The sequence below is a fragment of the Pseudomonas sp. C9-3 genome, assembly GCF_032392015.1.
Taxonomy (GTDB): Bacteria; Pseudomonadota; Gammaproteobacteria; order Pseudomonadales; family Pseudomonadaceae; genus Pseudomonas; species Pseudomonas nitroreducens.
The window spans coordinates 2,276,679-2,332,564 of record NZ_CP135919.1 but is presented as its reverse complement, the minus strand read 5'-3'; the positions used below and the strand labels follow the sequence as shown (position 1 = coordinate 2,332,564).

52 protein-coding genes (1 of these 52 only partly in view) are annotated in these 55,886 nt (G+C 66.2%); 26 read left to right on the top strand and 26 right to left on the bottom strand.

All coding sequences use genetic code 11. From position 1 onward, the window contains the following. Window positions 1-12 carry the end of a hypothetical protein gene (locus RS899_RS10525; protein ID WP_175405560.1) on the top strand. It extends 156 nt beyond the left edge of the window, so 12 of the gene's 168 nt are visible here — the last part of the coding sequence; the start codon falls outside the window, past its left edge; its stop codon occupies window positions 10-12. Window positions 13-65: 53 nt separating this feature from the next. Here the strand turns inward: RS899_RS10525 and otsA are convergent, their stop codons facing one another. The 3 genes from otsA to otsB are packed head-to-tail and all read right to left on the bottom strand — an operon-like array spanning window position 66 to window position 4,065. Beyond that, a complete protein-coding gene (gene otsA / locus RS899_RS10520; protein WP_054909220.1) occupies window positions 66-1,475 on the bottom strand; it encodes an alpha,alpha-trehalose-phosphate synthase (UDP-forming) in 1,410 nt (469 codons plus the stop codon). Then, window positions 1,457-3,256, bottom strand: a complete 1,800-nt coding sequence (locus RS899_RS10515; RefSeq protein WP_315809854.1) for a glycoside hydrolase family 15 protein — start codon at window positions 3,254-3,256, stop codon at window positions 1,457-1,459. The genes otsA and RS899_RS10515 overlap by 19 nt, the downstream gene beginning before the upstream one ends. Beyond that, window positions 3,253-4,065 (bottom strand): trehalose-phosphatase, encoded by an 813-nt coding sequence (gene otsB / locus RS899_RS10510; protein WP_315809853.1) that lies wholly within the window; start codon window positions 4,063-4,065, stop codon window positions 3,253-3,255. The genes RS899_RS10515 and otsB overlap by 4 nt, the downstream gene beginning before the upstream one ends. Before the next feature lie 433 nt (window positions 4,066-4,498). On the opposite strand from otsB, the gene RS899_RS10505 reads away from it, so the two are divergent. Next, the gene (locus tag RS899_RS10505) at window positions 4,499-5,725 is read left to right on the top strand and encodes an EAL domain-containing response regulator (RefSeq protein ID WP_315809852.1); all 1,227 of its coding nucleotides are present in this window, start codon (window positions 4,499-4,501) and stop codon (window positions 5,723-5,725) included. Between the two features lie 395 nt (window positions 5,726-6,120). After that, on the top strand, window positions 6,121-6,993 hold the full coding sequence (locus RS899_RS10500) for a hypothetical protein (RefSeq protein WP_315809851.1): 873 nt from the start codon (window positions 6,121-6,123) through the stop codon (window positions 6,991-6,993). A 27-nt stretch (window positions 6,994-7,020) separates the two neighbouring features. On the opposite strand, the gene RS899_RS10495 is transcribed toward RS899_RS10500, so the two are convergent. Continuing rightward, window positions 7,021-7,935 carry a LysR family transcriptional regulator gene (locus tag RS899_RS10495; protein WP_315809850.1) on the bottom strand — a complete coding sequence of 305 codons (915 nt, stop codon included), beginning with the start codon at window positions 7,933-7,935 and terminating at the stop codon, window positions 7,021-7,023. Window positions 7,936-8,040: 105 nt separating this feature from the next. Here RS899_RS10495 and RS899_RS10490 point away from each other — a divergent pair, with 105 nt between their 5' ends. Continuing rightward, complete coding sequence (locus tag RS899_RS10490; RefSeq protein WP_315809849.1) at window positions 8,041-9,042, top strand: zinc-dependent alcohol dehydrogenase family protein; 1,002 nt, start codon at window positions 8,041-8,043, stop codon at window positions 9,040-9,042. A gap of 78 nt (window positions 9,043-9,120) precedes the next feature. Continuing rightward, window positions 9,121-10,014, top strand: a complete 894-nt coding sequence (locus RS899_RS10485) for a LysR family transcriptional regulator (protein WP_315809848.1) — start codon at window positions 9,121-9,123, stop codon at window positions 10,012-10,014. A 33-nt stretch (window positions 10,015-10,047) separates the two neighbouring features. Here RS899_RS10485 and RS899_RS10480 read toward each other — a convergent pair whose 3' ends face one another. The 3 genes from RS899_RS10480 to RS899_RS10470 are packed head-to-tail and all read right to left on the bottom strand — an operon-like array spanning window position 10,048 to window position 12,457. After that, a complete protein-coding gene (locus RS899_RS10480) occupies window positions 10,048-11,091 on the bottom strand; it encodes an NAD(P)-dependent alcohol dehydrogenase (protein WP_054909228.1) in 1,044 nt (347 codons plus the stop codon). Between the two features lie 21 nt (window positions 11,092-11,112). After that, window positions 11,113-12,117 carry an aldo/keto reductase gene (locus RS899_RS10475; protein WP_054909229.1) on the bottom strand — a complete coding sequence of 335 codons (1,005 nt, stop codon included), beginning with the start codon at window positions 12,115-12,117 and terminating at the stop codon, window positions 11,113-11,115. A gap of 10 nt (window positions 12,118-12,127) precedes the next feature. After that, on the bottom strand, window positions 12,128-12,457 hold the full coding sequence (locus RS899_RS10470; RefSeq protein ID WP_315809847.1) for a carboxymuconolactone decarboxylase family protein: 330 nt from the start codon (window positions 12,455-12,457) through the stop codon (window positions 12,128-12,130). A gap of 258 nt (window positions 12,458-12,715) precedes the next feature. Here RS899_RS10470 and RS899_RS10465 point away from each other — a divergent pair, with 258 nt between their 5' ends. Further along, window positions 12,716-13,699 carry an aldo/keto reductase gene (locus tag RS899_RS10465; RefSeq protein ID WP_315809846.1) on the top strand — a complete coding sequence of 328 codons (984 nt, stop codon included), beginning with the start codon at window positions 12,716-12,718 and terminating at the stop codon, window positions 13,697-13,699. Window positions 13,700-13,741: 42 nt separating this feature from the next. On the opposite strand, the gene RS899_RS10460 is transcribed toward RS899_RS10465, so the two are convergent. Both RS899_RS10460 and RS899_RS10455 read right to left on the bottom strand, forming a co-directional pair. Further along, window positions 13,742-14,671, bottom strand: a complete 930-nt coding sequence (locus tag RS899_RS10460) for a carbon-nitrogen hydrolase family protein (RefSeq protein ID WP_233298398.1) — start codon at window positions 14,669-14,671, stop codon at window positions 13,742-13,744. Between the two features lie 29 nt (window positions 14,672-14,700). Further along, window positions 14,701-15,945: an MFS transporter gene (locus RS899_RS10455; protein WP_315809845.1), complete on the bottom strand. Its 1,245-nt coding sequence runs from the start codon at window positions 15,943-15,945 to the stop codon at window positions 14,701-14,703. A gap of 158 nt (window positions 15,946-16,103) precedes the next feature. Between RS899_RS10455 and RS899_RS10450 the strand changes: the two genes are divergently transcribed. Then, complete coding sequence (locus RS899_RS10450; protein ID WP_054909234.1) at window positions 16,104-17,030, top strand: LysR substrate-binding domain-containing protein; 927 nt, start codon at window positions 16,104-16,106, stop codon at window positions 17,028-17,030. 90 nt (window positions 17,031-17,120) lie between these two features. On the opposite strand, the gene RS899_RS10445 is transcribed toward RS899_RS10450, so the two are convergent. Next, entirely contained in the window at window positions 17,121-17,360 is a 240-nt protein-coding gene (locus RS899_RS10445) for a cytoplasmic protein (protein WP_315809844.1), read from the bottom strand. Between the two features lie 143 nt (window positions 17,361-17,503). Here RS899_RS10445 and RS899_RS10440 point away from each other — a divergent pair, with 143 nt between their 5' ends. Continuing rightward, complete coding sequence (locus RS899_RS10440; RefSeq protein WP_315809843.1) at window positions 17,504-18,202, top strand: MOSC domain-containing protein; 699 nt, start codon at window positions 17,504-17,506, stop codon at window positions 18,200-18,202. A 1-nt stretch (window position 18,203) separates the two neighbouring features. On the opposite strand, the gene RS899_RS10435 is transcribed toward RS899_RS10440, so the two are convergent. After that, on the bottom strand, window positions 18,204-19,154 hold the full coding sequence (locus RS899_RS10435; protein ID WP_315809842.1) for a DMT family transporter: 951 nt from the start codon (window positions 19,152-19,154) through the stop codon (window positions 18,204-18,206). Between the two features lie 137 nt (window positions 19,155-19,291). On the opposite strand from RS899_RS10435, the gene RS899_RS10430 reads away from it, so the two are divergent. Next, window positions 19,292-20,206 carry a LysR substrate-binding domain-containing protein gene (locus RS899_RS10430; protein ID WP_315810423.1) on the top strand — a complete coding sequence of 305 codons (915 nt, stop codon included), beginning with the start codon at window positions 19,292-19,294 and terminating at the stop codon, window positions 20,204-20,206. On the opposite strand, the gene RS899_RS10425 is transcribed toward RS899_RS10430, so the two are convergent. The 4 genes from RS899_RS10425 to RS899_RS10410 form a co-directional block, all read right to left on the bottom strand. Further along, the gene (locus RS899_RS10425; protein ID WP_054909239.1) at window positions 20,177-20,668 is read right to left on the bottom strand and encodes an HIT family protein; all 492 of its coding nucleotides are present in this window, start codon (window positions 20,666-20,668) and stop codon (window positions 20,177-20,179) included. The genes RS899_RS10430 and RS899_RS10425 overlap by 30 nt on opposite strands. A 59-nt stretch (window positions 20,669-20,727) precedes the next feature. Continuing rightward, window positions 20,728-21,417, bottom strand: a complete 690-nt coding sequence (locus tag RS899_RS10420) for a class I SAM-dependent methyltransferase (RefSeq protein WP_425475326.1) — start codon at window positions 21,415-21,417, stop codon at window positions 20,728-20,730. Between the two features lie 17 nt (window positions 21,418-21,434). Continuing rightward, window positions 21,435-21,821 (bottom strand): hypothetical protein, encoded by a 387-nt coding sequence (locus RS899_RS10415; protein ID WP_054909240.1) that lies wholly within the window; start codon window positions 21,819-21,821, stop codon window positions 21,435-21,437. 104 nt (window positions 21,822-21,925) lie between these two features. Continuing rightward, entirely contained in the window at window positions 21,926-22,357 is a 432-nt protein-coding gene (locus tag RS899_RS10410) for an Rrf2 family transcriptional regulator (RefSeq protein ID WP_064979827.1), read from the bottom strand. Window positions 22,358-22,501: 144 nt separating this feature from the next. Here RS899_RS10410 and RS899_RS10405 point away from each other — a divergent pair, with 144 nt between their 5' ends. The 3 genes from RS899_RS10405 to RS899_RS10395 all read left to right on the top strand — a co-directional run bounded on the left by RS899_RS10405 (window position 22,502) and on the right by RS899_RS10395 (window position 24,137). Further along, the gene (locus tag RS899_RS10405) at window positions 22,502-23,005 is read left to right on the top strand and encodes a GNAT family N-acetyltransferase (protein ID WP_054909242.1); all 504 of its coding nucleotides are present in this window, start codon (window positions 22,502-22,504) and stop codon (window positions 23,003-23,005) included. A 108-nt stretch (window positions 23,006-23,113) separates the two neighbouring features. Continuing rightward, window positions 23,114-23,557 carry a nuclear transport factor 2 family protein gene (locus RS899_RS10400; RefSeq protein WP_024765792.1) on the top strand — a complete coding sequence of 148 codons (444 nt, stop codon included), beginning with the start codon at window positions 23,114-23,116 and terminating at the stop codon, window positions 23,555-23,557. Between the two features lie 67 nt (window positions 23,558-23,624). Beyond that, a complete protein-coding gene (locus RS899_RS10395) occupies window positions 23,625-24,137 on the top strand; it encodes a thioredoxin family protein (protein WP_315809841.1) in 513 nt (170 codons plus the stop codon). Window positions 24,138-24,364: 227 nt separating this feature from the next. On the opposite strand, the gene RS899_RS10390 is transcribed toward RS899_RS10395, so the two are convergent. Together RS899_RS10390 and RS899_RS10385 are read right to left on the bottom strand one after the other, a co-directional pair. Next, window positions 24,365-26,770, bottom strand: coding sequence for a TonB-dependent siderophore receptor (locus tag RS899_RS10390; RefSeq protein WP_315809840.1), 2,406 nt, complete (start codon window positions 26,768-26,770; stop codon window positions 24,365-24,367). A gap of 484 nt (window positions 26,771-27,254) precedes the next feature. Beyond that, window positions 27,255-28,163: a LysR family transcriptional regulator gene (locus tag RS899_RS10385; RefSeq protein ID WP_315809839.1), complete on the bottom strand. Its 909-nt coding sequence runs from the start codon at window positions 28,161-28,163 to the stop codon at window positions 27,255-27,257. A gap of 131 nt (window positions 28,164-28,294) precedes the next feature. Between RS899_RS10385 and RS899_RS10380 the strand changes: the two genes are divergently transcribed. The 6 genes from RS899_RS10380 to RS899_RS10355 all read left to right on the top strand — a co-directional run bounded on the left by RS899_RS10380 (window position 28,295) and on the right by RS899_RS10355 (window position 33,402). Then, entirely contained in the window at window positions 28,295-29,029 is a 735-nt protein-coding gene (locus tag RS899_RS10380) for an SDR family oxidoreductase (RefSeq protein WP_315809838.1), read from the top strand. A gap of 31 nt (window positions 29,030-29,060) precedes the next feature. Further along, window positions 29,061-29,276, top strand: coding sequence for a tautomerase family protein (locus RS899_RS10375; protein ID WP_045207268.1), 216 nt, complete (start codon window positions 29,061-29,063; stop codon window positions 29,274-29,276). Window positions 29,277-29,386: 110 nt separating this feature from the next. Continuing rightward, complete coding sequence (locus tag RS899_RS10370; RefSeq protein ID WP_315809837.1) at window positions 29,387-30,583, top strand: MFS transporter; 1,197 nt, start codon at window positions 29,387-29,389, stop codon at window positions 30,581-30,583. Window positions 30,584-30,641: 58 nt separating this feature from the next. Further along, window positions 30,642-31,154: a DUF2938 domain-containing protein gene (locus tag RS899_RS10365; protein WP_233298412.1), complete on the top strand. Its 513-nt coding sequence runs from the start codon at window positions 30,642-30,644 to the stop codon at window positions 31,152-31,154. A 51-nt stretch (window positions 31,155-31,205) separates the two neighbouring features. Beyond that, window positions 31,206-32,903 (top strand): response regulator, encoded by a 1,698-nt coding sequence (locus RS899_RS10360; RefSeq protein ID WP_315809836.1) that lies wholly within the window; start codon window positions 31,206-31,208, stop codon window positions 32,901-32,903. A gap of 253 nt (window positions 32,904-33,156) precedes the next feature. Next, the gene (locus tag RS899_RS10355) at window positions 33,157-33,402 is read left to right on the top strand and encodes a hypothetical protein (protein ID WP_233298414.1); all 246 of its coding nucleotides are present in this window, start codon (window positions 33,157-33,159) and stop codon (window positions 33,400-33,402) included. Window positions 33,403-33,507: 105 nt separating this feature from the next. Here the strand turns inward: RS899_RS10355 and RS899_RS10350 are convergent, their stop codons facing one another. Both RS899_RS10350 and RS899_RS10345 read right to left on the bottom strand, forming a co-directional pair. Beyond that, window positions 33,508-34,953: a SulP family inorganic anion transporter gene (locus RS899_RS10350; RefSeq protein ID WP_315809835.1), complete on the bottom strand. Its 1,446-nt coding sequence runs from the start codon at window positions 34,951-34,953 to the stop codon at window positions 33,508-33,510. A 100-nt stretch (window positions 34,954-35,053) separates the two neighbouring features. Next, the gene (locus RS899_RS10345; protein ID WP_169939155.1) at window positions 35,054-35,617 is read right to left on the bottom strand and encodes a TetR/AcrR family transcriptional regulator; all 564 of its coding nucleotides are present in this window, start codon (window positions 35,615-35,617) and stop codon (window positions 35,054-35,056) included. Between the two features lie 170 nt (window positions 35,618-35,787). Here RS899_RS10345 and RS899_RS10340 point away from each other — a divergent pair, with 170 nt between their 5' ends. Genes RS899_RS10340 through RS899_RS10330 form a run of 3 tightly spaced genes read left to right on the top strand, consistent with a single transcriptional unit; the run spans window position 35,788 to window position 41,507 of the window. Then, entirely contained in the window at window positions 35,788-36,939 is a 1,152-nt protein-coding gene (locus RS899_RS10340; RefSeq protein ID WP_054909253.1) for a MexC family multidrug efflux RND transporter periplasmic adaptor subunit, read from the top strand. Between the two features lie 21 nt (window positions 36,940-36,960). Beyond that, entirely contained in the window at window positions 36,961-40,092 is a 3,132-nt protein-coding gene (locus RS899_RS10335) for an efflux RND transporter permease subunit (protein WP_315809834.1), read from the top strand. Beyond that, on the top strand, window positions 40,089-41,507 hold the full coding sequence (locus tag RS899_RS10330; RefSeq protein ID WP_315809833.1) for an efflux transporter outer membrane subunit: 1,419 nt from the start codon (window positions 40,089-40,091) through the stop codon (window positions 41,505-41,507). Before RS899_RS10335 ends, RS899_RS10330 begins: the two co-directional genes overlap by 4 nt. Window positions 41,508-41,661: 154 nt before the next feature. Here RS899_RS10330 and RS899_RS10325 read toward each other — a convergent pair whose 3' ends face one another. After that, window positions 41,662-41,970, bottom strand: coding sequence for an NIPSNAP family protein (locus RS899_RS10325; RefSeq protein WP_315809832.1), 309 nt, complete (start codon window positions 41,968-41,970; stop codon window positions 41,662-41,664). A 315-nt stretch (window positions 41,971-42,285) separates the two neighbouring features. On the opposite strand from RS899_RS10325, the gene RS899_RS10320 reads away from it, so the two are divergent. Then, entirely contained in the window at window positions 42,286-42,978 is a 693-nt protein-coding gene (locus RS899_RS10320) for an MgtC/SapB family protein (RefSeq protein WP_236174108.1), read from the top strand. Between the two features lie 55 nt (window positions 42,979-43,033). Here RS899_RS10320 and RS899_RS10315 read toward each other — a convergent pair whose 3' ends face one another. After that, entirely contained in the window at window positions 43,034-43,378 is a 345-nt protein-coding gene (locus tag RS899_RS10315; RefSeq protein ID WP_037014773.1) for a cupin domain-containing protein, read from the bottom strand. 243 nt (window positions 43,379-43,621) lie between these two features. On the opposite strand from RS899_RS10315, the gene RS899_RS10310 reads away from it, so the two are divergent. Then, window positions 43,622-44,977 (top strand): OprD family porin, encoded by a 1,356-nt coding sequence (locus RS899_RS10310; RefSeq protein WP_315809831.1) that lies wholly within the window; start codon window positions 43,622-43,624, stop codon window positions 44,975-44,977. A gap of 226 nt (window positions 44,978-45,203) precedes the next feature. Here RS899_RS10310 and RS899_RS10305 read toward each other — a convergent pair whose 3' ends face one another. The 4 genes from RS899_RS10305 to RS899_RS10290 form a co-directional block, all read right to left on the bottom strand. Continuing rightward, window positions 45,204-45,920: an SDR family oxidoreductase gene (locus tag RS899_RS10305; RefSeq protein ID WP_315809830.1), complete on the bottom strand. Its 717-nt coding sequence runs from the start codon at window positions 45,918-45,920 to the stop codon at window positions 45,204-45,206. A 750-nt stretch (window positions 45,921-46,670) separates the two neighbouring features. After that, window positions 46,671-49,844, bottom strand: coding sequence for a CusA/CzcA family heavy metal efflux RND transporter (locus tag RS899_RS10300; protein WP_315809829.1), 3,174 nt, complete (start codon window positions 49,842-49,844; stop codon window positions 46,671-46,673). A 12-nt stretch (window positions 49,845-49,856) separates the two neighbouring features. Next, the gene (locus tag RS899_RS10295; protein WP_315809828.1) at window positions 49,857-51,104 is read right to left on the bottom strand and encodes an efflux RND transporter periplasmic adaptor subunit; all 1,248 of its coding nucleotides are present in this window, start codon (window positions 51,102-51,104) and stop codon (window positions 49,857-49,859) included. A 171-nt stretch (window positions 51,105-51,275) separates the two neighbouring features. Next, window positions 51,276-52,484, bottom strand: coding sequence for a TolC family protein (locus RS899_RS10290; protein ID WP_409978056.1), 1,209 nt, complete (start codon window positions 52,482-52,484; stop codon window positions 51,276-51,278). Window positions 52,485-52,924: 440 nt separating this feature from the next. Here RS899_RS10290 and RS899_RS10285 point away from each other — a divergent pair, with 440 nt between their 5' ends. Both RS899_RS10285 and RS899_RS10280 read left to right on the top strand, forming a co-directional pair. Then, entirely contained in the window at window positions 52,925-53,599 is a 675-nt protein-coding gene (locus tag RS899_RS10285) for a heavy metal response regulator transcription factor (RefSeq protein WP_054909263.1), read from the top strand. After that, entirely contained in the window at window positions 53,596-54,981 is a 1,386-nt protein-coding gene (locus RS899_RS10280) for a heavy metal sensor histidine kinase (RefSeq protein WP_054909264.1), read from the top strand. The genes RS899_RS10285 and RS899_RS10280 overlap by 4 nt, the downstream gene beginning before the upstream one ends. Window position 54,982: 1 nt before the next feature. Here the strand turns inward: RS899_RS10280 and RS899_RS10275 are convergent, their stop codons facing one another. Further along, a complete protein-coding gene (locus RS899_RS10275) occupies window positions 54,983-55,318 on the bottom strand; it encodes a DUF2790 domain-containing protein (RefSeq protein ID WP_024767026.1) in 336 nt (111 codons plus the stop codon). A gap of 143 nt (window positions 55,319-55,461) precedes the next feature. Between RS899_RS10275 and RS899_RS10270 the strand changes: the two genes are divergently transcribed. After that, window positions 55,462-55,806 (top strand): hypothetical protein, encoded by a 345-nt coding sequence (locus RS899_RS10270; protein ID WP_315809826.1) that lies wholly within the window; start codon window positions 55,462-55,464, stop codon window positions 55,804-55,806. Window positions 55,807-55,886 lie beyond the last annotated feature (80 nt).

Genomic DNA, 55,886 nt, shown 5'->3' with positions numbered 1-55,886 from the left:
CCAACCGCCTGAGCGCACCTGCCCGCTCGAAAAAAGCCCCGCCGAAGCGGGGCTTGTTGTTTGCGTCAGTGACTCAGGTAGTGATTGGACAACCAGTTCAGCGCCCTCCCCGGCCGGGTCAGCGCATCGATGAAGCTGGGGCCCCAGAAGCGGATGTCGTTGGCTTCCAGCACCGCGTACATGTCGCGGTGGCGCGCCTGGCGCTCCTTCAGCGGCATGCGCAGCGCCTGCGCCATGGCATCGGCGAGGGCGCCGCGATCATGGGGATTGATGATCAGCGCGCCACCCAGTTCGGCGGCCGCACCGGCGAACTGGGAAAGAATCAGCACGCCGGGATCGTCCGGGTCCTGGGCGGCGACGAATTCCTTGGCAACCAGGTTCATTCCATCGCGCAGCGGCGTCACCAGGCCGATCCGCGCGTGGCGCATGACCATGGCGATGTCTGCTCGCTGGTGGTTGCGCGCCACATAGCGCAGCGGCACCCAGGACACCGCGCCGAATCGCCCGTTGATATGCCCTACCCGCGCGCTGACGGCGGCGTCGATGTCGGCGTACTCGGGGATGTCCTGGCGGCTGCCCGGTGAAATCTGCAGGCAGGTGACGCGGTTGTGCCAGTCCGGATTGAGTTCGAGGAAGCGCTCGTAGCCATCCAGCCGGTTGACGATGCCCTTGGAATAGTCGAGCCGGTCCACCCCCACCATCAGCGCACGGCCGCCCAGGCTCTCGCGCAGGTCTTCGGCGGCCTGGCTCTGCGATGCTTCCTCGGCGAGACGGCGGAAACCGGCGGCATCCACGCCCACCGGGAACACGCCCACGCGAAAATGCTGGTCCTCCAGGTGGTAGCGCCGACCATCGGGGGTCGCCGCGCCGACCACTCGCGTGAGGTAACGGGCGAAGTTGCTGGCGTCGTTCTCGGTCTGGAAGCCGATCAGGTTGTATTCGGTGAGCGCGCGGATCAGTTCGTCGTGGTGCGGCAACGCGGTGATGAGGTCGGCCGGCGGCATCGGGATGTGCAGGAAGAAGCCGATGCGGTTGCCGTGCCCGCGCTGCCTCAGGGCTGAGGCCAGGGGGATCAGGTGGTAGTCGTGGACCCAGAGGACATCGTCCTCTTCCAGTAGCGGGCTCAGGCGTTCGGCGAAGAATTCGTTGACGCGCTGATAACCGCCGAACTCGGCCTCGTTGAACTCGGCAAGATCCACCCGGTAATGCAGGATCGGCCAGAGCACGCGGTTGGCGAAGCCGTTGTAGTACTCGTCAAAATCCTGCGGGTGCAGGTCGGTGAGGATGTACTGCAGGTTGTCGCGCTGTACCACGGTCAGCGGGCCCGGCTCCTCGGCCTTCTCGCCGCTCCAGCCGAACCAGATGCCCTCGCGGTTGCGCATGGCGGCTTCCACCGCCACGGCCAGCCCGCCCGGCGCCGGGCCGTTCTCATCGGGAATCGCGACCCGGTTGGATATCACCACGAGGCGCGGCATAGGCCTTCCTCCCAGCCAATGGAAAGACGCATGGCCGAGTTGATCAGCCCCGCCATGGAATAGGTCTGTGGAATGTTCCCCCAGAGTTCGCCGGTATGCGGGTGCAGGTCCTCGGAGAGCAGCCCATAGCGGTTGCGCGCGGCGATGAGCTGTTCGAACAGCTGGCGCGCCTCCTCGGTACGGCCGATGGCGGCCAGCGCGTCGAGGTACCAGAACTTCACCACCAGGAAGGCGGTTTCCGGCACGCCGAAATCGTCCGCTGCGGCGTAGCGCAGCATCTGGCCGTTGACGTTGAGCTCGCGGCCGATGCATTCGACGGTCGCGATAAAGCGCGGATCGTCAGCTTCGATGATCCCCAACTCGTTCATCAGCAGCACGCTGGCGTCGAGGTCGTCGTGGCCGAAGGCGCCGGTGAAGCACTGCTTCTTCTCGCTCCAGGCCTCGGCGAGGATGTGTTCGCGCAGGTTGGCCGCCTTGTCCATCCAGCCAGCGGCTTCCTCGCTGCGCCCCAGGCGCCTGGCGATGCGCCCGACGCGGTCGGAGGCGACCCAGCAGAGCAGCGCGGAATGCGTATGGACACGCTGGCGGCCGCGGTACTCCCAGATGCCGGCATCCGGCTCGAAAGCGGCGTGCACGGCCTTGGCGGCTAGGCTTTCCAGCAGGTGCAGCATGCCCTCGCTGCTCGGGTTGGGCAGGCGCTCGTCGACGAAGCTCTGCAGGACCGCCAGGGCAACCGAGCCGAACACGTCATGCTGGTTCTGTTCCACCGCCTGGTTGCCGACACGCACTGGCGCGTGATTGAGGAAACCGGCAAGGTCCGGCTCGACGCGTTCGGTGGTGTCCTGATTGGGAATGATCCCGTACAGCGGCTTGAGCTCGGCGTCGCCGCTGGCCACGGTGGTGATGAAGTCGATGTAGCCCTCCATGGTCCGCGTCGCACCCAGGCGGTTGAGGGCGAGGATCACGAAGTAGGCGTCGCGCAGCCAGCAGTAGCGGTAGTCCCAGTTGCGCTGGGAATCCGGCGCCTCCGGTATGGAGGTGGTGGCGGCCGCGATAATCGCGCCGGTGTCCTCGAAGTTGCACAGTTTCAGGGTGATCGCCGAGCGGATCACCACCGCCTGCCACTCGAAGCAGATCGCCAGGCCACGCACCCAGTCGTGCCAGTGGTTCTGGGTGCGCTTGAGGTAATCGCGGACGACTTCGCCCGGAGCATTGTCCAGCGGTTCGTCGAGGCCGATCACCAGGCTCACCGGGTGACGCAGGGCGAACGGTGTTTCGTGCTGGATGTAGGCCAGCGGCGCGTCAGTGGTCAGGCGCAGCGGCTCTTCGCCCTCCAGGTAGCGGATATGGCTGGAGCCCGTGACGCCCTGGCTGGGCTTGCCGTAGCCGTGGGTCGGACGCACACGCAGGGTGATTTTCGGCACGCCTTCGATGGGCTCGACCAGCCGGCACAGCTGCGCCGGGCGATAGACGTGGCCGTGCTGCAGGAAGCGTGGGGCGAAGTCGGTGATGCGCACCGCGCCACCGCTGTCATCGCGCAGCACGGTGGTGATGATCGCCGTGTTGCGCTGGTAATCGGACGTGCTGCTGATCTGGTTCTCCAGCACCACATCGGCGAAACCTTTTTCGTCGTCCCCGGCCAGCAGCCGGGAGAAGGTCGGGTCACTGTCGAAATTCGGGTAGCACCACCAGACCAGTCGCGCCTGCGGGTTGACCAGGGCGGCCACCCGGCAGTTGCCGATCAGGCCCAGTTCCAGAGCACCTTCGTGCCGGTTCGTCATCGGTGGTTTCCTCCTGCTTGCATCAGTGCATGACGGACTTGCTGCGCATCGCTGAAGACGGCGCTGGCGCCGGGCAACGCGCGCCCGACGGACAGCCCGAGGCCGCCCAGCGTCGGCATCAGCGCGATGGCGGGCTCGTCGGTGACGTCGTCCCCGATGTACAGCGGCAGGCGCCCGGCGAAGCCCGGCATTTCCAGCAGCCGCTGGACCGCGCGGGCCTTGTCGACGCCTTCGTTGACGACTTCGTAAACCTGCTTGCCATTGAGCAGCCGCAACCCGGTACCTGCCGGCGAGCGCAACAACGACTGCAACTCGACGCGCAGATCGGTGGCCAGCGAGGGTACGGAGCGGTAGTGCAGTGCAAAGCTGCTGCCCTTGTCCTCAACATGGATTCCGACATGCCGGTTCGCCAGGGCGTTCAACTGCACTCGCACGCTGGCGGGCAGGTCCCTGGTGGTACGACGCAACGGGCTGTCGCCGCTCTCGCGCCAGTGGGCGCCATGACCGCCGCTGGCGGCGAGACGCAGGGGTTGGAAGAGCCGGTCGAGTTCTTCGACCGGGCGGCCGCTGATCAGGGCCAGGGCACCATCGAGTCGGCGATGCAGGTGCGTGAGCGCATCGAGCAGCCCGGGCGGTACGACGACCGCGCCGGGTGATTCGGCGATGTCCAGAAGGGTTCCGTCGACATCCAGGAACACTGCGGTCTGCTGAGGTCGGCTGAGCCAGAGGTTCAGCAGCGCAGTGGCTGAGGCCTCGCTTTGCGGGACCATGGCCGTGTCGACAGGTCCCCTCGATGCGGGACGTGACATGAGCCATTTCTCCTTGTTCAGGGCGTGCCGCGCGGCCGTGGGTAGCCAGTGCGGACGTGAAAGGGAGCACAAGGACCCTAACATGGGAGGCCACCAGGGTCGACCTCGGATTGCCCTGGCTGCCCTGCCGGGAAGGCTCGAGCCAGAGCTGGCGGCATCTGCGTCACATCGAACTGCCGCTGGCCCTGCCGGTGGCCGCTGTGGTCGGGGACGCTGGGCATTCGCCACCTCGACGGCGGTGCTGCATGGAAGCGCCGGGCGACCGTGGCGTCGGCAGTGGCGCTCAACCGCTTCCGCCAGGGATACGGAAGAAGCTGACAAACCGGAAGCGGTTCCGATGGGATTTCCCTGACAGAAGAACTGGAATCATCCGCCTCACATCAAGGGCAGCGTTCCTGAGAATACACAGGGCCAATCTTCCGTGAGAAAACCCATGCCTCCGCTCTCCGCGCTGGTACTCCAGGCTTCCGGCCTGCACCGCTCGACCGCTGTCACCGCACTGCATCATCTGGGCTACAGCTTCCTGTCGGAAGTTTCCAGCAACGCATTCGCTCTGGATCGGCTACGTAGCCAGGGGGGCGTCCACTTGCTGATCTGCGATGTGCGCATCGATCCGGTTGCCCGCCTGGAGTTCCTTCAGACCGTTGCCCGCGAGCGCCTGGCCCACGGCGTGGTGGTCAGCGGGGAGATGGCCCCGGGCACCTGGAGTGCCCTCTCGTATCTCCTGCAATTGCAGGGCATGAAGGTCTTCTGGCTGGGTAACGATGCCGCCACTCTGGAGCGCCTGCGGGCGCTGCTCAGCGACTTCCAGCCATCGAGTGGCCAGCTCGGCCTGCCGCTGGCAGAGAGCGGCACGGCGGACGATGGCGAACCGGCAGGCCTGCCGGCGCGCGGTAAGCTGCGCGCCTACCTGCAACCCAAGGTCAACGTCGCCACGGCGCAGGTCTATGGATTCGAAGTGCTCGCTCGCTGGCAGCTGGAAGATGGCACGGTGCTGCTACCCGCAGAATTCCTGCCCGCCCTGCGCCGCGCCGGCAAGCTCGACGGCATGCTCTTCGAGTTGATGACCCAGGCTGTCGAAGCGCTGCGCGCCCAGGGCAGCAACGAGCTGAAGCTGTCCTTCAACCTGGAAGCCGAGCAGATCGCCCAGATCGATTTCGCCGCCACCGTGGAGAGGAATCTGCGCGGGCTGGACATCGAACCCCAGCGAATCACCTTCGAGCTGACCGAATCCTCGCCGCTGCATGCCCCACCGCTGAGCCTGGAGAACGTGCTGCGTCTGCGCCTGCTGGGTTGCGGCCTGGCCATCGATGATTTCGGTTGCGGACACTCCACCCTGCAGCGCCTGATGGAGCTGCCCTTCACCGAGATGAAACTCGACCGCCACCTGTTGGCCGACGTGAACAAAGGCGACCCGCGCCGCCTGATCGTATTGCGCAATGCCCTGGCGCTGGGCCGTGAGCTGGGGCTGAAGGTCATCGCCGAGGGCGTGGAGAACGCCGTGCAGCTTCGCCAGCTGCAGCAACTGGAGTGCGATTGTGCGCAGGGTTATCTGTTCGGCAAGCCGATGGATGCCAGCCAGATCGGCACCTTCCTGCGCGGTGCACCACTGCGGCTACAGAAACTGGAAGCGGTTCCGGCAATGCGTCCGGCGCAGTGAAGCGCAGAAAAGAAAACGGCTGTTGCGAACTTCCTGTCCGCAACAGCCGTCTGGATTGTCCTCAGCAAAGGACACGGGAATTGTAGGCCATTGGCCATCAAGCCGTCTTCCCAGTTCTCCCGCATGGCCTGCAAATAGACACAAACGCGACAAAGAGCCGCAAATTACCCCTTCGATAGCCACCTATTCGCGGCACATTCGTCCCAATATCGTCGGTCATACAGCGATCGCTGCTGCGTTCCACCTTCACTGGCGTGACGCCCATCACCGCTTTTCGCCCTAGCCCGCCGATGAACTGTCTGGTTACCATGCCGGCCCGCACGCTGGACGCCAGGAAGGCACACAATCAAAAGGATCGCCCCAGCGCCGCCCACCTCTGTATTGGCAGCCGATACATGTCCCAGACCTCCGCGCGTCCGTCCCGTCGCCCGCTATTCCGCCTGGCTCTGACCGGTGCCAGTTTCGTCATCGCCGCCGCCCTGGCCTTCTTCGCCTGGCAGGACTTCTACCCTGTGCAGGCAGCCAATGGCTGGTCCGTCGCGGTTCTGCACCAGAACGTGCAGAAGGCTGCATCGCTGGTCCCGCTTGCCGATGGCGGCCTGCTGGTCAGCCAGGAGCTGAAGAAGGACAAGGGCAACATCCTGCGCATCGCCGCCGATGGCCAGCGCCGGGTCATGGTCGACGGGTTATCCAAGCCTGACGGCATGATCGCCGCACAGGGCGGCTGGGTGTTCAGCCAGGAGTCCGACGGCAGGCCGGTGCAATTGCTCAAGGATGGCAAGATCACCGACCTGTTCATGGGCCAGTCGGTACAGGGCCTGTGGGATGACGGCGAGAATCTCTACGCCATCGAGGACCGCCGCGAGGATGGCCGTCTGCTGCGCTACCGCTGGAGCGATGGCGAGCTGACCGTGCTGCGCGACAAGCTGCAGGAGACCGAATCCGTCACCCGCTGCACCGACGGCAAACTGCTCTACACCGAGAAGAAGAAAGGCGTGGTGCACCAGTTCAGCGATGACGGCAAGGATCCCATCCTGCTCTCGGGCCTGAACCAGCCGACCTTCCTGATGTGCGACGCCCGCGGCCTGTGGATCAGCGAGGACTCCACCCACCGTGCCCGCCTGCTGCTATGGGACGGCAAGGGGGAACCGCGCACCATCCTGTCGTTCCTCAAGGCCCCGCAATCCATCGTGCCGGACGGCAAGGGCGGCTACCTGCTCGCCGAAGGCGGCCGCGACCGCGTCCTGCAACTCACGCCGGGCAGATGACGCCGCCGGGCGGTCTCCAGGGCCGCCCTATTCCTGCCCCGCCGGCATGACCAGGCCGGGTATCACCTCGACCAGCGCATCGATCGCCAGGCGCACCTTGCGCGGCAGCTGAGTAGTCTGCAGCCACGTCGCGTGCACGTCGTAGAGAAAACCCGGCTGCCCTGGCAGCAACTCCTCCAGCGCGCCCTGCGCGATGACTTCCCGCACCAGCCAGTAAGGCAGCCATGCCAGCCCCATGCCGCGTGCGGCTGCATCGGCTATGGCGGCCAGGTCGTCGAAGCGCAACCGGGAGCTCGGCGCGAACTCTTCCGGCGCCTGCCCCTCGCGAGGGAACAGCCAGGGGTTGATCCGCCCGGAGCGGTGGTAGACCAGCAGGCGGTGAGCCGCCAGCTCGGCGATGCCGTCCGGCCGTCCGTGGACCGCCAGATAGGCTGGCGCCGCGCAGACCACCATGCGCTGCCGGCCGATGCGGCGCGCGATGATGCCGTCCCTGGGCTGCGGCTCGCCGGTGCGGATCGCCAGGTCGATCTGCTCTTCCGCCAGGTCCGTCAGCCGGTCGCTGAAACGCAGGTCCAGCTCCAGTCGCGGGTAGCGCTGCGCCAGCTCCAGCAGGACCGGCGCCACGCAGCGCCGGCCGAAATGCACCGGCATGGCCACCCGCAGCCTGCCGCGCGGCTCGGCCACCTCACCGGCGGCGAGGATGTCCGCCGCCTCGGCATCGGCCAGCAGCGCGCGACAGCGTTCGTAGTAGATCCGCCCGGCCTCGGTCAGGCTCTGCCGGCGCGTGCTGCGCAGCAACAACTGGGCACCCAGGCGTTCTTCGAGAAAGCGCACATGCTTGCCCACCATGGGCGCGGACATTTCCAGGGCATCCGCCGCCGCCGCGAAGGACCCGAGGTCCACCGCGCGAACAAAGACTTCCATGCTGGTCAGACGATCCATTCGAAACTCCCGATTTCGACTGAGTGTTTCTATACGCCATTTATTGGGCGAAACCCATGACTGATAGTCGCTTTACGTCAAATCAATTTCGTATGGGAGCATCACATGGAAAGCATCAAGACCCGCGCCGTGCGTTTCCACCAGTTCGGCGGCCCGGAGGTCCTGCGCATCGAACCAGTGGAGGGTCGCCAACCCGGCGTGAACGAAGTGAGCATCCGGGTCAAAGCCCTGGGACTGAACCGCGCCGAAGCGCTGCTGCGGACTGATCGCTACATCGAGAGCCCGCAGTTCCCCTCCGGGCTCGGGCTGGAAGCCACAGGCGTGGTCGAGGCCGTGGGCAGCGCGGTGCGCGGGTTCGCGCCGGGCGACGCGGTGAGCGTCCTGCCGCCGACCTCGATGCAGCAGGACCCTACCCACGCCGAGCGCCTGGTGGTCCCGCAAGCTCGCCTGGTGAAGAACCCGCCGGGGCAGGCCTGGAGCGACGCCGCTGCCACCTGGATGCAGTACCTCACCGCCTATGGCGCGCTGGTCCAGGTAGCCGGGCTGCGCGAGGGGGACTTCGTCGTCATCACCGCCGCGTCGAGCAGCGTCGGTCTGGCCGCCATCCAGATCGCCCGCCGCGCAGGCGCGGTGCCCATTGCGGTGACCCGCACGTCGGCCAAACGCGAAGCCCTGCTGCAGGCCGGCGCCGCCGAGGTCATTGCCAGCGAGGAGGAGAACCTGCGCTCGCGCCTGCTCGAGATCACCGGCCAGGCCGGCGCGCGGGTGGTGTTCGACCCGGTGGGCGGGCCGATCTTCGAACCGCTGACCGCGGCCATGGCCGAAGGCGGCATCCTCATCGAGTACGGCGGCCTGAGCCCCGAGCCCACGCCCTTCCCCCTCTTCGAGGTGCTCAGTCGCTCGCTGGTCCTGCGCGGCTACCGGGTCTACGAAGTGCTCGAAGATCCGCTGCGCCTGCAGGAAGCCAAGGATTACATTCTCGCCGGCCTTGCCGATGGCTCGCTGCGCCCGGTGATCGCCCGCACTTTCGCCTTCGACGAGATCGTCGAGGCCTACCGCTACCTGGAGTCCAACCAGCAGTTCGGCAAGGTGGTGGTCACGCTGTAGGCGCAGCAGGCAACCAGGCGACTCGGATACACTGCATCGGGCGCGGCCCCCTGCCGCGCCCGATGCCGCGGAGTCGAGATGCCAAGGGAAAACTTCAACGACCTGATCGCCTTCGTCACCGTGGCGCGCGAAGGCAGCTTCACCAAGGCGGCGGCGCAGCTGGGCGTCTCCCAGTCGGCGCTGAGCCACACCATCCGCGCGCTGGAAACCCGCCTGGGCCTGCGCCTGCTCAGCCGGACCACGCGCAGCGTCTCCCCCACCGAAGCCGGTGAGCGACTGCTCACTACCCTGGCTCCGCGCTTCGAGGAGATCGAGGCGGAACTGGCGGCCCTCAGTGACTTCCGCGACAAGCCGGTCGGCACCCTGCGCATCACCGCCGCCGAACACGCGGCCAGTACCGTGCTCTGGCCGAAGCTGTCGAAAGTGCTGCCGGACTACCCCGACATCAAGGTCGAGGTCAGCATCGACTACGGCCTGACTGACATCGCCGCGGAGCGCTTCGATGCCGGCGTGCGCCTGGGCGACCAGGTGGCCAAGGACATGATTGCCGTGCGCATTGCCCCGGACCTGCGCATGGCGGTTGTGGCGAGCCCCGGCTATCTCGCGCGCAAGGGCCAACCAGCCGATGTGCCGGCGCTCGCCGGGCATGATTGCCTGAACCTGCGGCTACCGACTTACGGCGGGCTGATGGCCTGGGAATTCAGCAAGGACGGTCACGAGGTGAAGGCCCGCGTCGAGGGGCAACTGACCTTCAACAGCAGCCCGCACATTCTGCGCGCTGCCCTGGATGGCTTCGGCCTGGCCTATCTCCCCGACGACATGGTCATCGAACACGTCGCTGCCGGGCGCCTGGCGAAGGTACTGGAAGACTGGTGCCCGATCTTCCCCGGCTACCACCTCTACTACCCGAGCCGGCGGCAGAAGTCCCGCGCCTTCTCGGTGCTGGTGGACGCACTGCGCCACCAGCAATGAGCGCCGGCCGCCGAACGCGCCCGGCGCAGCGCCTCAAGCCAACGTCGCGAGATCGATGACGAAGCGGTAGCGCACGTCGGAGCGCTCCATGCGTTCGTAGGCGTGATTGATCTCGTCCATGCGGATCATCTCGCACTCCGGCAGGATGTTCTTCCTGGCGCAGAAATCGAGCATCTCCTGGGTTTCGGCAATGCCGCCGATGGGCGAGCCGGCGATGCGCCGACGTCCCAGCAGCAACGGCACGGTGCTGATCTCGTCCACCGGACCGACCTGGCCGACCAGCACCAGGGTACCGTCGACGTCCAGCAGCGGCAGGTAGGGCTTGAGATCATGCTTCACCGGCACGGTGTCGATGATCAGGTCGAAGCCGTTGGCGGCGGCCTTCATCGCATCGGCGTCGGAGGACGCCAGCAGCGCATCCGCACCCAGGTCCAGGGCATCCTGGCGCTTGTCCGCGGTGCGGCTGAGCACGGTGACGCTGGCGCCCAGGCCGACCGCCAGCTTCACCGCCATGTGTCCCAGCCCGCCGAGACCGACCACGCCCACGCGGCTGCCCGGCCCGACGTTCCAGGTGCGCAGCGGCGAATAGGTGGTGATGCCGGCGCACAGCAGCGGCGCGGCCTTGCTAAGGTCCAGGCCGTCCGGCACGCGCAGGACAAATTCCTCGCGCACCACAAGCTGCTTGGAGTAGCCGCCCTGGGTCGCCTCGCGGGTCACGCGGTCACGGTCGTTGTAGGTCTGGGTGTTGCCTTCGCGGCACAGCTGTTCCTCGCCCTTGCGGCACTGGTCGCACACCTGGCAGGAATCCACCATGCAGCCCACCGCCACGGCGTCGCCGACCTGGTAGCGGGTGACCTTCGAGCCGACGGCGCTGACCCGGCCGACGATCTCGTGGCCCGGCACCATCGGGTAGCGGCTGAAGCCCCAGTCGTTGCGCGCCTGGTGCAGGTCGGAGTGGCAGACGCCGCAGTAAAGGACATCCATTGCCACGTCATTGTCGCGCAGCGAGCGGCGTTCGAAGGTAAAGGGAGCGAGCGGGTCCTGCGGGTTCTGCGCAGCATATCCAAGGGTCTTCATCGGCATTGCTCCTCAAGGTCATTAACGGGCCGGGCGGCCTTCGACGGGATAGGCAGGATCGCTGTAGCCGGGAGTGGAGGCGTGGCCGGGCGGCACCAGGCTGTCCACCAGCGCCTCGTCTTCGGCGGTCAGTTGCAGGTCCAGTGCCGGCAGGTAGCCGTCCCAGTGCTCCTCGGTACGCGGGCCGGCGATGATCGAGCTGACCAACGGGTTGTTCAGCACCCAGGCCAGGGCGAACGCGGCCGGCGTGGTACCGCGGGCCACCGCGTGCTCCGCGATGCGCTGGGCGATCTGCAGGGATTCGGGACGCCATTCGGTCTGGTGAATGCGTTTATCGCCACGGCCAACGCGGGAGTCCACCGGCGGTTCGGCGCCGGGCCGGTACTTGCCGGTGAGGATGCCGCGGGCCAGGGGGCTGTAGGGCACCACGCCGATGCCGAAGTGACCGGCGACCGGCAGTTGCTCGACCTCCGCGGTGCGGTCCACCAGGTTATACAGCGGCTCACTGCAGATCGGCCGGTCCATCCCCAACTGGTCGGCCAGGCGTACCACCTCGGCGATGCGCCAGCCGCGGAAGTTGGACAGGCCGTAGTAGCGCACTTTGCCCTGGCGGATCAGCTCGCCCACCGCGCGCAGGCCCTCTTCCAGCGGCGCGGCGACGTCGGTGCGGTGGAAGTAGAGAATGTCCAGGTAGTCGGTGCCCAGGCGCCGCAGGCTGTCCTCCACCGACTGGTAGATCCACTTGCGCGACTGGCCGCGCTGGTTCGGGCCATCGCCCAGGGCATTGCCGAACTTGCTGGCGATCACCCAGTCATCCCGGCGGGCGGCGACCGCGCGGCCGACCACCTCTTCGGAACGGCCCTTGTGGTAGACGTCGGCGGTATCGATGAAGTTGACGCCCTGCTCCAGGGCCTTGTCGATGATGCGCCGCGAGGTCGGCTCGTCGGTCTCGCCGCCGAACATCATGGCGCCCAGGCACAGGGGTGAGACTTTCAGGGCGCTGCGGCCCAGGTAACGGTATTCCATGCAGTACTCCTCAGGCGGAATCGCGCTCGGCAAATACGCGGCGGGCGACGCCCAGTGCGGTGGAGGCCGTGGGCCAGCCGGAATAGAAAGCCAGGTGGGTGATGGCCTCGACCAGCTCCTCGCGGGTCAGGCCGTTGTCCAGCGCCTTGCCCAGGTGAAAATAAAGTTCGTTGGCCTGGTAGCGCGCCACCAGGCTGGCCACGGTGACCAGGCTGCGGTCACGCGGCGAGAGGCCTGGGCGTTGCCAGACATCGCCGAACAGCACCTGGTCGGTGTAGTCGGCCAGCGCCGGGGCGATGTCGCCGAAAGCCTTGTGGGCGGTGGAAGCTGGTTCGCTCATGGGGTTCTCCACTTCGCTGTTCGATAGGCGGACCATGCTAGGTCGCCGCGCGCTATCGATTAAGAGGGGAAACGCGTTTGGACCTATGAAGGACTCTCATGAATGACCGGGCATAATCCATGAGCCACACTCATAGGCGAATGCGCTTCCAGCCGTCTAATCACACTGAAAGTCCTTGAGTAAAGTCCATTCCAGACGTTTCGCCGGGCAATTCTGCCCTTCCCGCTTCAGGACTGACTTTCGATTGGAGAGACCTCGATGGACAAGCGCACACTGGGCCGCACCGGCCTGCAGGTATCGGCACTGGGCTTGGGCTGCATGGGCCTGAGCTACGGCTATGGCCCGGCGGTCGATCGCTACGATGGCATCCGTTTGTTACGCAGTGCCTTCGATAGCGGCGTGACCTTTTTCGACACCGCCGAGGCCTACGGCCCCTTCGCCAACGAAGAGCTGCTGGGCGAAGCCCTGGCACCGGTCCGTGACGACGTGGTGATCGCCACCAAGTTCGGCTTCGCGAGCGGTGACGTCGGCCTCGGCCTGGACAGCCGCCCGGAAAACATCCGCGCCGTGGCGGAGGCGTCGCTCAAGCGCCTGAAGACCGACCGTATCGACCTGTTCTACCAGCACCGCGTCGACCCGAACGTGCCCATGGAAGACGTGGCCGGCGCCGTCGGCGAGCTGATCCGCGAGGGCAAGGTCAAGCACTTCGGCCTCTCCGAAGCCGGTCCGGAATCCATCCGCCGCGCCCACGCGGTGCAGCCGGTGGCGGCGCTGCAGAGCGAGTACTCGCTGTGGTGGCGCGAACCGGAGAAGGAAATCCTCCCGCTGCTGGCCGAACTGGGCATCGGCTTCGTGCCCTTCAGCCCGCTGGGCAAGGGCTTCCTCACCGGTGCTATCGACGAGCGCACGCAGTTCTCGGCCAACGACTTCCGCAACATCGTCCCGCGATTCTCGGAAGAGAACCGCAAGGCCAATGCCGGGCTGATCGAAGTGCTCGGCCGCATCGCCGACAGCAAGGGCGCGACCCGCGCGCAGATTGCCATTGCCTGGCTGTTGGCCCAGCAACCCTGGATCGTGCCGATTCCCGGCACCACCAAGCTGCATCGCCTGGAGGAAAACCTCGGGGCGGCCACGCTGGCACTGGACTCCACCGACCTTGCTGCCATCGAAGCCGCGCTGCGACAGATCGAGATCGTCGGCGAACGCTATCCGGCACACCTGCAGCAACGGGTCGGTCGCTGAGGCGGAGAAAGCCCGGTGCCAGGTGGCACCGGGCATTGGCGGTCAATCTTCGAAAGTGACCGGGCGCAAGGGTGCGGTATTCACCTTCAGCTCGAACACGTCCGGCCGCGCGTAGTGGCCGCACACGTCGAAATCGAGGTTGCCCTGGTTGAGCTGGCCCATGTCGAGGTCGGCATAAAGCTCGGTTTCGCAGTCGAACACCGGCCCGGCCAGCACCTCGCCCAGCGGGCTGACGATCATGCTGCCGCCGCGCATCACGTAGTCGTCGTCCTTGAAGTCCAGGCCGAACGCCTCGCGGTGCTGCTGCGGATACTCGCCCAGGCGGATCGCCTGGCATGCGGAGAGCACGAACACTCGCCCCTCCAGGGCGATGTGCTGCATGGAGCTCGCCCAGGACGGCCGATCATCGGCGGTCGGTGCGCAATACAGTTCCACGCCCTGGGCGTACATGGCCTGGCGCAGCGCCGGCATGTAGTTCTCCCAGCAGATGACACTGCCCAGCACACCGATCTCGCTGTTCACCGGCTCGATCGTCGAACCGTCGCCGAAGCCCCACACCAGCCGCTCCTGGCCCGTCGGCATGAGTTTGCGGTGGTAGCCGGCGATCCCACGCCCCGGCACCAGGGTAACGGCGGTGCAATACAGGGTGCGGCCGAAGCGCTCGATGATGCCGACCACGGTGATCACGCCGGTCTGTTCGACGAACTCGGCCAGCGTGGCCAGCTCGGGGCCGTCCAGCGCCACGGCGCCTTCGACGTAGCGCTGGTACAACTCGCGCCCGGCGCCGCTGCGGTTGCCGATCACGCTGCCGAAGCTGGCGCCCTTGGGATAGCCGCCGATGTAAGCCTCGGGGAAGACCGCCAGCCTGGCGCCCTGCTCCGCCACGCGGCGCAGGATGCCGCCGGCCTTCTCGACGCTGGCCATCGGCTCGTAGGGAACGGCGGCGGCCTGGATGATTGCTACACGGGTCATGGGGACTCCTGACTGCTGGTGAAAAGGGACTAGAAGCGGTTGATGTCGTTGTCGCGGGTTTCCGGCAGGGTCTTCCACAGCACCAGCAGGCACACCAGGGAAACCACCGCCAGATAGGCCGCGGGCAGATTCGCGTCGCCGGTCTGGCGGATCAGCGCGGCGGCGATGAAGGGGCCGGGGCCGGCGAGTATGGCCAGCGCCAGGTTGTGGCCGAGCGCCGCGCCGGTGGAGCGGATCGAGGCCGGGAAGACTTCCACCAGCAACACCACGTCCATCACCGCGGTAATCGCCACCAGTACGCCCATCACCGTCAGGCCGACGAGGATCGCCACCGGGTTGCCGGTGTTGAGCAGCAGGAAGATCGGATAGGCGAGAACCGTCAGCGCGGCAGCCGCGCCGAGCAGCAGCTTGCGCCGGCCGATGCTGTCGCTGAGGCGACCGATCAGCGGGTTGACGATGACGTAGACCACCAGCGCGATGCTGCACAGCCACAGCGCACTGCTGCGCGGCAGGCCGACGGTGCTGACCAGGTGGTTGTTGGCATAGGTGATGAAGTAGTACAGCGAGACGCCAAACAGCGCAGAGAAGGCGAAGGTAGTGATGAACGCGCGGCGGCGCACGGCCTTGCTCGGCGCGTGGACCTGGTGCGAATCACGCTGGCGCACCATTTCCTCGTAGACCGGCGTATCGCCCAGTTTGCGACGGATGAACACGGCGATACCGGTCATCACGATGGACGCCACGAACGGCAGGCGCCAACCCCAGGCCGCCAGTTGCGCATCGTCCAGCGCCGAGGAAATGCTCGCTGCGGTGAAGGTGCCGAACAGGAAGGCCAGCCCCGCCGTGCCGGTGATTACGCTGGCGGCGGTGGCGCGGCGGTTCGACGGCGCGCTCTCGACGATGTAGATGCCGGCGCTGGACCACTCGCCGCCGACCATCATGCCCTGGATGAAGCGCATGGCGATCAGCAGGATCGGCGCGGCGATGCCGATTGCCTCATAGGAGGGCAACAGGCCGATGATGGTGGTGCACACACCCATGCCGAAGACGGTGATGATCAGCACCGCGCGGCGGCCGAAGCGATCGCCGACAGGGCCGAGGATCAGCGCACCGAAAGGCCGCGAGAGGAAGCCGACGGCGAACACCGCCAGCGATGACAGCAGCGACACGCCCGGCGCGCTGGAAGGGAAGAACAGCATGCCGATCACGGCGGCGAAGTAGCCGTAGATGGCGAAGTCGAACCACTCCATGAAGTTACCGATGCCGACCGCCATGGCCCGCTTGCGGATGTCCGACTGCCCACCCCTGGTATGGATACTGCTAGCACCCACGCTTTGCGAAATCGCGTCCACAGGACTCTCCATCCCTTGTTATGTTTGTGTGGACGCCAGACTAGGAAGCCCCACGACCGCAGGGCAAACGATTAGGAAATATGAGCCGGATTAACGTACGTAATATCGCGCGGATCGACCTGAACCTGCTGCTGACCTTCCACTGCCTGATGACCGAGCGCAGCGCCACTCGCGCCTCGGCCATGCTGCACGTGACCCAGGGCGCGGTGAGCTCGGCCCTGCGCCGGCTGCGCGAGCACTTCGGCGATGAGCTGTTCATCCGCACGGCCTCCGGCATGCAGCCCACGCGCAAGGCCATGGAGCTGGCACCGAAGATCGCCGAGGCGTTGACGTCGATTTCCGGGGTGCTGGGCGCCGAACCGGATTTCTCGCCGCGCGACTCCAGCTACGTGTTCAATATCGGCCTGTCCGACGACATCGAGGCCTACCTCGCCCCGCGCATCGTCAATGCCGCAGCAGCAGAAGGCCTGGGCGTGAGCTTCGCCTTCCACCAGAGCAACAGCTCGCTGTGGAAGCAATCGCTGAAGGACCCGGACATGGACTTGGTGATCTGCAGCGAACCCAAGGACTTCAACACCAGCTATTCGTCGCAGGTGCTGTTCTCCTCGTCCTACGCCTGCCTGTTCCGCTCCCGTGGCCGTGCGGCGGATGAGCCGATTGCCCTGGAGGAATACTTCGCCGCCAACCACGTGCGGGTGTCCTACGACGGCCGGCGCGGCTTCATCGACGACATGTTCGAAGCGGCAGGCTACGCGCGGCGCGTCACCGCCTCCTTCACGCATTTCAGTGGCGCACTGACGACGCTGATGAGCAGCGAGGTGATCGCCACCATCCCCAGCTTCGCAGCCGAGAGCTACGCGGCCATGACCGACCTGAGTGTCAGCCCGGTGCCGTTCCCGGTGCCCTCTTTCCGCTGTTTCATGGTCTGGGACATCGCCCGGCACAACAAACCGCACCACGAGTGGCTGCGGCAGTTCATCGGCGAACTGGCGCAGAAGCTCGGCTGACGGGAGCTTTTGATCTCGCAGGAGCGAGCTTGCTCGCAAACAGTTCTCCCGACCACTCGGGCGTCAAGCGGTTCGCGAGCGAGCTCGCTCCTACAGCTTGTCCAACGCCAGGGGGCGATACAGCGGCTCGCTGCTCAGCACCTTGATGCCTTCGGGAGAACTCTCCAACAAGCGACGCTCGCTGTCGGCCACCAGCAGTTCCAGGCCACAACCCAGCTCGCCCAGACAACAGGCAATGCTGCTCACGGCCTCCTTCGCCCACGGCAGGTCGGAATCGAAATGGCCGAGCAACCGGCCATGGTGCTGAATGATCAGACGGTACTTCTGCATGGAAATCTCTCGACGAAGAATCGGACTGGAATGAACCTTGGTATCGAATCGAAACCTTGACAGAGCCTACCGATCTGGCAGATTTTGTCCAGGTAGTTTTTGATCGATACCATATTCACCGGCTTCACCAGGAGTGTTCCGCGATGAACCTACCCTCCATTCGCCTCGATGCCCTTCTCACTGGCCGCGCCGTGCCTTTCACCCGGCCAGGCTCGCGCAGCGCCATTGCCAAGCTGCCGCGCCAGGCGGCACTGAGGGTGACCAGGCTGGGCCTGGAAAGTGATGAACAAGGTGATCTACGCGTGCACGGCGGGGTGGAAAAGGCCATTCACCACTACCCCCGCGAGCACTACGCCGACTGGTCTGCCGAACTAGGCGAACACCCGCTGCTGAGCCAGCCCGGCGCATTTGGCGAGAACTTCAGCAGCACCGGCTGGACCGAGCGCGATCTCTGCCTGGGCGACCGCATACGCGCCGGCACGGCGTTGCTGGAGGTGTCGCAGGGGCGCATGCCTTGCTGGAAGCTCAACGACCGCTTCGACGTGGTGCAAATGGCCCTGCGGGTGCAGGAGTCGGGACGAACCGGCTGGTACTACCGGGTACTGGAGGAAGGCACCGTGGCCGCCGGTGCGACACTGGAAGTGGTCGAGCGTCCGTATCCCGACTGGTCGCTGCAACGGCTCTCCGCCGTGCTGTTCGACAAGCGTGTGGATGCCGATGTCCTGCGCGAATGCCTGGAACTGCCGCTACCGCCCAACTGGCGCCGCACCCTGTCGCGGCGCCTGGAGAACGGCGCGGTGGAAGACTGGAGCCCGCGCCTGGAAGGCGCGCCGAAAGCCTGACTCAGGACTCCACGGCGCGAGCCGGAACCTGAGCCGGCGCGCGGTGCAGGCCGATGGCCCAGAGCACGCCAACGGTGAGCAGGACAATTGCCAGCGCCTCCATCGGACCGGGCAAGCGCTGCTCGTTGATGTAGGCATAGGCGCAGGCGAACAACGTCTCGAAAACGATCAACTGCCCGCCCAGGCTCATCGGCAAGCGGCGCGTCGCTGCGTTCCACAGGCCATTGGCGACCCAGGAACCAAACACGGCGAGGAACAGCGACACCCAGAGGAACGCCATCCAGCGCTCCGCGGAAATGCCACTGGGCACTGCCTGCGGTGCAATCAGCACGCCGACGCCCGCCAGCATCACGGCCATCACGCCCGTCACCACGCCGATCAGCGTCGACCATTCGTGACTGTTGAAGTGGCTGGCCTTCAGGTAGCGCGCGTTGGCGCTGGCATACCAGGACCAGCAGGCTACGCCGCAGAAGCCGCAGACAATGCCAAGAATGCGCTCGCCCGAGGTACTGCCGGCCGCCATCAGGGCCGAGGGGTCGAGGTTGATGCAGAGGATGCCCAGCGCCACCAGGGCCAGCGGCAGCTTCATTCGCGACAGCGGCAGCGAATCATGTTCCGAACGGCTCTGGTAGGCGATCGCCAGCGGCATGATGCCGTTGATCAGCGAGGCCGCCGCCACGCCGGCGAACTGCACCGCCGCCGAGAGCAGCGCGAAGTACAGCAGGTTGCCGGCCAGGGACAGGCGCACCAGCATCGAAAGGTCTTCGCGGCTGACCCGGCGCAACAGGCCGAGGGCCACCGGCAAGGCGATCAGCAACGAGATGGCGCCATACAGCGCGAAACGCACGGAGCTGATCAGCAGCGGGTTGAATTCCGGCACCAGCGACGGCGCCAGGATCACGCCACCCCAGATTGCGCCTGCCATGCCTGCGTAGACCACCCCGCGTTTCATCTCCAACGACCTCGATACTGCAATGAATGCCTAGAAAGTGCCGCCACGGTAGCCGCTGTGCTAGCTTCTGACCAAGGATAAATCCGCACCGAGACATTCCCCGGAGGAATGCCAGACGCTTTCACTGGAGCCCCGTCATCAGCCGATATCTGCGCACCCTGCCGCCCCTGGAAACCCTCATCACCTTCGAGGCCGTTGGCCGCTGCGGCAGCTTCACCCAGGCCGCCACCGAGCTGTTCCTCACGCAGAGCGCAGTGAGCAAGCAGATGCGGGCGCTGGAAAGCAGCCTCAAGGTGCCGCTGTTCGAGCGCAAACCGCGTGGCGTCACCCTCACCGCTGCCGGCGCGGAGCTGCTGAGCACCGTGGACATGCTGCTTGAGCGCCTGCAGCACAGCGTGCGGCGCATCCGCAACGTGCACCAGAGCAACGCCGTGTCGGTACTGGCGACCCACGCGATGGCGCAGTTCTGGCTGTTTCCCAGGCTGATCGAGTTCAACAAGGCGCATCCCGGCATTGCCGTGCACGTGCACGCGATCAACGAGATGGACGAAGCCAGCTTGGTGGATTTCGACCTGGGCATCCTCTACGGCGCAGGCGACTGGACCACACTGGACAGCCGCTTCGTGCTGCCGGAGGTGGTCTACCCTGTCGCCCGCCCGGACTTCGATGCCTCGCGCATCACTAGCCTCGAGCAGCTTGCCGCCGCACCGCTGGTGCAACTGGATACCTCGGCCTGGAGCTGCCTGGACTGGCACGACTGGTTCGGCCACTTCGGCAAGGATTACCAGCCGGCGGAAAGCGACCCGGTGTTCAACCAGCTCACCCTCGCCTACCGCGCCGTGCAGCAGGGCATGGGCATCGGCCTGGCCTGGGGCTTCATGGCCGACGAAGCGGTGGCCAGCGGCGAAATGCAACGGGTGACCGACCTGGCGATGGTCACCGAGCGCGGCGAATACCTGGTGTCGCTACGCCATCGAGAACTGTCTCCGGCAGCCCGGCTGTTCCATGACTGGTTGCTGGCATCACTGGGCCTGGATGAAGCGACCGCGTAGCAGCTCGATCACCTGCCCGATCGACGGCCCCTGCACCGCTGGCGGTACGGGCGCCTCGCCGAACTCGCGCCAGACGAACAGGGTCAGCTCGGCGCCGTCGGTCTGGGTGGCGGCATCCTCGATATGGGCGAACTGGCTCAGCGTTCGATAGCGCTCATCGGCCCAGAACAGCTCCTCCACCCAGGCGTACACCGGGATGAAATGGAAGTGGATCGGGAAGCCCGGCGAGTGACCGAAGCGGCCGATGTACAGCCATTTGGGCTGCAGCGTCTGTTCGAGGATGCGCTGGACCTTCGCCATCAGCCCGCCCATTTCCGCCAGCGCGGCTTCCGGCAGGTCGGCCAGGGAGCCCACCGGCTGCTTCGAACCGAGCATCAGGTAACCCGGCAGGGCGGACGCCAGATGGTGGTTGAGCAGCCAGTGCTCGGTCTGGTGGATGACGTGGGAGGAAGGAATCTGCATCGACTGGCGTCCGGCGAAACGGGACGCCAATCTAGCAGACACAGCTCTTGCAAGGGCGCTCAGGCGAGCGCGACCCAGCCGCGGAAGGCGAAACCGACGTAGAAGGCCTCGATGCGACTGAAGCCGGCCTCCCAGAGCAGCGCTTCGTCCTGCTCGGGAGTGAGGATGTTCAGGTGCGCGTCCACGGCGCTGCGCGCCTGCTGGGCGTTGGCCGGCTCCATCCCCGAGCTGACGGCGAAATCGGCATAGCGCGACAGCCAGCGCGCCCGCTCGCCAGCGCCTTGCGGTACGCACAGATGCGCCATGACGAAGGCAGAGCCGGGCTTGAGCCGGGAGTGGATCTCGCGCAGCGTGCGCAGGCGCTCCGCCTCGGGCAGAAAGTGCAGCGTCAGCAGGCAGGCGCCACCGTCGAACGGGCCTGGCGGTGCGTCATCGATATAGCCCTGCAGCAGGTCGGCCCGGCGTGCGTGCGGCCCCAGCATCTGCGCGGCCACCGCGAGCATCTCGGCGGAAGGGTCTAAGCCCGTGAAGCGCCAGGACGGCTGCGCCTCGGCGAAGGCCCGTAGCTCCATGCCGCCACCCGCGCCGAGCACCAGCAGGTGGCCGTCGGGCGGCGCATTCTCGGCCAGCAGGATGGCGGCCATGCGGTGCAGGTCGAACAGGCCGGGGACGAAACGTGGCGGATTTTCCGCATAGCGCGCGGCGGCATCAGGATCGTGGAACGGGGCCATCAGTTCGGAGTGGTTCACGGCGAGTCCTTTCGACGTCATTCGGAGGCGAACAGCTTTTTCAGTTCCCGCTCGCGGACGGCCTTGGCCATGGCGGTGAGGAACACCTTGAACAGCAGGCCGCAGAACAGAGCGGTCAAGGCGACGGTGAAGAAGGTCGCCACCAGCCAGTCGACCGCCGCCCAGCCGCTGGCGATCACTACCGGACGGTAGACCAGGGTGCCGGCGATCACCACCCAATGGCTGAAGCAGTAGAAGCACTGGAACAGGTGGCCGACCTGCGGGTGGGCCTTCCAGGCCAGCGCGCGCAGGGGTGCGAAGAGTTCGGTCTGGGTGACGGTCATGGACAGGGCGGATGCGGCGATGGCAAGCGCCAGGCAGGTCCACAGCGCACCGGCCAGTGGCGAGTTCAGGAGGTCGATCATGGGAGGGTTCCTGGTGGGTTCGGATTCTTTCGTTACTTTTAAAGTATCGTGATTGAACACACAGGGTCAACGCTCGGTATCGAGCGATGTTCATCGAGGGAGGGTCAGCGGTCCTGCGGGTAAAGCGTGCTGAAACGCTCGGCGAGATCGGCCAGCGACACGGCGCCCAGGCGTTCCAGGAGGATCGCCGTGGCCTGCTCCATGGCGTCCTGCAGCGCGGCGTTGACCACCTTTTCCACCAGGCAGCCCGGGTGCGCGTTGTCGAAACCCATGGCGAACAGGCGTTCGCTGCCCACCGCGCGGTAGACGTCCAGCAGCGTCACCTGGCCGAGGTCGCAGTCCAGCGTCCAGCCGCCGCCGTGGCCCTTCTCCGAGCGCACGTAACCAGCCTCGCGCAGCCCGCCCATGGTCCGCCGGACCACGGCCGGGTTGGTGCCGAGCATCCGGGCGATGCGTTCGGAGGTCACGGGCTGGTCGTCGCGGGCCATGTGCAGCAGCACGTGGAGCATGCGCGAGAGGCGGCTGTCGGTTCTCACTGCGGAATCTCGAAGGGAAATGCGCTGGCATCATCGCACCCCGCCGCTGCGCGGTTCAAACCCGCCCGCCACTGGAATTGCCATGGGAATGGGCGACAATGGCGGTCACGCGCCCTCCTCCGACTCGCCGCGAGCCTCCCGACCATGAACGATCTTTCCATCCAGCTGGTGCAGGCCGGCCCCGAGCACCAGGACCTGATCCGCAATCTCTACCAGTACTACGCCTACGAGTCATCGGACTGGGAGGACGAGGACGTGGAAGTCGACGGCCGCTTCTACATCCACGAAGAGCACCTGGCGCGCTACTGGAGCGAGCCGGAGTGGAGCGCCAACCTGATCCTCGCCGACGGCTTCATCGCCGGCTTCCTGCTGGTGGAAGGCAGCGAGTTGCCCGGCATCGATGCGCTGGAGCTATCGGACCTGTTCGTCCTGAAGAAGTACCGCCGCCTCGGTATCGGCCGCGCGCTGGCCAACCAGGTGCTGCTGGGCAATCCGGGGCCCTGGCTGGTGCGTTTCTACGCACAGGACGAAGTCGCGGCAGCTTTCTGGAAGGCCGTATTCGCCGACCTGCCGCGCCCGGTGCAGAACGTCGAGCCAGGAGACGATCCGCAGTTGATGAGCTACCTGATCAACCCGGCCACGCACTGATGGGCTGTACGCCAGGATCAGTCTTCTGTCATTTCCGATCATTGAGCGACTCGCCAACCCGGCCGTATCGTCCTGAGTGAACAACAAGAACCCTCAGGAGGTATTCCCGTGACCGCACTGAACCTGCATCCCCAGGCCGCCGCTTCCCTGGCCAGCTGGCACCAGATGGTGGCTGCCAAGAACCTGTCCAACCTGCCGCAACTGCTGGCGCCCAACGCGGTGTTCCGCTCGCCCATGGCGCACACGCCCTACCCCGGCGCCCCGGTGGTCTCGACCATCCTCAACACCGTGCTGCAGGTGTTCGAGGACTTCACCTACCACCGCGAACTCGCCACCGGCGACGGCCTGAACGTCGTGCTGGAATTCAGCGCCACCGTCAGCGGCAAGGAGCTCAAGGGCATCGACATGATCCGCTTCGACGAAGCCGGCAAGATCGTCGAGTTCGAGGTCATGGTCCGCCCGCTCAGTGGCCTGCAGGCCCTGGGCGAGGAAATGGGCCGGCGCCTGGCACCCTACCTGGCGGCAGCCAAGGCGCAGGCCGCGAAAGCCTGACGGACGGATTGCCGGCCACGGGGATTTCTGCTGGGATGAGCCCATCACCCGTTTCAAGGAAATCCCCATGGCCTCCTATGAGGAACTGTTCGCCATCGGCGAAGACTTCGACGCCTTCGTCGCCCACGGCCTGCCCGACGAGATCGCTGGCGTCCGCAAGGTCCAGCAGCAACTGGCCAAGCCCGGTTCGATCAGCGCCGAAACCCTGCGCCGCATCCAGGCCATAGAGGGCCACTACCGCCTGCTGATCGCCGGCGAGATGTGGTGCCCGGACTGCCAGATCAACGTCACCGTGATGGACCATCTGCAGCGCCTGCAACCCCGTGTGGAGCTGGCCGTGATCACCAAGGGCCGCGCCGAGGACGACCTGCGCGAGCGCATGGCGCTGGACCGTATCCTGATTCCTGTGGTGCTGGTGCTTGATGGAAATTTCCAGCCAGTGGGGCGCTTCATCGAACGGCCGCTGGAAGTGATGGCCGGTGGCGATGCACTCAAGCCGGCCTACCGCGCGGGCGAGTATCTGGAGAGCACGCTGCGCGACCTGCTCGATCTGTTTGAAAAAGCCGAGGGCCGCGCCTGACCCCCTGCTTGCAGATAGGTAGGGCGCATAACCTGGAACAGGTTATCCGCCGGCACTTTGCGGCGGATAACGCTGGCGCGTTATGCGCCCTACGGCGCTGCCGGAAAGGCAATCGTAGGATGGGTATCGCTTCGCTCCACGCCATCCTACAAAGGCACCGAAGGCCTGTAAGCCGAAAGCAAGAAAAAGCCCCGCGATGCGGGGCTTTTCCGTTCAGGCCAGGCGGATCACATCGAGTACTTCACCGTGAACATCAGGTTGCGCGGCTCGCCGTAGTTGAGGTTGCCGAAGCTGATCCCGCTGTAATAGTACTTGTCGAAGATGTTGTTGAAGTTGACCCGGGTGTCGATGTTCTCGTTGACCTTGTAGCCAAGCATGGCGTTGGTCACCGTGTAGCCGCCCTGCTGGAAGCCGGTGGTGGTGTCCTCGGTCTGGCTCTGGGTCACCAGGTTGCCGCCGACGCGCCATTGGTGCAGTTCACCCGGCAGGGTGTAGCTGGTGGCGAGCTTGAACAGGTGGCGCGGCTTGCTCGGGTCGAACTGTTTGCCGACGTTGTCCTCGTTGCTGTCGTGCTTGTACTTGGCATCGACGTAGGTGTAGCCGGCCATGGCCTGCCAGTTCTCGGTGATGGCACCGCTGACTTCCATGTCCACGCCCTGGCTGCGCACCTTGCCCGAGGCGCGCGAGCAGTAGATCGAGGTTGGCGAACTGGGGCACGGCGAGGGGCCGCTGGTGTCGTCGGTGGCGCGGTTTTCCTGGTCGATCTGGAAGATCGCGAGCTGGGTGTTCAGCGCACCGCCGAAGTGCTCGCCTTTCAGGCCGATCTCGTAGTTCTTGCCGGTGATCGGGTCGAGCAGGCTGCCGCTGGCGTCGAAATTGCTCTGCGGCTTGAAGATGTCGGTGTAGCTGGCATAGACCGAGTACACGTCGTTCAGGTCGTAGACCACGCCGGCGTAACGGGTGACGTTGCGGGTGACCTTCTGGGTGCCGGTGTCGTTGTGCGGGTCGGCTTCGTACCAGTCCAGGCGCCCGCCGAGGATGACCTTCAGCGGGTCGGCGACGTTCAGGCGGGTGGTGACATAGGCGCCCTTCTGCTCCTGGTCGAGCTTCATGTTCCAGAGGCTCATGTCGATGTTCGGCTTCTGCACCGAGCCCGGGTCCCATTTCGTCGGGTCGAACGGGGTCACTGGCGAGCCATCGTTGTAGGTCAGGTCACCCCAGCCGCCGTGGCCGTCGAAGCGCTCTTCACGGTAGCTGCCGCCGAACACCAGCTCGTGCTCGCGGCCAAAGGCCTGGAACGGGCCATTGGCGAAGGCGTCGTAGCTCTGGTGGTCGTCGGTGTAGGCATATTTTCCCGGCCCCATGGTCATGGTCGGGCAGCCTTCGGTGTAGTAGCAGCTGTTGTACAGGCCGAGCATGTCGATGCGCGCCCACAACTTGTCGGCGGCGACCTTCATCTGCCAGCCGTTGTCGAAGCGGTGCACCACGTCGCCGAACAGGTGGGTGGTGGTGGTATCCCAGTAGGACCAGTCGGCGCCGTAGTAATCGGAGCGCTTGAGGTCCAGGTGGCGGCCGCCGAGCGGCGCCGGCAGGCCCACCCAGTTGTCGTTCTTGTTGTCGTTCTGGTAGGACGCGCCCAGGGTCAGGGTGGTGTCCGGGTTCAGGTCGGCTTCGGTGATGCCGTAGAGCACGCCGCGCTCGCCGCTGACCACGTCCTGGAAGCTGTCGCGGGTCTCGTAGGCGGCCACCGCGCGGCCGCGCAGGGTGCCTTCGCTGTTCAGCGGGCCGGAGACGTCGACCTGGCTGCGGTAGCGGTCCCAGGTTCCGGCGCTGCCTTCCAGGCTCATGTGGAAGTCCTGGGTCGGGCGCTTGCGCACCATGTTGACGGCAGCGGCCGGGTTGCCGGCGCCCTGCATCAGGCCGGTGGCGCCGCGCACCACTTCGACGCGGTCGAACATTGCCAGGTCGGCGGCGCTGATGACGTCCTGGGTGTAGGTGGAAATACTGGTCGCCAGGCCGTCGTACATGATGTTGTCGACGTCGAAGCCGCGCGCCGCGTAGCTCACGCGGGCCGGGCCGTACTGCTGCACGGTCATGCCGGTGACGCCGCGGATCGCGTCGTCGAGATCCTGCATGTTCTGGTCTTCCATCTGCTGGCGGGTGACCACGCTGACCGACTGCGGCGTCTCGCGGACGGTCAAGTTCAGCTTGGTGGAAGTCTGCATCACACCGGTGGTGTAGGAGCCGGTGCCTTCGGTGGTGCCGGGCGCCACGCTGGCGGCACCGACGATTTCGGTCGCGCCCAGGTCGACGCTGTCGTTGCCCGCCGCCTTGCTGCGCACGGTGCCGCTGACCTGCGCGCTGTTGCCGTCGACCGTGCCTTGCAGGCCGCTGTCCGCCAGCAGACGGTCGAGCGCCTCGCCCCGCTCCATGTTGCCCTTGAGTGCCGGCGCGCCAACCTTGGCGACCTGGGCACGATCATAGGAAATCCGCATTCCGCTTGCGGACTGCAATTGCTCCAGGGAAGCGGCCAGGGGCTGCTTGGGCAGGTCGATGGCCACGGGGGCGGCGACCGCGGAGAGAGCAAAGGTGGAGAGACCGAGCAGGAGCGCTCCCGACGCTACGTCTTTCATCTGCTGAAGGATCCTTGGTGCGAGGTTTTGCGCTCTGTCGGCGCAATGACTCGGGTTGGCGAATGCCAGCGTGGTGGGACGCCGGCGGGGAGCCAAAGTGTATGCAGATGTAAATTATCTGTAAATGCGAATTGTTTGTATCTTAAATCGTATCGATAGCACCCTGTCTTCGCCCTATCCGACGCTGCACCATCATGCAAAAACGCTGCGGCTCGGCACGGTGTGGGGGCGGACTCTTTCCACGATGGCTTCGCCCAACTCGTGGTCGATCAGTGCGCTTGCTCTTCGATCGAGGACAGAGTCCTACACAGGTGACTCTGGGTGCTTGGCAATGCCCTCACCCTCTCCCGGAGGGAGAGGGGACGGTTCGGTGCAGGATGAAACTTCGGCGTCAGCGGGAACGGACGGCTCCCTCTCCCTCCGGGAGAGGGCTGGGGTGAGGGGAAAGTATCGGCACGGATTCACCGGAAGAAGACAGTTGCTCCTACGCACGCGTCTCCAGCATGAACTCGATGAAAGCCCGTACCCGCGACGGCACATGGCGCGCATGGGGGTAGATCAGCAGGAATGGCCGTGTCGTCTGGCCGTATTTCTTCAGCACTTCCACCAGATCGCCGCGCCTGAGTTCCTCCTCCACGGTGAAGCGATAGGCCTGCATCAGCCCTCCCCCACACTTGGCCAGGGTGGCGGTGGCCAGGTAGTCCTCCAGCACCGTGAGACTGCCGGACGTCTCGATCTCGACCGGCTTGCCGTCGACCAGGAACGACCAGGGCACGCGCCGCCCGGTACTGGGCAACTCGAACTGGATGCACTCGTGGTGAACCAGTTCCTCCGGCGTCTGCGGTGTACCGGCGCGTGCCAGGTACTCGGGCGTGGCGACGATCACGTTCTCCGCGTCTTCCAGGCGCCGCGCCACCAGGGTGGAATCCGCCGGGTCACGGCCACGGATGGCCAGGTCATAGCCCTCGTTGGCGAAGTCGATATTGCGGTTGCTGACATGCACATCCACCTGCACCTGCGGGAAACGCCGGCGGAACTCGGGCAGCAGCGGAAACAGCCGGTAGTGCGCGTAGGGCGTGGGCACGCTGATGCGCAGGCGGCCGGACACGACGATCTGGCCGCCGCTGACAGCGCGCTCGGCGTCCACCAGTTGGGTCAGCGCCTGGCGGCATTGCTCGAAGTAGTTGCGGCCGTCATCGGTCAGGCGCATCTGCCGCGTGGTGCGCACGAACAGCCGCGCGCCCAGGCGCTCCTCCAGCCGCGCCACCGAGCGGCTGACTGCCGCCGGGGTGATTCCGGCCTCGTTGGCGGCAGCGGTGAAGCTGCCGGTTTCCGCGGCAAGGCAGAACAACTCGATGCTGCCCAGTTGCAGATCGTCGAAGTGGCGCGTCATGGCACGGCTCAATTGATTACATGAAGTATCAATTCAAATGCCATGGGCCTCATTTTTCAAGCAGCGAATGCAGCCTAGATTGGCCTCCAAGACGCGGGCACACCGCCCGCCCCACTCTCGGAGAATCCACCATGAGCAAGACCGTCATCGTCACCGGCGCCTCCAGCGGCCTCGGCTTCGCCATCGCCCGCGCCTACCTGGAGCGCGGCTACAACGTGGTCGGTAACGCCCGCACCCAGGCGCGCCTGGAGGAAGCGGCGGCGAAGCTGGGCAACCCGCACAACTTCCTCGGCGTGGCCGGCGACATCGCCCGGCCGGAAACCGCCAGCCGCCTGTTCGCCCAGGCCATCGAAGCCTTCGGCCGGGTGGACATCCTGATCAACAACGCCGGCATCTTCATTCCCAAGCCCGTCATCGATTACACCGAGGAAGAGGTCAACGCCATCGTCGGCACCAACCTGATGGGCTTCTTCTACCCGTCCCAGGCGGCCGCACGGCATATGTCGGCCAATGGCTCCGGGCACATCGTCACCGTCACCGCGTCCATCGCCATGCAGCCCAACGTGAAGGTCCCGGCGTTGCTGCCGGTGCTGATCAAGGGCGGCCTGAACAGCGCGGTGCGCGGCCTGGCCCTGGAGCTGGCAGCGTCCCAGGTACAGGTCAACGCCGTGGCGCCGGGGATCATCGAGACGCCGCTGCACGCCAATGACGAAGGCACCCACACCTTCCTCCGCAGTTTGTCCCCCAGTGGCCAGATCGGCAGCCCGCAGGATATCGTCGACGCCGTGCTCTACCTGACCGACTCGACCTTCGTCAGCGGCACCATCCTCAACGTCGACGGTGGCTCCACCACCGGCGTCTGGTAACTCGTCACTCGAACAACAACGGAGAACCGCAATGCCCTATGTGAACATCCAGGTCACCGACGAAGGCGTCACCGCCGACGAACGCCGCCAGCTCATCGAAGGCGTCACCGAACTGCTCGAACGCGTGCTGCGCAAGCCGCCGTCCACCACCTACGTGGTGATCCAGGAAATCGCCACCGACAGTTGGGGCGTGGGCGGCAAGACCGTCGCCGAGCTGAAGGCCCAGGGCAAGCACGGCAGCAGCTGACCCAGCGGGCACGCCGGGGGCTCGCCAGGGCCTCCGGCGCTTGCCATGCACCAAGCTGGTGCTGATAGGATCGGGAGCCCACCCGCTCCTCTCGACAGCCGAGGCATGGAATGCTCGCCGCCCTCAAGCGTTACCCGCTACAGGTCAACCTGCTGCTCGGCGGCACCTTCCTGCTGACCATGGGCCGGGCCATCACCCTGCCCTACCTGGTAATCTATCTCTCCACCCGGTTCGGCCTGCCGGTCAGCCGCATCGGCCTGATCATGGGTGGCGCATTGTTCGGCGGCTCGCTGCTCAGCCTCTATGGCGGCTTCCTGATCGACCGGATGCCCGGCTTTCGCCTGATCCTCGGCTTCGGCAGCTGCTTCGTCGCCGCCTTCGCCGGCATGCTGCTGACCAGCCAGCTGTGGCTGTTCTTCCTGTTCCTGCTGGGCTTCAACTTCGCCTACTCGGTTACCGACGTGGTGGTGAAGACCATCTTCGGCCGCCTGTTGCCCGCCGGCGAGCAAGGCCGCGCCTTCTCCATCCGCTACACGCTGATCAACCTCGCCTACGCCATCGGCCCCTTCATCGGCGCGGCCCTGGCGCAGTGGCACGCGCATGTTCCCTTCGTCGTCTCCGCGGCCCTGGGCGGCCTGTTCCTGCTGGCCTTCCTGCGCTACGGCGACCGTGGCATGCGCCCGGCGCAAGGGGTAGCGCCGCCGTCCTTCATCGCCGTGATGGCCGTGCTGGCGAAGGACCATCGGCTGATGTCCTTCACCATCGGCGGCGTGCTTACCGCCGTGGTGTTCGGCCAGTTCTCCGCCTACCTGTCCCAGTACCTCGTGGCCACCGGGACGGCGGAGTATGCCTACCAGGTGATCCAGACCCTGCTCGGGGTGAACGCGGTAACGGTGATCGCCCTGCAATACCTGCTGGGCAAGCGCATCGGCAACGAGCACCTGCAGCGCTGGCTGATCGTCGGCCTGGGGTTTTTCGTACTCGGCATCGCCGGCTTCGGCCTGTCCCACAGCCTCTGGCACTGGGGACTGGCGATGGTCGTATTCACCCTGGGCGAGATCATCGTGATCCCGGCCGAGTACATGTTCATCGACCGTATCGCCCCGGCGCACCTGCGCGGCGTGTACTACGGCACGCAGAACCTGGCCAACCTTGGCGGCGCCTTCGGGCCGATCCTGGTGGGCTGCTTCCTGGCGCTGTTCGCCCCGCACTGGGTGTTCGTCATGCTCGGCGCCTTCATCGTCGGCGGCGGGGTGTTCTATGTGATCGGCTCGAATCTGAGCCGACGCAGCCCCAGCGGGTCTTGACCTCAAGTCCACTTGAACCGGGATGCTGGGCTCCCTCGACTCGCTCAAGGAGCCCCGCATGCCCTACTCCCTCGTTACCCTGCTGCACATCGCCGCCATCGGCATCGGCGCCACCCTGCTGATGGACGGCTGGAGCATCCTGCGCAAACGCCTGCTGGGCATGCCGTCGCTGGACTATGCGCTGGTCGGCCGCTGGGTCGGCCACATGCCGCGCGGGCAATTCCATCACGCCGCCATCGGCAAGGCCGAGCCGATCGCCGCTGAGCGCGCACTGGGCTGGTTAGTGCATTACCTCACCGGCATCCTGTTCGCCGCGCTGCTGATCGGCGCCGCCGGCCGTGACTGGCTGTGCGCGCCAACGCTGCTGCCGGCGCTGGTGCTCGGCCTGGCCACTGTCCTGCTGCCCTTCCTGCTGATGCAACCGGCGTTCGGCCTGGGTATCGCCGCCGCGAAAACAGCCCATCCCGGCAAAGCTCGCTTCCACAGCGCCCTCACCCACCTGATATTCGGCGCAGGGCTGTACCTGGCCGCACAGATCGGCCTGCTGTCACCGGTTGCCTGCGCCAACTGAATCGCCGGACTACCCTTGCAGCGAACCTATCGCCGCGCAGGAAGCCAGCGAATGAGCCGAATCCTCATTGCCGATCCACAACCCTTCACCCGTGCCGCCCTGCGCCAGCGGCTGGTCGCGGCCGGGCATGAGGTGGTCGGCGAAACAGGCGACGGCCGCGAAACACTGGCACTGGTGCAGCGCCTGCACCCGGACCTGCTGGTGCTCGACCTGGACCTGCCGCGCCTGGGTGGTGTGGAGCTGCTACGGCGCTTCGGCGGCGCGGCGCCGCGGCAGCAAACGCTGGTGTTCACCAACCTCTCGGGGGCCTATTACCACAGCCTTTGCCTGCAAGCTGGCGCGTCCGGCTTCGTCCACAAGAGCGACCTGCCCGAAGAATTCGACGAGGCGGTGAGGCTGGTGCTCAGCGGGCGCAAGGTGTTTCCCGCGCGATTACCCGACGTACTGGCCGACAGCGGCGGGCAAAGCATCACGGCGGAAAGCATCACCCCGCGCGAACTGACCGTGCTGAAGTACCTGGCGCAGGGTTATCGGGTCAAGGACATCGCCGAACAACTGGCGATCAGCGATCGAACAGTCAGCACCTACAAGACCCGCCTGCTGGAGAAGACCCAGACCGACTCGCTGATCGACCTGGTGCAGGCCGCCAGGCAGCGCGGCCTGCTGGACGACGGCGTGATCCGCGGCCTAACTGCCGCGCCGAGTACGCCGCCAGGCACGCCGGACGAATTGGTGCAGGTGCTGGAGATACTGCCCAACGCCGTCAGCCTGTGGAGCGTCGAAGGCCGGCTGCTGGCCTGCAACCAGCGCTTCGCCGAAATTCACCAGCAGAGCGAAGCGCAGTTGCTGGGAGCGGGCATCTTCGAGCAGGGCAAGGTCAACCCGCAGCGGGTCCGGCAGGCACGCCAGGAGTTCCTCAAGGGCGCCGCATCGGGGGAGCACTTCAGCCTGATCGTCGACCTGCAGGACGGGGAAGATCAGCGGATCATCCGCTTCATCGGCGTCCCCATGAAAGAAGCGTCGGGCAAGCTGATCGGCGTGCTCGCCTCCTATGTCGACATTACCGAGCATGAGCGCTACGTCGAACGCCTGCAGGAGTCCAAGGCCTATCTTGAATCCCTCTATACCAGCCGATCGGGATTCCTGCTGTCCTCTGGCGAGGAGCTGCTCGCCGAAGTCGGGGCGCTCGACGACCTGCTGGCAACCAGCCGCGCCCGGTATCCGCAGGACCCGGAACTGAATCAGTCCTCGGCGCACATGGCCAGGATGCGCGACAAGATCGACGTGCTACTCGAGCTGGTTCGGCTGGAGCAAGGCAGCGTGCTGACCGTCCCGCAGTCGGAGAATCTCAACAGCCTGACCCGAGACACCTTGCACGCCACCCACCCGCTTACGAGCCTGGTTCCCAGCGCCGAAGAACACTGGGGATGGATCGATCCGAACCGCTATCGGCAATTGCTCAACGTCCTGCTGCGCTGTTTCGACACTGCCGGTTTGCCGCCGCTGAAGGTGATTGCCGACAGCTCCACGCTGCCCCACGGCGAAGTGGAATGGCGCCTGACGCTCACGGCCGAGCCGCACGCTGATGTGCAGCCGCAGCTGGTCAACCTCAATCGCCAGGCACGGCTGCGTCTGGCACAGCGACTCTGCCAGCTGCTCGGCGGTGAACTATCGGTCGGTAGCGAGACGCAGCAGGAAGTCGCGGGCTTGATCCAGCTCAAGCTTCCCAAGGGAACTCCCCGCTTCTAGTGCCCCCACTACAGCAGGATCAGTCGCCCCCGATGGGGTGCACGAGTGCCTGGCCCGATGCTTGCGCCGTAGACTACCAGACCCTGCCAGCCTGACCGGCGGTCTCGGCATTCAGAAATCCTTCGATGGTGAGTGCCTCAGCCACGAAGGCATCCTGAGCATCAAGGTGGAATTCTGAACTTCAGCAGCCCGGCCAGCGAGGCGCCATCAAGGCGTCTCGCCACTTCTGTTCACTTTCAATTCGGAGAGCGTCATGCAACACCACGAAATCAACATTCTGCGCAAGGTGCGCACCTCATCCTTCAACAACGAGGTCGCCGCCGAACTGCTCCGCGAGCTGTGCTCCTGCAACGTCACCGACGAACAGGCCCGACGCATCCGCTGCGCCGCCCGCCAACTGCTGCTGGATGCCGACGCGCTCGAATGCGTCTGGCAGGAGCTCAACGGCAAGTCCGACCAGAATTGCCTCGTGAACCATCCTGCGCCGGCAACGCCTTGATCCTGCTCACGGTCACGTTCGCCCCTGCTGGTTCAGGCGTGCAGAAGCAGACTCCGGCAGCGATGGCCATCCGGCCGTGCCCTGGTCGCCCTTCCGCCCCGCCACTCAGGCGTGCTGCGCGCCGGCTCGCTTGAGCAACTGCTTGCAGCGCTCGGACAGGTGCACCACGCGCAAATGCTTGCCGGCCTTGGCGTAGCGCTCGCGCAGGGTCATCAGCGCCGCGATGGCCGAGTAATCGACGAAGCTCAGGTGCGCGCAGTCCAGGGTGACCTGCTGCGGGTCGTTCGCCGGGTCGAACTGGTTGAGGAAGGGCGTGGTGGAGGCAAAGAACAGCGTGCCGTGGACGCGGTAAAGCTTGCTGCCATCCGATTCGTCGTGGATATCCGCGTACAGCTCGCGGGCATGCTTCCAGGCGAAATCCAGTGCCGCCAGGATGATCCCGCAGAACACTGCCATGGCCAGGTCCGTGGCAACAGTGATGGCGGTCACCGCGATGATCACCAGCACATCGCTCAGCGGCACCTTGTTGATCACCCGCAGCGAAGCCCAGGCGAAGGTCTGCTGGGACACCACGAACATCACGCCCACCAGCGCCGCCAGCGGGATGCGCTCGATCAAGGGTGAGAGGAACAGCACGAACAGCAGGATCATCACCCCGGCGGCCACGCCCGAAAGCCGGCCACGGCCGCCGGAGCTGAGGTTGATCACCGTCTGGCCGATCATCGCGCAGCCGCCCATGCCGCCAAACAGACCGGAAACGATGTTCGCCCCGCCCAGCGCCACGCACTCGCGGTCCGGGAAGCCACGGGTCTGGGTGATCTCGTCGGTGAGGTTGAGGGTCAGCAGGGTTTCCAGGATGCCGACCATGGCCATCAGGAAGGCATAGGGCGCGATGATCCGGAGGGTTTCCAGGTTCCAGGGGATGTCCGGCAGCGCGAACACCGGCAGGCCGCCGGCGATGTGCGCCATGTCGCCCAGGGTGCGCGTCGGCAGGCCCAGCAGGTAGACCAGCAGGCCAACCCCGAGGATCGCCACCAGCGCCGGCGGTACCGCGCGGGTCAGCTTCGGCAGCAGATAGACCACCGCCATGGTCAGCGCCACCAGGCCCAGCATCACGTAGAGCGGATTACCGCTCAGCCAATGCTCGCCGTCCTTGAAATGCTCCAGTTGCGCCATGGCAATGACAATCGCCAGGCCGTTGACGAAGCCGAGCATCACCGGGTGCGGCACCATGCGCACCAGTTTGCCCAGGCGCAATACGCCGAACAGGATCATCACCACACCACCGAGCAGCACCGTGGCCAGCAGGTACTGCACACCGTGCTGCACCACCAGCGCGACGATCACCACGGCCATCGAGCCCGCAGCGCCGGAGACCATGCCGGGACGGCCGCCGAACAGCGCGGTGAGGGTGCAGAGGATAAAGGCGCCGTACAGCCCCATCAGCGGGTTGAGATGGGCGACCAGGGCAAAGGCGATGCACTCGGGCACCAGCGCGAAGGACGTGGTGAGTCCGGCCAGGACATCGGCACGCAGGCGGGCGGGTTTCATTTATCTACTCGGAACGGGGACTTCGAAGGGCCGGCAATGGTACGGAAAACCGCCCTGCCCAGCCACCCGCCAGTCCCGCGCCATTCCCTGCACCGCAGGTTCAGGTAGGGGTCTTGACCAACGCCCCGTTGAGGAACAACTGCTCCAGCACATGGGCGGAGCTGGAGCTGGCCGCGCGGCCATAGCGCTCGGCGTCGACCATGCCGTAGAGCATGGAGAGGAAGAGTTCGGTGAACACGGCGGCGGTGATGTCGATGCGGAACCTGCCGCTCTGCTGGCCGCGCAGGAAGAAGGCATCCACCGCCTCGGTGTAGTAGCCCCAGCGCTCGGTGGTCGCCTGCATGTCGAGGTTTTCCGCGCGGTACTGGAACAGCAGGAAGTTCAGCATGTCGCGGTGCCGAAGGTGCTCGGCGATGAGTTGGCGCAGCGCCTCCAGGGGTTCTGCCTGTTGCAGCTGCGAAGCCTCGAGGATCTGCCGGATCACCACATGGCCATAGTCCTCGAGCATCTCCATCAGCCCGTCGCGGGTACCGCAGAAGCGATGCAGCGTGGCCTTGCTCACCCCCGCCGATTCCGCCAGCTCCTTGAGCGTCGCCCGTGGGCGGTCGACGATGGCGACGGCCAGCGCCTTGAGCAGACGTTCATCGTGGGCGGAGAGAGTCATTCGGAGCCTCGTGTCAGGTGGCAGATCGTCTCATTGTGCAGAAAAAGACCTCTCTTTTGAAAGGTCATGACACATTTTATACACCATAGAAGCAAATGAGACATTATTGACTCATTTAGAGTTTGAAAGGATCATACGCACCTTTCCAGATAGACAGACCCGGGTGAATCATGGGCAGGTTGCGTGCAGTAGGGACAATCAGTGCGTTGGTGGCAGCGCTGGCGCTGGCGGGTTGCGGACAATCCGGCGAACCTCAGGCGGCCGCCGAAACGGCACGCCCGGTGGATGTGGTAGCGGTCGCGACCGAACCCCTCACCCTGACCTCGGAGTTGCCGGGGCGCATCGAGCCGATGCGCGTCGCCGAAGTGCGGGCGCGGGTGGCGGGCATCGTGGTGCAGAAACGCTTCGAGGAAGGCGCCGACGTCAAGGCCGGTGACCTGCTGTTCCAGATCGACCCGGCGCCGCTGAAGGCCGCCGTGTCCCGCGCCGAAGGCGAACTGGCGCGAGCCCAGGCCGCGCAGCAGGAAGCCCAGGCTCGGGTGAAGCGCTACGAGCCGCTGGTGAAGATCGAAGCGGTCAGCCAGCAGGACTTCGACACTGCCACCGCCGACCTGCGCAGTGCCCAGGCGTCCGTGCGCTCGGCCCAGGCCGACCTGGAAACCGCGCGCTTGAACCTGGGCTATGCCTCGGTCAAGGCGCCGATCTCCGGGCGTATCGGCCGCGCGCTGGTGACCGAAGGGGCGCTGGTCGGCCAGGGTGACGCCACGCTGATGGCGCGTATCCAGCAACTCGACCCGATCTATGCCGACTTCACCCAGCCGGTGGCCGATGCCCTGCGCCTGCGTGAAGCGCTGAAGAGCGGCAACCTCCCCGCCGGCCAGAGCCAGGCGCTGAGCCTGCGCGTGGAAGGCACCCCGTACGAGCGCCAGGGCGAACTGCTGTTCACCGATATCTCGGTGGATCGCGGCACCGGCCAGGTTTCGCTGCGCGGCAAGTTCGACAACGCCGATGGCCTGCTGCTGCCCGGCATGTACGTGCGCGTCACAGCCCCGCAGGGTACCGACGCCAAGGCCATCCTCGTGCCGCAGCGCGCCGTGCAGCGCGCCACCGATGGCACCGCCCACGTGCTGGTGATCGGCGCCGAGAACCGTGTCGAGACGCGCCAGGTACAGACCGGCGCCATGCAGGGCGCGCGCTGGCAAATCAGCCAGGGCCTGGCCAGCGGCGACCAGGTGATCGTCGGCGGCCTGACCGGCCTGCAGCCCGGCGCCAAGGTCGAGGCCCGTCACGCCCCTGAGCAACAGCAGGCGTCGCGCCAGTAAGGCAGCGCCGAGGAATTCCCCATGTCACTGTTCTTCATCAAGCGCCCCAACTTCGCGTGGGTGGTGGCGCTGTTCATTTCCCTGGCCGGCCTGCTGGCGATTCCGCTGCTGCCGGTAGCGCAATACCCCAGCGTGGCGCCACCGCAGATCACCGTCACCGCCACCTACCCCGGCGCCTCGGCGCAGGTGCTGGTGGACTCGGTCACCAGCGTGATCGAGGAGGAGCTCAACGGCGCCAAGGGCCTGCTCTACTTCGAGTCCACCAGCAACTCCAACGGCATGGCCGAAGTGGTGGTCACCTTCCAGCCCGGCACTAATCCCGAGCTGGCCCAGGTGGACGTGCAGAACCGCCTGAAGAAGGCCGAGGCACGCATGCCCCAGGCCGTGCTCACGCAGGGGCTGGAGGTCGAGCAGACCAGCGCCGGCTTCCTGCTGATCTACGCGCTGAATTACAAGGAAGGCTCGCAGCGCACCGATACCACCGCCCTGGGCGACTACGCCGCGCGCAACATCAACAACGAGCTGCGTCGCGTCCAGGGCGTCGGCAAGCTGCAGTTCTTCTCCTCCGAAGCCGCCATGCGCGTGTGGATCGACCCGCAGAAGCTGGTCGGCTACGGCCTGTCCATCGATGACGTGGGCAACGCCATTCGCGGGCAGAACGTGCAGGTACCTGCCGGCAGCTTCGGCGCCTCCCCCGGCAGCACCGAGCAGGAGCTGACCGCCACCCTCGCCGTGAAAGGCACCCTGGACGACCCGGCGGAGTTCGGCCGCATTGTCCTGCGCGCCAATCCGGACGGCTCCAGCGTGAAGCTGGCCGACGTGGCGCGCCTGGAAGTCGGCAGCGAAAGCTACAACTTCACCGCCCGCCTGGACGGCAAGCCCACCGTGGCCGGCGCCATCCAGCTCTCCCCCGGCGCCAACGCCCTGCAGACCGCCGCCCTGGTGAAGGAGCGCCTGGCCGAGCTGTCGGTGAACTTCCCCGACGACGTCGAATACTCGGTGCCCTACGACACCTCGCGCTTCGTCGACGTGGCCATCGAGAAGGTCATCCACACCCTGCTCGAAGCCATGGTGCTGGTGTTCCTGGTGATGTTCCTGTTCCTGCAGAACGTGCGCTACACGCTGATCCCGGCCATCGTCGTGCCGGTGTGCCTGCTGGGCACGCTGACGATGATGTACCTGCTGGGCTTCTCGGTGAACATGATGACCATGTTCGGCATGGTGCTGGCCATCGGCATCCTGGTGGACGACGCCATCGTGGTGGTGGAGAACGTCGAGCGGATCATGGCCGAGGAAGGCCTGTCCCCGGCGAAGGCCACGGTCAAGGCGATGGGCCAGGTCTCCGGTGCGATCATCGGCATCACCCTGGTGCTCTCGGCGGTGTTCCTGCCCCTGGCCTTCATGGCCGGCTCGGTGGGCGTCATCTACCAGCAGTTCTCCCTGTCGCTGGCGGTGTCGATCCTGTTCTCCGGCTTCCTCGCCCTGACCTTCACCCCGGCGCTGTGCGCCACGCTGCTCAAGCCGATCCCGGCGGGCCATCACGAGAAGCGCGGCTTCTTCGGCGCCTTCAACCGTGGCTTCACGCGCCTGACCGAGCGCTACACGCGGCTCAACAGTGCACTGGTGAAACGCGCCGGGCGCTACATGCTGATCTACGCCGGCATCCTCGCCCTGCTCGGCTACAGCTACCTGCGCCTGCCCGAATCCTTCGTGCCGGTGGAAGACCAGGGCTACATGATCGTCGACATCCAGCTGCCGCCGGGCGCCACCCGCGCGCGGGCCGACGTCACCGGCCAGGAGCTGGAGAAGTTCCTCGCTTCGCGTGAGGCCGTGGCCTCGTCCTTCCTGGTGATGGGCTTCAGCTTCTCCGGCATGGGCGAGAACGCCGCGCTGGCCTTCCCGACCCTGAAGGACTGGTCCGTGCGCGACAAGTCGCAGTCCGCCGAAGCGGAAACCGCCGCGGTGAACGAGCGTTTCGCCGGCATCAGCGACGGCGCGATCATGGCCGTGACCCCGCCGCCGATCGACGGCCTGGGCAACTCCGGCGGCTTCTCGCTGCGCCTGCAGGACCGCGCCGGCCTCGGCCGCGAGGCACTGCTGGCGGCCCGCGACCAGTTGCTCGGAGAGGCCAACGGCAACCCGAAGATCCTCTACGCGATGATGGAAGGCCTCGCCGAGGCACCCCAGTTGCGCGTCGAAATCGACCGCGAGAAGGCGCGCACCCTGGGCGTCAGCTTCGAGTCCATCAGCAGTGCGCTGTCCACTGCCTTCGGCTCCTCGGTGATCAACGACTTCGCCAACGCCGGCCGCCAGCAGCGCGTGGTGGTGCAGGCCGAACAGGGTGACCGGATGACCCCGGAAGCCGTGCTCAAGCTCTACGTGCCCAATACCAGCGGCGAGCTGGTGCCGCTGTCCGCCTTCGTCAGCACCCGCTGGGAAGAAGGCCCGGTGCAGCTGGCGCGCTACAACGGTTACCCGTCGATCCGTATCGCCGGCGACGCCGCACCCGGTGTGAGTACCGGCGAAGCCATGGCCGAGATGCAACGCCTGGCCTCCGAGCTGCCGGCCGGCATCGGCTACGAGTGGACCGGCCTGTCCTACCAGGAGAAGGTCGCCAGCGGCCAGGCCAGCCAGCTGTTCGCCCTCGCCATTCTCGTAGTGTTCCTGCTGCTGGTGGCGCTCTACGAGAGCTGGGCGATCCCGCTGTCGGTGATGCTCATCGTGCCCATCGGCGCCCTCGGCGCGGTATTGGCGGTGACGGTCACCGGGTTGCCCAACGACGTGTACTTCAAGGTCGGCCTGATCACCGTCATCGGCCTCGCGGCGAAGAACGCGATCCTCATCGTCGAATTCGCCAAGGAGCTCTGGGAACAGGGCCACAGCCTGCGCGACGCCGCCATCCAGGCCGCGCGCCTGCGCTTCCGCCCGATCATCATGACCTCCATGGCCTTCATCCTCGGCGTGGTGCCGCTGGTGGTCGCCAGCGGCGCCGGCGCGGCGAGCCAGCGCGCCCTGGGTACCGGGGTAATCGGCGGAATGCTCAGCGCCACGCTGCTGGGGGTGATTTTCGTGCCCATCTGCTTCGTCTGGCTGCTGTCGCTGCTGCGTCGCCAACCTAAACCTGCGCAACAACCGTCGGAGGTCGCGCAATGACCGCCCTGCATAAACCCGCCTGCACCTTGCTGCTGGCGCTGAGCCTGGCCGGCTGCTCGATGGCGCCCACCTACGAACGCCCCGAAGCACCGGTGGCGCCGAGCTGGAACAGCCCCGCCGCGAAGACCGGCCAGGCCGCCAGCAACCTCGACTGGCAAACCTTCATCGTCGACAGCGAGCTGCGCAATCTGGTGGGCGTCGCCCTGGACAACAACCGCTCGCTGCGCCAGACCCTGCTGGACATCGAACAGGCCCGCGCGCAATACCGCATCCAGCGCGCCGACCGCGTGCCGGGGCTGAACGCCGCGGCCAACGGCAATCGCCAGCGGCTGCCGGGTGATCTGTCCAACACCGGCAGCTCGGCGGTGAGCAGCAGCTATCAGGTCGGCCTCGCGCTGCCCGAGTACGAGCTGGACCTGTTCGGCCGGGTGAAGAGCCTGACCGACGCCGCGCTGGAGCAATACCTATCCACCGAGGCAGCCGCCCGCAGCGCGCGCATCGCGCTGATCGCCGAGGTCAGCCAGGCCTATCTCACCTATGACGGTGCGCAGCGCCGCCTGCAGCTCACCGAGCAGACCCTGGCCAGCCGCGAGGATTCGCTCGGCCTGATCAGCCAGCGGCGCTCGGCGGGTGCGGCCACTGCGCTGGACTACCAGGAAGCGCTGGGGCTGGTCGAGCAGTCGCGCGCCGAGCTGGAAAGCAATGCCCGGCAGAAACAGCAGGCGCTCAATGCCCTGGTACTGCTGCTCGGTACCGCCGATGCGGCCAAGCGCATCCCGCAGTTGCCGCAGGACAAGCCCATGCTGATCCAGGACATCGCCCCCGGCACACCATCGGAGCTGATCGAGCGGCGCCCGGACATCCTCGCCGCCGAGCACGTGCTCAAGGCGCGCAACGCCGACATCGGTGCAGCCCGCGCGGCGTTCTTCCCGCGTATCAGCCTGACCGGCAGCTTCGGTACATCCAGCGCGGAAATGTCCGGGTTGTTCGACGGCGGCTCGCGGTCGTGGAGCTTCGTGCCGACCCTGTCGCTGCCGATCTTCGACGCGGGGCGCAACAGTGCTAATCTCGACCTGGCCAAGGTGCGCAAGGACTCCGCCGTGGCGGCCTACGAAGGCACCATCCAGACGGCGTTCCGTGAAGTCGCCGACGCACTCGCGGCGACCGACACCCTGCGCCGCGAGGAGGCCGCGCGCCGCGCACTGGCCAACACCACCAACGAGACGCTGAAGCTGGCCAAGGCGCGCTACGAAGGCGGCGTGGACAGCCACCTGCGCTACCTCGACGCGCAGCGCAGCAACTTCGTCAACGAGTCGGCCTACATCGAGACCAGCACCCAGCGGCAGATTGCGCTGGTGGACCTGTTCCGCGCCCTCGGCGGTGGCTGGAGCGGCGAGGTAACGGCGCAGCGCTGATCCACCACCCTGGTTCCGCTTCACGTAGGGCGCATAACCCGGAACGGGTTATCCGCCGCCATGGCGGATAACGCCTCCGGCGTTATGCGCCCTACGATGCTGCTCCTCCGCCGGCGGACTTTGTCCGCACAGCTTGGTGAACCACGGCGGCCGCTCAGCCGCCGAACACCGGCCGGAAGAAGCTCCGCTCGTAGCTGAGGATGCAGCGGGTTTCCTCGGCGTAGCGGAACGCGGCCTGGCACTCGGCATCCTCCATGGACTGCTGCCGGTAGCGCTCGAAGTCGGCCAGGCTGGGGAAAGTGAACATCGCCAGGGCAATGTTGCTGGCCCCTTCGGAGGGCAGGAAGTAGCCGTGGTGCTGGCCGCCGAAGCGTTCCACCAGCGGGATCCACAACCGGCCGTAATGTTCGAATTCCTTGAGCTTGTACGGGTCCAGCACGTAGCGCAGGTAACAGGTGACCATCTTGCCAACTCTCGTCCAGTGAAAGGGACCGCCACTGTACCTATTCCTCACCTGATCGCCCAAACCGATCGCATCCGCCACATCGCGCTTTTGTAGGAGCGAGCTTGCTCGCGAACCGCTCAACGCCGGAGACGCCGGCAGCAGCATTCGCGAGCAAGAACCAGGCGCGCCCAGGCTCCTTCAGGCTGCTGCCAGCCTGCGCAACATCAGCCTGCAACACCGCGCGACCCGGTAGACTGGCCGCATCTTCAACCATCGCAGGGGCACGCACCCTCCCACGGGCGCCGGCGCAAGGCCGGCGCGGAGCACCACGGCATGTACTTCGACATCATCCTCGACCTCTTCGCAGCGCTCTGCTTCGGCGCGCTGATCGGCATGGAGCGCCAGTGGCGCCAGCGTTTCACCGGGGTCGCCACCCACGGGCTGGTCTCGCTCGGCGCCGCTACCTTCGCCACCCTGCCCTTCCTCATGGGCGCGGAAGACCAGGTGGTGCGCATGTCGGCGCAGGTGGTCACCGGCATCGGCTTCCTCGGCGCCGGCGTGATCATGCGCGACGGCCTCAGCGTGCGCGGCCTGAGCACCGCGGCGACGATCTGGTGCACCGGGGCGGTAGGCGTGCTGGCCGGCAGCGGCTTCCTCGCGGCAGCGCTGGTCGCCACCCTGCTGATCGTGCTGTGCAACCTGACGCTGCCCTCGGTGACACGCTGGATCCAGCGTCACGCGCCGATAGAACCGAGCAGCGAGCGCTACTACACGGTCGAGGCCGTCACCGAGGCTCACCAGGAAGCGCTGGTGCGCTCCACCCTGCTGCGCCGCCTGAGTGCCAACGGCCTGGCCCTGCAAAGCCTGGAGAGCCACGCACGCAAGACCGGCGGCGAAGTGGAAGTGGCCGCGCTGGTACTCGCCCCCAGCGACAAGGACAGCCTGCTGGAAGCCCTGGTCGGCGAACTGGCGCTGGCGCCCTATGTATCGGCGGCCAGCTGGTCGGTCAGCGACGGCCCGCAGTGAGTCGCCCGGAACGCAGAAAGGGAGCCTGTCGGCTCCCTTTTTCATAACCGCCTGGTCAGGCGAAGACGAAGTACTTGCGCACCGTCTCCACCACTTCCCAGGTGCCCTTCATGCCCGGCTCGATAACGAATACATCGCCGGCGCGCAGATGGATCGGCTGCTCGCCCTCGGGGGTGATGACGCAGTAGCCGTCGAGGAAATGGCAGTACTCCCACTTCTCGTAGTTCACCTGGAACTTGCCGGGGGTGCAGATCCAGGTGCCCATAATCTTGCTGCCGTCCGCCGACAGGTAGGCATTGAGGTTGACGGTGTGCGGGTCGCCGCCGATGCGCTGCCACTTGGTGGCATCCAGCACGGGCGTCGGGCAGGTGTCGCGCAGCACGGTAATGAAATCGGACATGTCGGCTCCAGATCGTTTCGGTGAGGGTTCGCCACCCTAGGCATCGACCGCCGGGAACGATTGCCTGGTTCCGACATCGGTTTGCCTGCCAGCGCTGCCCCGCCGCTGCCTGACAGATTTGTCATCCGCCGCTCACCGGCTCGTTATCCACGCTCCTACACGATGCCCGTGGCCCTCGCCACGCCTGAGCGAAAACAACAACAGCAGGCGGTAACCGACCATCCTGCCCTTAGGAGCACATTCATGTATCGCACGCCTCGAAAATACCGACGCAAATTCCCGCTGGCGGCTTCGCTGCTGGCACTGGGCGTCGCATCGCCGACCGTCTTCGCCGAAGCGACAACCGAAGAGAAGCCCGAAGGCTTCATCGAAGGCGCCAGCCTGGAAATCCTCAACCGCAACCTCTACTTCAACCGCGACGCCCGCCATGGCCAGTCCGTACCGCCGCGCGGCAACGGCTACTCGGAAGTCTGGGCCCACGGGATCATCGGCAGGTTCGAATCCGGCTTCACCCAGGGCACGGTCGGCGTCGGGGTGGACGCCTTCGCCATGCTCGGCTTCCAGCTCGATACCGGCGATGGCCGCAACGGCGCGGGCAGTTCGGTGGACGTATTGCCCACCGACAACGACGGGCGCACCGAAAGCGACTACTCCAAGGCCGGCGGCGCGGCCAAGGTGCGCCTGTGGGACACGGTGCTGAAAGTCGGCGACGTGTTCCCGGAGACACCCGTGGTGCACTACGGCGACTCGCGCCTGCTGCTCGAATCCTTCCGTGGTTTCACCCTGCAGAACACCAGCCTCGAAGGCCTGACCCTGCAGGGTGGCCGCCTGCACTCCATGAGCCAGCCGCAATCACGGCAGATGGACGACGGCTTCGCCACTTTCTACGCCGGCCCGGTGGATTCGTCCTGGCTTGCCTACGGCGGCGGTGACTACGCGATCAATGACAATGCCAGCGTCAGCCTCTACAGCAGCCGCCTGAAGGACGCCTGGAACCAGTACTACTTCGGCACTGCGTTGAACTTCCCGCTCAGCGAGGCAGTGGAGCTGTTCGGCGGGTTCAACTACTACAAGTCGCAGGACGAGGGGCGCGAGCTGCTCGGCGAGTTCAACACCAATATCTGGAGCGCCAGCGCCGGCGTGCACTTCGGCGCCCACCGCATCGCCGTCAGCCACCAGCGCAACAACGGCAACAACGACTTCGACTACCTGCGCCAGGCCGACTCGATCTACCTCGACAACTCCATCCAGTACAGCGACTTCAACTCGCCGAAGGAGCGCTCCTGGATGGTCCGCTACGACCTCGACATGGCCACCTACGGCGTGCCCGGCCTGAGCTTCATGACCCGCTACGCACGCGGTACCGACGCCGACTACTCCAATGCCAACGCCGTGTACATGCGCCGCGACGACAACGGCGACCCGCTGACCGACCAGAAACGCTGGGAGCGCGACATCGAGGCCAAGTACGTATTCCAGGAAGGCCAGCTCAAGGACCTGTCGCTGCGCGTACGCCAGGCGACGACCCGCGCCACCGCCTTCGAATCGGACCTGGACGAAGTGCGGCTGATCATCGAATACCCGCTGGCCGTGCTGTAAGGCCGGCGCCTGGCAGGCGGATGACGGAATTGTCAGCTGCGCATCAGCCTGCCGTTAGGCGCCCCTGGGTATAACGGAAGGCATCACCGCCCCCCAAGGCTTCTGGTGATGATTTCCCCCGCAAGACTGCTCCACTTCCTGGCGCTCCACGTGCCCCTTTGGAGGAAGAGGAACCCTCGGCGCCCGCAAGGGCGCCTTTTTTTCGTGGAGCCTGGAGGGTGCGATGTCAGAAGCACTCGTCTCGAATCGCCGGCAGGACCAGTTCGCGGACGAACGAAGCTCCCGAAAGCTGCAACAACGCATCGACCATTCGCACCACATCATGCACTGGAACCTGATGGCCTCCTCCTCGGCGAGCAGCATCCGCCAGGGGCGTGGTCAGCGGATCATCGGTGTTCAGGTAACCCAGCTGGAGCACGCTCACCGCCAGCCTGCTGTCCCTGAAGCCCTCGCGCAGCGCATCGGCCATGCCATTGAGGGCAAACTTCGAAGCACCGAAGGTCACCTCGGGACGTCCGCTCTGGCGCAAGCCGGATGTCGACCCGGTCAGGATCAGTTGCGGCCGTGACGAGTCCAGCAGCCTGGGAACCAGGCGCCTGAGCAGGAACAGAGTGGCGGTGATGTTCACGTCGACCAGCCTGCCGATGGACTCGTCGGAATCGGTGAGGAAGCAATAGCCTTCGCTGAAGGCCTCCTCTTCCCAGATGCCGACATTGCAGATCAATACATCCAGCTCGGCAGGCGCCTGGGCTTCGATGGCTGATGCGGCCTCTCCGGCGACCGACAGGTCGGCTTCGATCCACTCGAGCTGGACGCCTTCAGCGGCCGCCAATGATTCCGGCCGCCTGCGCGATACGCCCACCACACTATCGCCCGGCCGTCCCAGGCCCTCGGCCAGCGCGCGGCCCAGCCCCCGGCTCGCGCCCACAATCATGATGTTCATCGAACGTCTCCCCGGCGCCTGCCTGTCCAGTGTGCTTTTGCGCACGGGTGAATTCGCCACTGCGCAAAGGTTCGGGCTGGACTCTAAAACCTCAACCTAGCCTGAGGTCAATAGAAGCAATCGCCCAGATATGGGCCGGAATCGCTGCGCGGAGTTCGTTGCTCCATTTGGAGCGATGAATAGGCTGGAAGACTGCCAGCCGCCTCGGCAGCCGGGTGCACGGGTGGACAACCGACAGAGAGCACGTATCCGACTGCTACGGAGAGGAGTGAGCGGTAGCGCTGGAAATCACCTCCGAGCGCTGGCGGGCCGACACAGGGGGATCGATCCGTGCGATGCCTGGGGCGGGCATTTTCAGGGCCTCACACCAGGCATCCGCGACGGTTACCGCCGATCTTTCGAATCGTCCTCCGGGCGGTCGTTTTCCTCATGGGGCTCCTCGATCACGGGGCCTGGACGCGCAGGATCAGGCTCGTCCTTGCGCACCGGTGTCCTGGGCGGTCTTTCGCCCGGCTTGTCGTGCTCGGCGATCGGCCCCGGCCGAGGCTCGGGTACAATTTCCTCTTTCACGCTGCATCTCCCGGGACAGTACTGCCCCTGTACGCTGGTGGCTCGGGGCACAGGCAGGCGGCCAGAGCCGCTGCCACCCCTCTACCGGACAGAGCGTCGGAGTGGCGGACGCTCCCTCGATGGAAACATCCCGGCCGGGATAGTTCAGAGCATTTCCCGACCGTACATCCGCCCGGCTCTCTAGCGGCCGAGGCCAGTTCCCTCCCGCTGCACCCGGGCATCCTCATCCCGCCGATGCATCCACCGATACAACGCCGGCAGCACCAGCAGCGTCAGCGTGGTCGATGAAAGGATGCCGCCGATCACCACGGTCGCCAGCGGCCGCTGCACTTCCGCACCCGTGCCGGTGGCCAGGGCCATGGGCACGAAGCCCAGCGAGGCCACCAGCGCGGTCATCAGCACCGGGCGCAAGCGGGTCAGCGCCCCCTCGCGGATTGCTGCGTCGAGGCCACGCCCCTCCTCCCGCAGGCTGCGGATGAAGGAGATCATCACCAGGCCATTGAGTACCGCCACGCCGGACAGCGCGATGAAACCGACGCCTGCCGAGATCGACAGCGGGATATCCCGCAGCCACAGCGCGACCACGCCACCGGTGAGGGCAAAGGGAATCCCGGTGAAAACCACCAGCCCGTCGCGCACGTTGTTGAACATCATCAGCAGCAACGTGAACACCAGCAGCAGCGCCACCGGCACCACGATCTGCAAACGCTGCGCCGCCGACTGTAACTGCTCGAACTGGCCGCCCCAGGTCGTCCAGTAGCCGGCCTGCAGCTTCACCTGCTGCTCGATGTTGCCGCTCGCCTCGGCGACGAACGAACCGATATCCCGCCCGCGCACGTTGGCGCTCACGACCACCAGGCGCTTGCCGTTCTCGCGGCTGACCTGGTTCGGCCCCTGTACCAGTTCCAGGCGTGCCACTTCGCCCAGGGTGATGAAGCCGATGCGCGAATCCGTGGCATTGGCCGGGGCCGGCACCGGGATGAGCATGCGCGACAGGGCGTCGATGTCGCTGCGCAGGTTTTCCGGCAGGCGCACGATCAGGTCGAAGCGGCGGTCGCCCTCGAACAGCGTACCCGCCTCGCGGCCACCGATGGCCACGGAGACGTTGTCCTGGATGTCGCCGACATTCAGCCCGTAACGCGCGGCACGCTGGCGGTCGATGTTCACGGTGAGCACCGGCAGGCCGCTGGTCTGCTCGACCTTCACCTCGGACGAGCCCTGCACCTGGCGCAGCACGCCAGCAATCTGCTCGGCAGTCTGGTTCAGGACCTCCATGTCGTCGCCGAAGACCTTCACCGCCACGTCGCTGCGTACCCCGGAAATCAGCTCGTTGAAGCGCAACTGGATCGGTTGCGACAGCTCATAGGCGCTGCCCGGCACGCCATTGGCGGCTTCCTGGATTTCCGCTTCCAACTGCGCACGGCTCTTCTTCGGATCGGGCCACTGCTCCTTGGGTTTCAACATCACGTAGGCGTCGGAGATATTCGGCGGCATCGGGTCGGAGGCGATCTCCGCAGTGCCAGTGCGGCTGAACATGCGTTGCACCTCCGGCACCTTGTCCAGCACCTGGCGCTCCAGGGCCTCCTGCATGGCCACCGATTGCGACAAGCTGGTGCCCGGCGTGCGCAGCGATTGCAGGGCGAAGTCGCCCTCGCCCAGGCTGGGCACGAACTCGCTGCCCATGCGGCTGGCCAGCAGGCCGGAGAGCAGCACCAGCACCGCGGCGCAGGCGAACACCAGCGCGCGCCGCGCCATCACCCAGTCCAGCACCGGTTCATAGGCGCGGCGCGCGCCACGCATGAGCAGGTTTTCCTCTTCCTTCACCTTGCCGCTGATGAACAGCGCGATGGCCGCCGGCACGAAGGTCACCGAGAGGATCATCGCCCCCAGCAACACCAGCACCACGGTGAAGGCCATCGGGTGGAACATTTTCCCCTCGACGCCGGTGAGGGCGAAGATCGGCAGGTACACCACCATGATGATCAGTTGCCCGTAGATCAGTGCGCGGCGCGCTTCCTTCGACGCGGCGAAGACTTCGTGCATCCGCTCGCTGCGGGTCAGCAGGCGGCCATGGTGCTGCTGTGCATGGGCCAGGCGGCGGATGGCGTTCTCGACGATCACCACGGCGCCATCGACGATGATGCCGAAGTCCAGCGCGCCGAGGCTCATCAGGTTGGCGCTGATGCGGTTGCTGAACATGCCGGTGAAGGTGAACAGCATCGCCAGCGGGATCACCATGGCGGTGATCAGCGCCGCGCGGATATTGCCCAGGAACAGGAAGAGTACCGCCACCACCAGGATCGCCCCCTCGGTGAGGTTGCGCTTGACCGTGGCGATGGCCTTGTCGACCAGTTGCGTACGGTCATAGACAGTCACCGCCTTGACCCCGGCCGGCAGCGTACGGTTGATCTCGTCCAGCTTGGCCGCGGCAGCCTTGGCGACGGTGCGGCTGTTCTCGCCGATCAGCATGAACACCGTGCCGAGCACCACTTCGCGGCCGTCCTCGGTAGCGGCGCCGGTGCGCAGCTCGCGCCCCAGGCCGACCTCGGCGACATTGCGCAGGCGGATCGGTGTGCCATCGACATTGGCCACGACGATGTTGGCGATGTCCTCCAGGCTGCCCACCTGCCCCGGCGCACGCACCAGCAACTGCTCGCCGTTGCGCTCGATGTAGCCGGCGCCGACGTTGGCGTTGTTGCGCTCCAGTGCAGCGATCACGTCCGCCAGGGTCAGCCGGTAGGCCGCCAGCCGGCGAGTATCCGGGGCAACCTGGAACTGCTTGGCGAAGCCGCCGATGGTGTTCACCTCGGCCACACCCGGCACGTTGCGCAGTTGCGGCTTGATCACCCAGTCCTGGATCACCCGCAGGTCGGTCGGCGTGTACTCGCTGCCGTCCTCCTTGCGCGCGCCCGGCTCGGCCTCGATGGTCCACAGGAATATCTCGCCCAGGCCGGTGGAGATCGGCCCCATGGCCGACTCGACGCCCTCGGGGAGCTGCTCGCGCGCCTGCTGCAGGCGTTCGTTGACCAGTTGGCGGGCGAAGAACAGGTCGGTACCGTCCTTGAAGATCACCGTCACCTGCGACAGCCCCGAGCGCGAAATCGAGCGCGTCTGCTGCAGGCCCGGCAAGCCGGCCATGGCGGTTTCCACCGGGTAGGTAATGCGCTGCTCGGTCTCCAGCGGCGTGAAGCCCGGCGCCGAAGTGTTGACCTGCACCTGCACGTTGGTGATGTCGGGTACCGCGTCGATGGGCAGTTTCTGGTAGCTGGCGATACCCAGGCCGGCCATGCCGAGGACGGCGAGCAGCACCAGGTAGCGCTGCTCGATGGCGAAACGAATGATGCGTTCGAACATGCTGGCGCCCCGTCAGTGAGCGTGGGACGCCGAGCTCTTGCCCAGCTCCGACTTGAGAATGAAGCTGCCTTCGGCCGCCACCTGATCACCCGCCGAGAGTCCCGCCAGCACTTCCACCTGGCCGGCGCTGCGCAGCCCAAGGTTGACCGGGCGCGGGTCGAAGCCTTCGGCATTGCGTACGAATACGCTCGGCTGGCCCTCCACCTCCTGGACGGCCTGCTCCGGCACCGCGACCGGCACCTGGCGTGCCGAACTGCTGACCCGCACGTTGACGAACAGGCCCGGGCGCCAGGCGCCATCGGGATTGGCCAGGGTCACGCGGGCCACCGCGCTGCGGGTCTGCTCGCCGAGCAGGTTGCCGACGTAACTCACGCGACCGTCGACCTGCATGCCCAGATCCGCTGCTTCAACCCGTGCCGGCTTGCCCACCTGAACCCGCGCGAGGTCCTGCGGTGCGACACTGAAACTGGCCCAGACCCGCGACAGGTCGGACAGCGTGAACGCCGCCGTGGTCTCGCTGACCACCTCGCCGGGCACCAGGTGCTTCTCCACCACCACACCGTCGAACGGCGCCCGCAGCTCGTAGCGGTTACCGCCGGCGCTGGCCGACACGCCGCTCAGGGCGTTGGTCTTCTGCTGCGCATTGGCCAGGGCGATGCGGGCTTCCTCCAGGTCCTGGCGGGCCTGGAGATAATCCTGCTCGGCGGAGATCTTCTCCTGCCACAGCTCGCGTTCGCGTTCGAAGGTCTTGCTCGCCAGGCTCGCCCGGCGCTGGGCGGCGGCCAGCTCGCTGCGCAACTCGGACACCTGCTGGCTGGCGATCACTGCCAGCAGCTCGCCCTTCTTCACGTTCTGCCCGAGCTCAACCGCCACCGACTCCACCACGCCCGGCGTGCGCGGTACGACGTGGGCAGTGCGGTCCTGGTCGAAGCCGATCTCGCCGGGCAGGCTGAATGCCTCGTCCAGCGCCTGCGGCCCGGCTGTGACCAGTTGGATGCCGGCAGCCTCGATCTGCGCCGGGCTCAGATGCAGGCCTTGCTCTTCGGTTTCGGCTCCCTGGGCGGCGTGATGCTCACCGTCGGCATGGCTCGCCGCTTCGGCATGAGGGGTCGGCGCCGCGCTGTTGTGGTGCTCGCCGTCCGCGTGGGTCGCATCGTCGAGGTGGTTGCCGCCGGCCTGTTCGCTGCCCATCCAGGCATAGGCGCTGACGCCCAGCGCAGAGGCCAGCAGCACGGCGGCGAGAGGGGTTTTCTTGATCATGGAAGCTCCGGGAAGTATCCGCCGGCGCCGCGCTGTGACGCTGGCACCGCAAGGTGATGGAGGTTGCTGAAGAGGTCGTGGACGCACCAATGCACCGGCAGGCCCGCGGTCGGCGCGGCGGCAGACGGCGTCAGGGTCACCAGCAGCAGGGCGAGCCTGGCGCGGCGAGCCTTAGCGGGCCGCGCCGACATCGCCGTAGACCCGTTCGATGCGGCCCCAGGCATCGCTGACCTGGGCCAGCGCACGCAGGTACTGGTCGCGCGCAGCGATCAGGGTGCGTTGGGCGTCGAGTACTTCGAGGAAGCCGAACTTGCCCATCTCGAAGCCGCGCGTGGCGCTTTCCACGGCGGTCTGGGCGGTGGGCAGGATGGTCTGGCGGAAGGCGTTGACCTCGCCCTGGGCGGTGCTCCACTGCTGCCACGCCTGCTGGGTCTCCTGGCGCAGGCGCAGCTCGACGGCGTTGCGCAGGTCGCGGGCCTGGTCGGCGCGGCGCGACTCGGCGAGGATGTTGCCCTGGTTGCGGTCGAACAGCGGCAAGGGCAGGCTCAGGCCGATCACCGCGATGCGGTCGCGGTTGCCGTCCTCGATGGCCTCCTGGCTGCCCAGGCTGACATCGAGGTCGGGAATCCGCTGGGTCTTCGCCAGGCGTACGGCGGCTTCGCCTTCATCGATGCGACTCTGCGCCAGGCGCATTTCTGCGCTGTCGCCCAGACGGCGCAACAGCTCTTCGCTGGAGGGCAGGCCGGGCAGTGAACGGCCTGTCTCGCTGCGCACGCCGGTGAAGTCCGGCGAGGCAAGCCCCATCAGGCTGGCCAGCGCCTGGTTGGCGTCGGCGCGGTCGCGGCGGGCGCGATCCTGCTCCAGGCGCACTTCGGCCAGCTGTACCTGCGCACGATCGGCTTCGAGCGGCGGGGCCTTGCCGGCACGGACACGCCCGTCAGCCGCGGCCACTCCCCGCCGCGCCAGCTCGACGGACTGCTGTGCCAGCCGTTCACGCTCCTGGGCGCGCAAGGCCGTGAAGAAGGCTGCGATCAACTCGCCGCGCAGCTGGTTGCGCCGCGCCTCCAGGCTCAGCGCGGCGACGGCCTGGCCGCGCTCCGCAAGCTCCACCCGCGCGCCCCGCTTGCCGCCCAGCTCCAGCGGCTGGCTGATGCCCACAGTGGTGGTGCGATTGCGCGATTCGGTGCCTTCCTGCTCCCAGGACAGCGTCGGGTTGCGCAGCAGGCCTGCCTGCTCGCGCAAACCCTGGGCGATGCCGATCTCACGGGCGCTGGCGGACAGCTCGGGATTGCCATTGGCCGCAGCCTGCAGCGCCTCCTCGATGCCGATCTCTCGGCTTTGCGCCCAGGCGGGCGACTGCCAGAGCAGCAAGGCGAGCAACCCCGCCCATGGAATGAACCCAGTACGTCTTGCAAACACGGCGAACCTCGCACGATGGAGTCAACTTCGACGGCATGCCGTCATTTCCATCGGCGAATCTAGGGGCGCCTCTCTAGCGACAAGGTGACTGGATAATTACAAACATGTAATTGGTCAGCCGGGGAGTTCTCGTTGTATGTATTTAAAAAGGCCTCGCACCTCTTCCAGGTAACTTCAGGAAACAATTCGCGAAATTCCCGGCAGCCCTGCATTTCCCAGAAAACCCTTCAAGAGCAGTCACCTGCAGAACTTCCCCGGTTTTCTGAACAACGCCGAATACAACATCGCCACGATTGACCCTGAAGTCGCTACAGCTTCTAGACTGCGCGCGCTTTACAGGGCTCGGCGAACTTTCCTGTGTCCCTGGCATTATTTCTCACGCTATTACCGAGTAACTATTCATGAAAATCCTGCTCATCGAGGACGACCACAAGACGGCCGATTATCTGCAACAGGGGCTGAGCGAAAGCGGCTATGTGGTCGACCGCGCCGACAACGGCGTCGATGGCCTGCACCTGGCGCGGCAGTGCGCCTACGACCTGGTCATCCTCGATGTGAACCTGCCGCAGATGGATGGCTGGGATGTACTCGCCAGCCTGCGCCAGCACAGCGATATCCGCGTGATGATGCTCACCGCCCGCGGCCGCCTCACCGAACGGGTGAAAGGCTTCGACCTGGGCGCCGACGACTACCTGCTCAAGCCCTTCGAATTCCCCGAACTGCTCGCCCGCGTGCGCTCGCTGATGCGCCGCAGCGAACGCATCGACCAGCCCCAGGTGCTGGAGATCGGCGGGCTGGAACTTGACCCCGGCCGCCACCGCGCCTACCGCGACAGCCGCCGAATAGACCTGACCAGCAAGGAGTTCGCCCTGCTGCACCTGCTGATGAGCCGTAGCGGCGAGGTACTCTCGCGCACGCAGATCATCTCGCTGGTCTGGGACATGAACTTCGACTGCGATACCAACGTGGTGGAAGTCACCATCCGCCGCCTGCGGGCAAAGATCGACGACCCCTTCGCCGACAAGCTGATCCACACCCTGCGCGGGGTCGGCTACGTGCTGGAAGCGCGCGCATGAAGCCGGCCAGCCTGTCGCTGCGCATCGGCCTGTGGGTCGGCGTACTGGGTTCGGTGCTGATGGTCCTGCTGCTCACCCTGGCCTACCTCGCCCTCGACCACCAATTGGACCAGCGAGCCCACCGTGAACTGGAAGACAAACTCGGGCAGTTGCGTCACGCGCTGGACGCAGACCCCGGCCTCGCCGCCCTGCCCTTGCGCGGCCATGCCCTGCAGGACCAGCTGATGGGCCACGACAACCTGAGCGCCACACTGCTCGACGAGCAACGCGGGCAGCCGCCGCGATTCAGCAGCGGGCCGCCCCGCGACGTAGCGGCGCTCGATGAGTTCGCCGGCAGTGGCCGCGCCTTCGGCTGGACCTCGGCGGACGGTCGCCGCCTGCTGACCGAGCGGGGCCTGGTCCGCTTGCGCGACGGCAATACCCTGCGGGTGTTCCTGACCCTGGATCGGCGCGACGACGATGCCCTGCTCGGCGCCTTCCTGCGCTCGGCCTGGCTGGCGGTACCACCGCTGCTGCTGCTCATCGCCCTGGGTGCGCGCCTGGTGGCCAAGCGCGGCCTGCAGCCCTTGCGGCAGTTCGGCCAGGTGGCCTCGCTGATCACCACCCAGGACCTCAGCCACCGCATTCCCGTGCAGGACCTGCCACGGGAGCTGGGCAAGGCTGCGCGGGCGCTGAACCTGATGCTGCATCGGCTGGATGGCGGCGTGCAGCAGCTCACGCAGTTCTCCGACGACATCGCCCACGAGTTGCGCTCGCCCATCGGCAACCTGCTGGGCAAGGCACAGGTGACGCTGTCGCGGCCGCGGGAAAAGGACGAGTACGAAGCGGTGCTGGCCGCCAGTACCGAGGAGCTGGAACGGGTCGGCCGGATCGTCAGCGACATGCTGTTCCTCGCCCAGGTCAGCCACCCGCGCGCGCTGCTGCCGCAGGAGGCGGTGCAGCTGGAGGAGGAAGCGGCGAAGGTCGCCGAGCTGTTCGATTTCAGCGCGGAGGAAAGGTCGTTGCGCATCGCCATTGAGGGGCATGGGCAGGTCGTGGGCGATCGCCTGATGATCCAGCGCGCCATTTCCAACCTGCTCTCCAACGCGATCCGCCACACGCCCGAGGGCGAATGCATCAGCGTGCAAGTGCGGGACGATGGCGCAACCGTGACGCTAGAGGTGCAGAACCCCGGAACGGGCATTGCCGCCGAGCACCTGCCGCACCTGTTCGAGCGCTTCTACCGGGTGGACAAGGGCCGCTCGCGAGCGCAGGGCGGTACGGGCCTGGGGCTGGCCATCGTGCGCTCGATCATGGAGCTGCACCTGGGTGCGGCCAGCGCGCAGAGTTCGGAGGAAGGGCCGACGCGCTTCCTCCTGAAATTCCCCGCCTCGCCGGACTGAATCAGCGGGTAGCGCGACAGGCGACGCGCTCGGTGCGGTACTCGATGGCCTGCTCCTCGCCGGAGGAATCCTTGTAGCGCAGTTGCACCGGGACCACGCCGCAGTCGGTGCTCATCGGCGTCACTGCTACGACTTCGGCGATGTCCAGGTTCATCCCGTAGGTGTACTGCTTCGCCTCGGCGATCTGCATCGGCGACGGGGCGCCCTCGCGAGCCTGCATGGCTTGCTGGCGGGCCTGCTCCATGCGGGCGAAGGTGATGTCGCCGCCACCGTCGGCCAGCGCCAGGGAGGAAGTGCCCAGCAGGGCGGCGGTCAGGAAGAAGCGGGAGAGTTGCATGGCAGTCACCTCATGGGTGGTTGAAAGTGACTCCACCTTACGAGGCCGCCGCTAACGGGAAGCTGAGGCACGGATGACGATTCGGTTATCCAGCCGACACCGCCGTTGACCTTGCCCCAGGGGAAGGTTCTAAGCTGCGCGGCATGCTTCGTCGCCTGCGGCTCTTCATCATCCTGTTGCTCAGCCTTGCGCTTCCCCTCACCGGGATGGCGGGCTTCGAGGCGCCGACCGAACCCTGTCCGATGCAGGAACAGGGCATGAGCCAGATGGCCGGCATGGACCAGGATTGCTGCCAGGACGCGGGCAAGATGACCCCGCACGGCAAGAAGGCCTGCAAGACCGGCCAGGAGTGCAAGACCAGCAGCCTGCTCCAGGTCAGCCTCCTGAGCGCCCCGCACCACCCTGTCGCACCGCAGACTCCATCCTGCTACAACCACCTCGTGCCGAGCCAGGCGCCCGCCGATCTCTGGCGACCTCCCTGCGCCTGATTCCTCTCCTGACCTGAACTCTGCCCGCGGCCCCTGAAGGCTGCCGGGCGGCTTGCGCCCGTGCGCTGGTTTTCCAGAGG

Coding starts and splice junctions, on each gene's coding strand:
- RS899_RS10475 (WP_054909229.1), bottom strand. CDS start 12,117: ATGGAATACCGTTACCTGGGCCGCAGCGCCCTGAAAGTCTCACCCCTG.
- RS899_RS10370 (WP_315809837.1), top strand. CDS start 29,387: ATGCTCGCCGCCCTCAAGCGTTACCCGCTACAGGTCAACCTGCTGCTC.
- RS899_RS10365 (WP_233298412.1), top strand. CDS start 30,642: ATGCCCTACTCCCTCGTTACCCTGCTGCACATCGCCGCCATCGGCATC.
- otsA (WP_054909220.1), bottom strand. CDS start 1,475: ATGCCGCGCCTCGTGGTGATATCCAACCGGGTCGCGATTCCCGATGAG.
- RS899_RS10330 (WP_315809833.1), top strand. CDS start 40,089: ATGACCGCCCTGCATAAACCCGCCTGCACCTTGCTGCTGGCGCTGAGC.
- RS899_RS10340 (WP_054909253.1), top strand. CDS start 35,788: ATGGGCAGGTTGCGTGCAGTAGGGACAATCAGTGCGTTGGTGGCAGCG.
- RS899_RS10375 (WP_045207268.1), top strand. CDS start 29,061: ATGCCCTATGTGAACATCCAGGTCACCGACGAAGGCGTCACCGCCGAC.
- RS899_RS10380 (WP_315809838.1), top strand. CDS start 28,295: ATGAGCAAGACCGTCATCGTCACCGGCGCCTCCAGCGGCCTCGGCTTC.
- RS899_RS10440 (WP_315809843.1), top strand. CDS start 17,504: ATGAACCTACCCTCCATTCGCCTCGATGCCCTTCTCACTGGCCGCGCC.
- RS899_RS10385 (WP_315809839.1), bottom strand. CDS start 28,163: ATGACGCGCCACTTCGACGATCTGCAACTGGGCAGCATCGAGTTGTTC.
- RS899_RS10450 (WP_054909234.1), top strand. CDS start 16,104: ATGAGCCGGATTAACGTACGTAATATCGCGCGGATCGACCTGAACCTG.
- RS899_RS10285 (WP_054909263.1), top strand. CDS start 52,925: ATGAAAATCCTGCTCATCGAGGACGACCACAAGACGGCCGATTATCTG.
- RS899_RS10470 (WP_315809847.1), bottom strand. CDS start 12,457: ATGAGCGAACCAGCTTCCACCGCCCACAAGGCTTTCGGCGACATCGCC.
- otsB (WP_315809853.1), bottom strand. CDS start 4,065: ATGTCACGTCCCGCATCGAGGGGACCTGTCGACACGGCCATGGTCCCG.
- RS899_RS10480 (WP_054909228.1), bottom strand. CDS start 11,091: ATGAAGACCCTTGGATATGCTGCGCAGAACCCGCAGGACCCGCTCGCT.
- RS899_RS10435 (WP_315809842.1), bottom strand. CDS start 19,154: ATGAAACGCGGGGTGGTCTACGCAGGCATGGCAGGCGCAATCTGGGGT.
- RS899_RS10405 (WP_054909242.1), top strand. CDS start 22,502: ATGAACGATCTTTCCATCCAGCTGGTGCAGGCCGGCCCCGAGCACCAG.
- RS899_RS10460 (WP_233298398.1), bottom strand. CDS start 14,671: ATGACCCGTGTAGCAATCATCCAGGCCGCCGCCGTTCCCTACGAGCCG.
- RS899_RS10305 (WP_315809830.1), bottom strand. CDS start 45,920: ATGAACATCATGATTGTGGGCGCGAGCCGGGGGCTGGGCCGCGCGCTG.
- RS899_RS10415 (WP_054909240.1), bottom strand. CDS start 21,821: ATGATCGACCTCCTGAACTCGCCACTGGCCGGTGCGCTGTGGACCTGC.
- RS899_RS10500 (WP_315809851.1), top strand. CDS start 6,121: ATGTCCCAGACCTCCGCGCGTCCGTCCCGTCGCCCGCTATTCCGCCTG.
- RS899_RS10300 (WP_315809829.1), bottom strand. CDS start 49,844: ATGTTCGAACGCATCATTCGTTTCGCCATCGAGCAGCGCTACCTGGTG.
- RS899_RS10320 (WP_236174108.1), top strand. CDS start 42,286: ATGTACTTCGACATCATCCTCGACCTCTTCGCAGCGCTCTGCTTCGGC.
- RS899_RS10445 (WP_315809844.1), bottom strand. CDS start 17,360: ATGCAGAAGTACCGTCTGATCATTCAGCACCATGGCCGGTTGCTCGGC.
- RS899_RS10465 (WP_315809846.1), top strand. CDS start 12,716: ATGGACAAGCGCACACTGGGCCGCACCGGCCTGCAGGTATCGGCACTG.
- RS899_RS10505 (WP_315809852.1), top strand. CDS start 4,499: ATGCCTCCGCTCTCCGCGCTGGTACTCCAGGCTTCCGGCCTGCACCGC.
- RS899_RS10455 (WP_315809845.1), bottom strand. CDS start 15,945: ATGGCGGTCGGCATCGGTAACTTCATGGAGTGGTTCGACTTCGCCATC.
- RS899_RS10515 (WP_315809854.1), bottom strand. CDS start 3,256: ATGACGAACCGGCACGAAGGTGCTCTGGAACTGGGCCTGATCGGCAAC.
- RS899_RS10495 (WP_315809850.1), bottom strand. CDS start 7,935: ATGGATCGTCTGACCAGCATGGAAGTCTTTGTTCGCGCGGTGGACCTC.
- RS899_RS10315 (WP_037014773.1), bottom strand. CDS start 43,378: ATGTCCGATTTCATTACCGTGCTGCGCGACACCTGCCCGACGCCCGTG.
- RS899_RS10295 (WP_315809828.1), bottom strand. CDS start 51,104: ATGATCAAGAAAACCCCTCTCGCCGCCGTGCTGCTGGCCTCTGCGCTG.
- RS899_RS10355 (WP_233298414.1), top strand. CDS start 33,157: ATGCAACACCACGAAATCAACATTCTGCGCAAGGTGCGCACCTCATCC.
- RS899_RS10310 (WP_315809831.1), top strand. CDS start 43,622: ATGTATCGCACGCCTCGAAAATACCGACGCAAATTCCCGCTGGCGGCT.
- RS899_RS10275 (WP_024767026.1), bottom strand. CDS start 55,318: ATGCAACTCTCCCGCTTCTTCCTGACCGCCGCCCTGCTGGGCACTTCC.
- RS899_RS10335 (WP_315809834.1), top strand. CDS start 36,961: ATGTCACTGTTCTTCATCAAGCGCCCCAACTTCGCGTGGGTGGTGGCG.
- RS899_RS10425 (WP_054909239.1), bottom strand. CDS start 20,668: ATGCAGATTCCTTCCTCCCACGTCATCCACCAGACCGAGCACTGGCTG.
- RS899_RS10395 (WP_315809841.1), top strand. CDS start 23,625: ATGGCCTCCTATGAGGAACTGTTCGCCATCGGCGAAGACTTCGACGCC.
- RS899_RS10345 (WP_169939155.1), bottom strand. CDS start 35,617: ATGACTCTCTCCGCCCACGATGAACGTCTGCTCAAGGCGCTGGCCGTC.
- RS899_RS10325 (WP_315809832.1), bottom strand. CDS start 41,970: ATGGTCACCTGTTACCTGCGCTACGTGCTGGACCCGTACAAGCTCAAG.
- RS899_RS10280 (WP_054909264.1), top strand. CDS start 53,596: ATGAAGCCGGCCAGCCTGTCGCTGCGCATCGGCCTGTGGGTCGGCGTA.
- RS899_RS10270 (WP_315809826.1), top strand. CDS start 55,462: ATGCTTCGTCGCCTGCGGCTCTTCATCATCCTGTTGCTCAGCCTTGCG.
- RS899_RS10490 (WP_315809849.1), top strand. CDS start 8,041: ATGGAAAGCATCAAGACCCGCGCCGTGCGTTTCCACCAGTTCGGCGGC.
- RS899_RS10350 (WP_315809835.1), bottom strand. CDS start 34,953: ATGAAACCCGCCCGCCTGCGTGCCGATGTCCTGGCCGGACTCACCACG.
- RS899_RS10390 (WP_315809840.1), bottom strand. CDS start 26,770: ATGAAAGACGTAGCGTCGGGAGCGCTCCTGCTCGGTCTCTCCACCTTT.
- RS899_RS10360 (WP_315809836.1), top strand. CDS start 31,206: ATGAGCCGAATCCTCATTGCCGATCCACAACCCTTCACCCGTGCCGCC.
- RS899_RS10485 (WP_315809848.1), top strand. CDS start 9,121: ATGCCAAGGGAAAACTTCAACGACCTGATCGCCTTCGTCACCGTGGCG.